This window comes from Streptomyces sp. NPDC048636 (assembly GCF_040650655.1).
Taxonomy (GTDB): Bacteria; Actinomycetota; Actinomycetes; order Streptomycetales; family Streptomycetaceae; genus Streptomyces.
Map to the genome: position 1 here is coordinate 204,863 of NZ_JBEZHR010000007.1, position 56,147 is coordinate 261,009.

50 protein-coding genes are annotated in these 56,147 nt (G+C 71.8%); 20 read left to right on the forward strand and 30 right to left on the reverse strand.

Going from position 1 to position 56,147, the window contains the following annotated elements; translation table 11 throughout:
- Positions 1-111 precede the first annotated feature (111 nt).
- Positions 112-2,235, forward strand: coding sequence for a SpoIIE family protein phosphatase (locus tag AB0C66_RS21020; protein ID WP_362440470.1), 2,124 nt, complete (start codon positions 112-114; stop codon positions 2,233-2,235).
- A 20-nt stretch (positions 2,236-2,255) separates the two neighbouring features.
- Here the strand turns inward: AB0C66_RS21020 and AB0C66_RS21025 are convergent, their stop codons facing one another.
- Positions 2,256-3,209 carry a pirin family protein gene (locus AB0C66_RS21025; RefSeq protein WP_362440473.1) on the reverse strand — a complete coding sequence of 318 codons (954 nt, stop codon included), beginning with the start codon at positions 3,207-3,209 and terminating at the stop codon, positions 2,256-2,258.
- A 75-nt stretch (positions 3,210-3,284) separates the two neighbouring features.
- Positions 3,285-3,782, reverse strand: a complete 498-nt coding sequence (locus tag AB0C66_RS21030; protein WP_362440476.1) for an SseB family protein — start codon at positions 3,780-3,782, stop codon at positions 3,285-3,287.
- A 140-nt stretch (positions 3,783-3,922) separates the two neighbouring features.
- On the opposite strand from AB0C66_RS21030, the gene AB0C66_RS21035 reads away from it, so the two are divergent.
- A complete protein-coding gene (locus AB0C66_RS21035) occupies positions 3,923-5,749 on the forward strand; it encodes an acyl-CoA dehydrogenase (RefSeq protein ID WP_362440479.1) in 1,827 nt (608 codons plus the stop codon).
- Positions 5,750-5,888: 139 nt separating this feature from the next.
- Here the strand turns inward: AB0C66_RS21035 and AB0C66_RS21040 are convergent, their stop codons facing one another.
- Positions 5,889-6,254, reverse strand: a complete 366-nt coding sequence (locus AB0C66_RS21040) for a hypothetical protein (protein ID WP_362440482.1) — start codon at positions 6,252-6,254, stop codon at positions 5,889-5,891.
- An 18-nt stretch (positions 6,255-6,272) separates the two neighbouring features.
- A complete protein-coding gene (locus AB0C66_RS21045) occupies positions 6,273-7,016 on the reverse strand; it encodes a TNT domain-containing protein (RefSeq protein ID WP_362440485.1) in 744 nt (247 codons plus the stop codon).
- Between the two features lie 181 nt (positions 7,017-7,197).
- Between AB0C66_RS21045 and AB0C66_RS21050 the strand changes: the two genes are divergently transcribed.
- The 5 genes from AB0C66_RS21050 to AB0C66_RS21070 all read left to right on the forward strand — a co-directional run bounded on the left by AB0C66_RS21050 (position 7,198) and on the right by AB0C66_RS21070 (position 13,621).
- A complete protein-coding gene (locus AB0C66_RS21050; RefSeq protein ID WP_362440488.1) occupies positions 7,198-8,490 on the forward strand; it encodes a M18 family aminopeptidase in 1,293 nt (430 codons plus the stop codon).
- Positions 8,491-10,422 carry a BTAD domain-containing putative transcriptional regulator gene (locus AB0C66_RS21055; protein ID WP_362440491.1) on the forward strand — a complete coding sequence of 644 codons (1,932 nt, stop codon included), beginning with the start codon at positions 8,491-8,493 and terminating at the stop codon, positions 10,420-10,422.
- A 194-nt stretch (positions 10,423-10,616) separates the two neighbouring features.
- A complete protein-coding gene (locus AB0C66_RS21060) occupies positions 10,617-11,333 on the forward strand; it encodes a DUF4232 domain-containing protein (RefSeq protein ID WP_362440494.1) in 717 nt (238 codons plus the stop codon).
- Between the two features lie 325 nt (positions 11,334-11,658).
- Positions 11,659-12,651: a hypothetical protein gene (locus tag AB0C66_RS21065; protein WP_362440497.1), complete on the forward strand. Its 993-nt coding sequence runs from the start codon at positions 11,659-11,661 to the stop codon at positions 12,649-12,651.
- Between the two features lie 772 nt (positions 12,652-13,423).
- Complete coding sequence (locus AB0C66_RS21070; RefSeq protein WP_362440500.1) at positions 13,424-13,621, forward strand: hypothetical protein; 198 nt, start codon at positions 13,424-13,426, stop codon at positions 13,619-13,621.
- An 18-nt stretch (positions 13,622-13,639) separates the two neighbouring features.
- Here the strand turns inward: AB0C66_RS21070 and AB0C66_RS21075 are convergent, their stop codons facing one another.
- Both AB0C66_RS21075 and AB0C66_RS21080 read right to left on the reverse strand, forming a co-directional pair.
- Positions 13,640-15,460: an NHL domain-containing thioredoxin family protein gene (locus AB0C66_RS21075; RefSeq protein WP_362440503.1), complete on the reverse strand. Its 1,821-nt coding sequence runs from the start codon at positions 15,458-15,460 to the stop codon at positions 13,640-13,642.
- Positions 15,461-15,474: 14 nt separating this feature from the next.
- The gene (locus AB0C66_RS21080; RefSeq protein WP_362440505.1) at positions 15,475-16,299 is read right to left on the reverse strand and encodes a carbon-nitrogen family hydrolase; all 825 of its coding nucleotides are present in this window, start codon (positions 16,297-16,299) and stop codon (positions 15,475-15,477) included.
- Positions 16,300-16,439: 140 nt separating this feature from the next.
- Between AB0C66_RS21080 and AB0C66_RS21085 the strand changes: the two genes are divergently transcribed.
- Positions 16,440-17,264, forward strand: coding sequence for a maleylpyruvate isomerase family mycothiol-dependent enzyme (locus AB0C66_RS21085; protein ID WP_362440508.1), 825 nt, complete (start codon positions 16,440-16,442; stop codon positions 17,262-17,264).
- A gap of 17 nt (positions 17,265-17,281) precedes the next feature.
- Here AB0C66_RS21085 and AB0C66_RS21090 read toward each other — a convergent pair whose 3' ends face one another.
- From AB0C66_RS21090 to pdhA (AB0C66_RS21110), 5 genes are all read right to left on the reverse strand, one after another.
- Positions 17,282-18,577, reverse strand: coding sequence for an MFS transporter (locus tag AB0C66_RS21090; protein WP_362440511.1), 1,296 nt, complete (start codon positions 18,575-18,577; stop codon positions 17,282-17,284).
- Positions 18,574-19,233: a GntR family transcriptional regulator gene (locus AB0C66_RS21095; RefSeq protein ID WP_362440514.1), complete on the reverse strand. Its 660-nt coding sequence runs from the start codon at positions 19,231-19,233 to the stop codon at positions 18,574-18,576. The genes AB0C66_RS21090 and AB0C66_RS21095 overlap by 4 nt, the downstream gene beginning before the upstream one ends.
- Before the next feature lie 120 nt (positions 19,234-19,353).
- Positions 19,354-20,775, reverse strand: coding sequence for a dihydrolipoamide acetyltransferase family protein (locus AB0C66_RS21100; RefSeq protein WP_362440517.1), 1,422 nt, complete (start codon positions 20,773-20,775; stop codon positions 19,354-19,356).
- A 22-nt stretch (positions 20,776-20,797) separates the two neighbouring features.
- Complete coding sequence (locus AB0C66_RS21105; protein ID WP_362440519.1) at positions 20,798-21,778, reverse strand: alpha-ketoacid dehydrogenase subunit beta; 981 nt, start codon at positions 21,776-21,778, stop codon at positions 20,798-20,800.
- A 1-nt stretch (position 21,779) separates the two neighbouring features.
- Complete coding sequence (pdhA, locus tag AB0C66_RS21110) at positions 21,780-22,943, reverse strand: pyruvate dehydrogenase (acetyl-transferring) E1 component subunit alpha (RefSeq protein WP_362440522.1); 1,164 nt, start codon at positions 22,941-22,943, stop codon at positions 21,780-21,782.
- 324 nt (positions 22,944-23,267) lie between these two features.
- Here pdhA (AB0C66_RS21110) and AB0C66_RS21115 point away from each other — a divergent pair, with 324 nt between their 5' ends.
- A complete protein-coding gene (locus AB0C66_RS21115; RefSeq protein ID WP_362440525.1) occupies positions 23,268-23,930 on the forward strand; it encodes a response regulator transcription factor in 663 nt (220 codons plus the stop codon).
- Positions 23,931-24,048: 118 nt separating this feature from the next.
- Complete coding sequence (locus AB0C66_RS21120) at positions 24,049-25,086, forward strand: phosphotransferase (RefSeq protein ID WP_362440528.1); 1,038 nt, start codon at positions 24,049-24,051, stop codon at positions 25,084-25,086.
- 88 nt (positions 25,087-25,174) lie between these two features.
- On the opposite strand, the gene AB0C66_RS21125 is transcribed toward AB0C66_RS21120, so the two are convergent.
- Positions 25,175-26,749, reverse strand: coding sequence for a protein kinase (locus tag AB0C66_RS21125; protein WP_362440531.1), 1,575 nt, complete (start codon positions 26,747-26,749; stop codon positions 25,175-25,177).
- Between the two features lie 311 nt (positions 26,750-27,060).
- Here AB0C66_RS21125 and AB0C66_RS21130 point away from each other — a divergent pair, with 311 nt between their 5' ends.
- The gene (locus AB0C66_RS21130; RefSeq protein WP_362440534.1) at positions 27,061-28,698 is read left to right on the forward strand and encodes a protein kinase; all 1,638 of its coding nucleotides are present in this window, start codon (positions 27,061-27,063) and stop codon (positions 28,696-28,698) included.
- An 88-nt stretch (positions 28,699-28,786) separates the two neighbouring features.
- Here the strand turns inward: AB0C66_RS21130 and AB0C66_RS21135 are convergent, their stop codons facing one another.
- From AB0C66_RS21135 to pdhA (AB0C66_RS21175), 9 genes are all read right to left on the reverse strand, one after another.
- Positions 28,787-29,353 carry a bacterial proteasome activator family protein gene (locus AB0C66_RS21135; RefSeq protein ID WP_362440537.1) on the reverse strand — a complete coding sequence of 189 codons (567 nt, stop codon included), beginning with the start codon at positions 29,351-29,353 and terminating at the stop codon, positions 28,787-28,789.
- 77 nt (positions 29,354-29,430) lie between these two features.
- The gene (locus AB0C66_RS21140) at positions 29,431-29,865 is read right to left on the reverse strand and encodes a hypothetical protein (protein WP_362440540.1); all 435 of its coding nucleotides are present in this window, start codon (positions 29,863-29,865) and stop codon (positions 29,431-29,433) included.
- A gap of 123 nt (positions 29,866-29,988) precedes the next feature.
- Positions 29,989-30,966 (reverse strand): NAD(P)H-quinone oxidoreductase, encoded by a 978-nt coding sequence (locus AB0C66_RS21145; protein WP_362440543.1) that lies wholly within the window; start codon positions 30,964-30,966, stop codon positions 29,989-29,991.
- Between the two features lie 23 nt (positions 30,967-30,989).
- Positions 30,990-32,048 (reverse strand): potassium channel family protein, encoded by a 1,059-nt coding sequence (locus tag AB0C66_RS21150; protein ID WP_362440546.1) that lies wholly within the window; start codon positions 32,046-32,048, stop codon positions 30,990-30,992.
- Positions 32,045-33,553: a molybdopterin molybdotransferase MoeA gene (locus AB0C66_RS21155; RefSeq protein ID WP_362440549.1), complete on the reverse strand. Its 1,509-nt coding sequence runs from the start codon at positions 33,551-33,553 to the stop codon at positions 32,045-32,047. The genes AB0C66_RS21150 and AB0C66_RS21155 overlap by 4 nt, the downstream gene beginning before the upstream one ends.
- Positions 33,550-34,401 carry an NTP transferase domain-containing protein gene (locus AB0C66_RS21160; RefSeq protein ID WP_362440552.1) on the reverse strand — a complete coding sequence of 284 codons (852 nt, stop codon included), beginning with the start codon at positions 34,399-34,401 and terminating at the stop codon, positions 33,550-33,552. The genes AB0C66_RS21155 and AB0C66_RS21160 overlap by 4 nt, the downstream gene beginning before the upstream one ends.
- A gap of 446 nt (positions 34,402-34,847) precedes the next feature.
- Positions 34,848-36,308: a dihydrolipoamide acetyltransferase family protein gene (locus AB0C66_RS21165; RefSeq protein WP_362440555.1), complete on the reverse strand. Its 1,461-nt coding sequence runs from the start codon at positions 36,306-36,308 to the stop codon at positions 34,848-34,850.
- On the reverse strand, positions 36,308-37,387 hold the full coding sequence (locus tag AB0C66_RS21170; protein ID WP_362440558.1) for an alpha-ketoacid dehydrogenase subunit beta: 1,080 nt from the start codon (positions 37,385-37,387) through the stop codon (positions 36,308-36,310). The genes AB0C66_RS21165 and AB0C66_RS21170 overlap by 1 nt, the downstream gene beginning before the upstream one ends.
- Positions 37,384-38,571, reverse strand: a complete 1,188-nt coding sequence (gene pdhA, locus AB0C66_RS21175; protein WP_362440561.1) for a pyruvate dehydrogenase (acetyl-transferring) E1 component subunit alpha — start codon at positions 38,569-38,571, stop codon at positions 37,384-37,386. The genes AB0C66_RS21170 and pdhA (AB0C66_RS21175) overlap by 4 nt, the downstream gene beginning before the upstream one ends.
- 231 nt (positions 38,572-38,802) lie before the next feature.
- On the opposite strand from pdhA (AB0C66_RS21175), the gene AB0C66_RS21180 reads away from it, so the two are divergent.
- The gene (locus AB0C66_RS21180; RefSeq protein ID WP_362440564.1) at positions 38,803-39,291 is read left to right on the forward strand and encodes an Lrp/AsnC family transcriptional regulator; all 489 of its coding nucleotides are present in this window, start codon (positions 38,803-38,805) and stop codon (positions 39,289-39,291) included.
- Positions 39,292-39,428: 137 nt separating this feature from the next.
- Here the strand turns inward: AB0C66_RS21180 and AB0C66_RS21185 are convergent, their stop codons facing one another.
- Positions 39,429-40,031 (reverse strand): TetR/AcrR family transcriptional regulator, encoded by a 603-nt coding sequence (locus tag AB0C66_RS21185; RefSeq protein ID WP_362440567.1) that lies wholly within the window; start codon positions 40,029-40,031, stop codon positions 39,429-39,431.
- 2 nt (positions 40,032-40,033) lie between these two features.
- Entirely contained in the window at positions 40,034-41,551 is a 1,518-nt protein-coding gene (locus AB0C66_RS21190; RefSeq protein WP_362440570.1) for a 3-hydroxyacyl-CoA dehydrogenase, read from the reverse strand.
- Between the two features lie 134 nt (positions 41,552-41,685).
- Here AB0C66_RS21190 and paaN point away from each other — a divergent pair, with 134 nt between their 5' ends.
- Positions 41,686-43,407, forward strand: a complete 1,722-nt coding sequence (gene paaN, locus AB0C66_RS21195; protein ID WP_362440573.1) for a phenylacetic acid degradation protein PaaN — start codon at positions 41,686-41,688, stop codon at positions 43,405-43,407.
- A 35-nt stretch (positions 43,408-43,442) separates the two neighbouring features.
- On the opposite strand, the gene AB0C66_RS21200 is transcribed toward paaN, so the two are convergent.
- From AB0C66_RS21200 to AB0C66_RS21210, 3 genes are all read right to left on the reverse strand, one after another.
- Positions 43,443-44,132, reverse strand: a complete 690-nt coding sequence (locus AB0C66_RS21200; RefSeq protein ID WP_362441104.1) for a TrmH family RNA methyltransferase — start codon at positions 44,130-44,132, stop codon at positions 43,443-43,445.
- 8 nt (positions 44,133-44,140) lie between these two features.
- Positions 44,141-45,334, reverse strand: coding sequence for an HTTM domain-containing protein (locus tag AB0C66_RS21205; protein ID WP_362441107.1), 1,194 nt, complete (start codon positions 45,332-45,334; stop codon positions 44,141-44,143).
- A 251-nt stretch (positions 45,335-45,585) separates the two neighbouring features.
- Positions 45,586-46,254, reverse strand: coding sequence for a DUF5819 family protein (locus tag AB0C66_RS21210; RefSeq protein WP_362440576.1), 669 nt, complete (start codon positions 46,252-46,254; stop codon positions 45,586-45,588).
- A 221-nt stretch (positions 46,255-46,475) separates the two neighbouring features.
- Between AB0C66_RS21210 and paaA the strand changes: the two genes are divergently transcribed.
- From paaA to AB0C66_RS21240, 6 genes are all read left to right on the forward strand, one after another.
- Positions 46,476-47,426 (forward strand): 1,2-phenylacetyl-CoA epoxidase subunit PaaA, encoded by a 951-nt coding sequence (gene paaA, locus AB0C66_RS21215; RefSeq protein ID WP_362440579.1) that lies wholly within the window; start codon positions 46,476-46,478, stop codon positions 47,424-47,426.
- Complete coding sequence (paaB, locus tag AB0C66_RS21220; protein ID WP_362440582.1) at positions 47,423-47,719, forward strand: 1,2-phenylacetyl-CoA epoxidase subunit PaaB; 297 nt, start codon at positions 47,423-47,425, stop codon at positions 47,717-47,719. The genes paaA and paaB overlap by 4 nt, the downstream gene beginning before the upstream one ends.
- Positions 47,716-48,417, forward strand: coding sequence for a 1,2-phenylacetyl-CoA epoxidase subunit PaaC (gene paaC / locus AB0C66_RS21225; protein ID WP_362440585.1), 702 nt, complete (start codon positions 47,716-47,718; stop codon positions 48,415-48,417). Before paaB ends, paaC begins: the two co-directional genes overlap by 4 nt.
- Positions 48,411-48,932 carry a 1,2-phenylacetyl-CoA epoxidase subunit PaaD gene (gene paaD / locus AB0C66_RS21230; RefSeq protein WP_362440588.1) on the forward strand — a complete coding sequence of 174 codons (522 nt, stop codon included), beginning with the start codon at positions 48,411-48,413 and terminating at the stop codon, positions 48,930-48,932. The genes paaC and paaD overlap by 7 nt, the downstream gene beginning before the upstream one ends.
- A complete protein-coding gene (locus AB0C66_RS21235) occupies positions 48,932-50,038 on the forward strand; it encodes a 2Fe-2S iron-sulfur cluster-binding protein (protein WP_362440591.1) in 1,107 nt (368 codons plus the stop codon). The genes paaD and AB0C66_RS21235 overlap by 1 nt, the downstream gene beginning before the upstream one ends.
- Positions 50,039-50,124: 86 nt before the next feature.
- Complete coding sequence (locus AB0C66_RS21240) at positions 50,125-51,273, forward strand: acyl-CoA dehydrogenase family protein (protein ID WP_362440594.1); 1,149 nt, start codon at positions 50,125-50,127, stop codon at positions 51,271-51,273.
- Between the two features lie 398 nt (positions 51,274-51,671).
- Here the strand turns inward: AB0C66_RS21240 and AB0C66_RS21245 are convergent, their stop codons facing one another.
- The 4 genes from AB0C66_RS21245 to AB0C66_RS21260 form a co-directional block, all read right to left on the reverse strand.
- Complete coding sequence (locus tag AB0C66_RS21245; protein ID WP_362440597.1) at positions 51,672-52,025, reverse strand: rhodanese-like domain-containing protein; 354 nt, start codon at positions 52,023-52,025, stop codon at positions 51,672-51,674.
- 69 nt (positions 52,026-52,094) lie between these two features.
- Entirely contained in the window at positions 52,095-52,991 is an 897-nt protein-coding gene (locus AB0C66_RS21250; RefSeq protein ID WP_362440600.1) for a hypothetical protein, read from the reverse strand.
- Positions 52,992-53,030: 39 nt separating this feature from the next.
- Positions 53,031-54,581, reverse strand: coding sequence for a DUF2252 domain-containing protein (locus tag AB0C66_RS21255; RefSeq protein ID WP_362440603.1), 1,551 nt, complete (start codon positions 54,579-54,581; stop codon positions 53,031-53,033).
- Between the two features lie 287 nt (positions 54,582-54,868).
- The gene (locus tag AB0C66_RS21260) at positions 54,869-55,249 is read right to left on the reverse strand and encodes a helix-turn-helix domain-containing protein (protein WP_362440606.1); all 381 of its coding nucleotides are present in this window, start codon (positions 55,247-55,249) and stop codon (positions 54,869-54,871) included.
- 116 nt (positions 55,250-55,365) lie between these two features.
- Here AB0C66_RS21260 and AB0C66_RS21265 point away from each other — a divergent pair, with 116 nt between their 5' ends.
- On the forward strand, positions 55,366-56,019 hold the full coding sequence (locus AB0C66_RS21265; protein ID WP_362440609.1) for an NAD(P)H-dependent oxidoreductase: 654 nt from the start codon (positions 55,366-55,368) through the stop codon (positions 56,017-56,019).
- The last annotated feature ends 128 nt before the right edge of the window (positions 56,020-56,147 follow it).

Sequence of the window (56,147 nt, forward strand, 5' to 3'; positions counted from 1 at the left end):
TCCAAGTCGTGTGATCGGGAGGCGTACGTACCCTCGGGAGCTTCTGGGCAAGCCTACCGGCGCGCGCACCCTCACTGGTAAGCGCTCGGAAAATCCCCATAAGGTAGTGCAATGCGCACCGAGGACCTGCTGGCCGCCATGGCGACCGGTCTATGGCGCTGGGACAGTGTCTCGGGCGCCGTCGCCTACGACGCCGAAGCGGCCCGGCTGGTGGGGCTCCCCGCCGAGGCCGTCACCCTCTCCCAGTCGGCCGCCCGCGCCCGCTTCCACCCCGCGGACTGGCTGGAGACCAAGGCCACCGTGGTGCTGGCGCTGGCCGAGGGCAGCCTCGCCGAGGCCCGGCTGCGGGTGGTGGACGAGAAGGGCACGGTGCTGCGGACCGTACGCACCCGGGCCCGGCCGGTGTCCCGGGGCGGCAACGAGGACGGCTACTACCTGCTCGGCACCCTCCAGGAGATCCCCGAACCGCTGCCCGGCACCGCCGCGGCGGGCGCTCCGGTCACCGGTGACTGGCGGCGCAACCGCGAGGCGTTCCTGCTGGACGCGGGGCGGGCGCTGGCCGAGGCGATGTCCACGGACGAGGTGCTGCGGGTGGCCGCCGGTCTCGCCATGCCGGGCTTCTCGCCGGACGGGGTGGCGGTCTACGGCGTCGCGGGCGACCGGCTCGCGGTGATCGGACGGCACGGGCCGCGTGCGGGCGCCGAGCACCCGTCCGGTGACATACCCGTGGACCATGACGCCCCGGCCGCCGAGGTGGTCCGCACCGGCCGGGCGGTCTATCTGCCCACACCGGAGCACTACCGCGAGCGGTTCCCCGCCGCCTGGCCGCTGGCCCGGTCCCGTCACCGCCACTCCTGGGCCTATCTGCCGCTGATCGTCGCGGGGCGCACCATCGGCGCCTGGATGACCGGGTTCGCCCACCCGATGTCGTTCTCGCCCGATGAGCGTTCGGTACTGACCACGATCGCCCGGATGCTCGCCCAGGCACTGTCCCGGACCGCCCTCCAGGAGACCGAGCGCGAGCTCGCGGACGGGCTCCAGCGCTCGATGCTGCCCGCCCGCAAGCCCGATATCCCCGGTCTCGCGGTGGCCGCGCGCTATGTGCCCACCGGCGGCGGGCTCCAGGTCGGCGGCGACTGGTACGACGTGATCGCGCTGCCCTCGGGGCGCACCGCGCTGGTGATCGGCGATGTGCAGGGCCACGATGTGCGGGCCGCCGGGATCATGGGCCAGCTCAGGATCGCGGTGCGCGCCTACGCCTCCGAGGGGCACCACCCGGACGCGGTGCTCTCCCGCGCCTCCCGCTTCCTCGCCGGGCTCGGCGACACCGGCGCGCCAGGCGCCGGGGACGGCTGGGATCCGCGGTTCGCGACCTGTCTGTACATGGAGGTGGATCCGGTCGCGGGCACGCTGGACATCGCCCGCGCCGGTCATCCCGATCCGGCCGTGCGGCTGGCGGACGGCACGATGGTGGTCCGGCCGACGGCGGGCGGGCTGCCGCTGGGGATCGAACCGGACAGCGACTACCCCACCACCCGGGTGGTGCTGGAGCCCGGTGAGACGCTGCTGATGTGCACCGACGGGCTGATCGAGACCGGTGGGCACGATCTGGAGACGGGCTGGGAGCGGATCCGGGAGGTCTTCGAACGGCCGACACCGCAGACCGGTGGCGCCGACCACGACCTCGAATCGCTGGCCGAGGCGCTGGTGCAGGCCGTGCACGGGCCGCGGTCGCACCGCTCCGCCGGCCCGCTCGCCGCCCACCGCGAGGACGACGTGGCCCTGCTGCTGATCCGCCGCGAGGCGGAGGTCTGCCTGGTCGGGCCGGGTTCGGCGCCGGTGCGGCGGACCGCGGTGACCGTCGCGCAGGCCGAGCCGGAGCGGATAGCCGGTGCCCGGCAGCAGCTGCGCGACATGCTCCATGACTGGACGGACCGGGATCAGGTGGAGTCGGCGGTGCTGGTGCTCACCGAGATGGTCACCAATGTGCTGGTGCACACCGACGGCGACGCCCTGCTGGTCGCCGAGGTCAGCGGACGGCGCGGGACCCGGCGGCTGCGCCTCGATGTCGCCGACGGCAGCGATGAGCTGCCGCACCGCCGCCGCCCGGGCGAGCTGGCCTCCTCGGGGCGCGGGCTGCTGCTGATGGAGATGCTGGCCGACGCGTGGGGGGTCGATCCCCGGGGCGACGGCAAGTGCACCTGGTTCGAGCTGCACGAGAGGTCAGTGGAATAGGCGGGCGGCGTCGGCTCTCGTCAGTCGTCGTCGGCGGGTATGCGGCCGAGCCGTCCGGCCTGGAAGTCCTCCACCGCCTGGGCCAGCTCCGCGCGGGTGTTCATCACGAACGGGCCGTAGTGCGTCATCGGCTCGCGGATCGGCCGGCCACCGAGCAGCACCAGCTCGAAGTGGGGGCTGCGGGACTCCTGGGCGGCGTCGGCCCGTACGGTCAGCGCGTCGCCGCCGCCGAAGACCACCGTCTGGCCGGTGCGGAACGGACGCCGCTCCGGGCCCGCGGTGCCGCGTCCGGCCAGCCCGTAGGCGAGGGCGTTGAAGCCGGGGTTCCAGGGCAGGGTCAGCTCGGCGCCGGCGTTGAGCGAGACATGCAGCATGGTGATCGGGGTGTGGGTGATGCCCGGACCCCGGTGGCCGTCGATCTCGCCCGCGATCAGCCGCAGCAGGGCGCCGCCGTCGGAGGAGGTCAGCAGCCTGACCTTGCCGCCGCCGATGTCCTGGTAGCGCGGGGGCATCATCTTGTCCTTGGCCGGGAGGTTCACCCACAGCTGGAGTCCGTGGAACAGCCCGCCGCTCATGACCAGTGACTCCGGCGGGGCCTCGATGTGCAGCAGCCCGGAACCGGCGGTCATCCACTGGGTGTCGCCGTCGTTGATGGTGCCGCCGCCGCCGTGCGAGTCCTGGTGCACAAAGGTGCCGTCGATCAGATAGGTGACGGTCTCGAAGCCGCGGTGGGGGTGCCAGGGAGTGCCCTTGGCCTCGCCGGGCGCGTACTCCACCTCGCCCATCTGGTCCATCATGATGAACGGGTCGAGGTGCTGGTAGTCGATGCCCGCGAAGGCGCGCCGCACCGGGAAGCCCTCACCTTCGAGACCGCTGGGCGCGGTGCTGACCGCGAGCGCGGAACGGTGCCGTGCCTCGGCTGGTGCCGCCACTCGGGGCAGGGTCAGCGGGTTGTCTACGGTCACTGCGGGCATGACGGCCTCCTCGGTCGTTCACCGTTCAACTTAGTTGAAGGATGAACGACCCGCAAGACCGCCTCCGCGCCCGCCCTAGCCGTACATACGCCGCATCGCGAAATCGACCATCTGTTCGACCGCCTTGGCGTCGAAGACCATCCGGTGGTCGCCCTCCATGTCGAGGACGAAGCCGTAGCCGGTGGGCAGCAGATCGATCACCTCGGCCCCGGTGATGACGAAGTACTTGGACTCCTTGCCCGCGTACCGCCGCAGCTCCTTGAGCGAGGTGAACATCGGGATCACCGGCTGCTGGGTGTTGTGCAGGGCGAGGAAGCCGGGGTTGTCACCGCGCGGGCAGTAGATCTTGGAGCTCGCGAAGATCTGCTGGAAGTCCTCCGCCGACATCGAGCCGGTGGTGAAGGCGCGCACCGCGTCGGCCAGCGACGGCGCCGACGGCTCGGGGTACAGCGGCTGCTCGCCGTATCCCGCACCGGGCTGTGGGTGGTGCGACAGCGGCGGCTGCTGTTGCGGCGGAGGTGGCGGAGCGGCGTAGCCCTGCCCTGCGCTCGCGTTCTGGTCGTAGCCGTACATGCACCGAAGCGTACTGAGTCACAGTTGACCCTTTGAGGGTTGCCCTTTATTACCCACGGGTAGCATCATGGCGACTGAGATCGCATCGATACGCGTCACATCAGAGGTCCCTGCCTCCCGAGCCTTACGGAGCCGTCGCCATGGGGCACTACAAGTCGAATCTCCGCGACATCGAGTTCAACCTCTTCGAGGTGCTCGGCCGCGACAAGCTGTACGGCACCGGTCCGTTCGCGGAGATGGACGTCGAGACCGCGAAGAGCGTGCTGGCGGAGATAGCCCGGCTCTCCGAGAACGAGCTGGCCGACTCCTACGCCGACTCTGACCGCAACCCGCCGGTCTTCGACCCGGCCACGAACACCGCGCCGGTCCCCGAGTCGTTCAAGAAGAGCTACCAGGCGTACATGGACGCCGAGTGGTGGCGCCTGGGCGTCCCGGAGTCGCTGGGCGGCACCGCCTGCCCGCGCTCGCTGCTGTGGGGCTCGGCCGAGACCATCCTCGGGTCCAACACCCCGATCTGGATGTACGCTTCCGGCCCCGCCTTCGCGGGTGTGCTCCATGACGAGGGCACCGAGGAGCAGTTGAAGATCGCTCAGCTGATGGTGGACAAGCAGTGGGGCTCCACCATGGTGCTGACCGAGCCGGACGCCGGCTCCGACGTGGGCGCCGGCCGCACCAAGGCGGTTCAGCAGGAGGACGGCAGCTGGCACATCGACGGGGTGAAGCGCTTCATCACCTCCGGTGAGCACGACCTCTCCGAGAACATCATCCACTTCGTGCTGGCCCGGCCCGAGGGCGCGGGGCCCGGCACCAAGGGTCTGTCGCTGTTCATCGTGCCCAAGTACGACTTCGACTGGGAGACCGGTGAGCTCGGCGAGCGCAACGGCGCCTACGCCACCAACGTCGAGCACAAGATGGGTCTGCGGGTGTCCAACACCTGTGAGCTGACCTTCGGTGCCAACGGTCCGGCCAAGGGCTGGCTGCTGGGCGAGAAGCACGACGGCATCCGCCAGATGTTCAAGATCATCGAGTTCGCGCGGATGATGGTCGGCACCAAGGCCATGGCCACCCTCTCCACCGGCTACCTGAACGCGCTGGAGTACGCCAAGGAGCGGGTGCAGGGCGCCGACCTCGCGGCCTTCACCGACAAGACCGCCCCGCGCGTCGCCATCACCCGCCACCCGGACGTGCGCCGCTCGCTGATGACGCAGAAGGCGTACGCGGAGGGCCTGCGCTCCCTCGTCCTCTACACCGCCTCGGTCCAGGACGAGATCCTGGTCAAGGAGGCCGCCGACGAGGACGCCACCGAGCTCCACGGTCTCAACGACCTGCTGCTCCCGATCGTCAAGGGCTACGGCTCGGAGAAGGCGTACGAGCAGCTGGCGCAGTCGCTCCAGACCATCGGCGGCTCCGGCTACCTCCAGGAGTACCCGCTCGAGCAGTACATCCGGGACGCCAAGATCGACACCCTCTACGAGGGCACCACGGCGATCCAGGGCCAGGACTACTTCTTCCGCAAGATCGTCCGCGACCAGGGCAAGTCGCTGACCATCATCTCCGAGGAGATCAAGAAGTTCCTGGCCGAGGCGGTCGGCGGCGAGGAGCTGGCCCCGGCCCGCGACCGGCTCGCCCAGGCCGCGGTGGACCTGGAGGGCATCGTGGGCACGATGCTCACCGACCTGGCCGCCACCGAGCAGGATGTCGCGTCGATCTACAAGGTCGGCCTGAACTCCACCCGGCTGCTGATGGCCTCCGGTGACGTCATCATCGGCTACCTGCTGCTCAAGGGCGCCGCGGTGGCCAGCGAGAAGGTGGGCACCGCCTCCTCGAAGGACACCGCCTTCTACCAGGGCAAGATCGCGGTCGCGAAGTTCTTCGCGCAGGAGGTTCTGCCGCTCCTCTCCGTCCAGCGCACGCTGGCCGACTCCGTCGACCAGGGTCTGATGGACCTGGACGAGTCCGCGTTCTGATCACTCGGTGACACCGGCTCACGCGTGACGCCGACCGGCACAGCCTGAGCGAAGCCGTCCAGCGGCGGTGGAAGCCGGCCGACCCCTTCCGGGGCGGCCGGCTTCCGTGCTCCGACCGCTTCTCCGCCGCCGCTCCCGGCTACCGCTCCTCGTCGGGCCCACGCTCCCGCAGAGCCCGCTCCACCTCTTCCCATGCCTGACGGCGGATCTCCTCGCCCTCGGCCAGCAGCTCCTCGACCGACGCGCTCCCGTCGCCGGGCGGCCGCGGCCGCGCCCTCAGTTTGGCCAGCAGATCCCGGCACGCCTCGTCCTCGGTGGTGAACCGGCTCATGTCACGGTCCACCGAGCGCTCCCTCAGCCCGGTCGTCCAGCCGCCCTCCGGCGCGGGGCGCAGGAAGTAGTAGGCGTCCGGCTGGACCGGGATGTCATGCGCTCCCGGGATGTCGTACAGCGCGTCCGGCACCTGGTCCTCATCGAGGAGGCGGATCAGTTCCCATCGGTCCACGGGAACCAGCATCCGCGATCAGTTGAGCGGGGTCAGGTTCCCGGCCGCGACCAACTGGGCGACCGAGGGGCCGGTCAGGTACTGGAGCGCCTCTCCCGGCTGGCCGAACCAGGGCCGGATCGGACCGGCCTCCACCAGGAAGGGCTTGCTGACCTTGTAGAGGTGGTACCCGAACGGGTAGTTCGTGTCGAGGGTGTTGAGGTTGCTCGGCGGCAGCGCGCGCTCGGCGTAGGGCGTACCGGCCGGGGCGAGGAAGTGGCCGAAGCCGCTGCCGAAGAGGTCCACCTTCTGTCCGGTCCGCAGGCTGATGGTGGTCTTCAGCGGCTCACCGTTGAGCAGCGTCCAGCCGTCCGGATACGGATACCACCAGCCGTTGGTCGTCTGGTTCCAGTAGCAGTTGAGGAAGGCCGCGGAGGTACGGTAGCCGTCCAGCCGCTGGTAGCCCTCGAGCATCCGGCCGATCGGGCCGGTGCGGGGCAGATAGGCCGGGCCGAGCCGCCAGTCACCCTGGTAGTACGGCTGGGTATTGACGGGTGCGCTGTTCGTCCCGCCGACGCGGTCCGCGCTCGGGCACGACGCCGGACGGCCGTTCCCGCCGCCGGGGCCCGTACCGGTGTGCGGGTCGGACGTACCGGCCTCGGTCGAGGAGGGAACCAGCCCCATGGCGACGAACCCGGCCGCGGGCTGTGCCACGGCCGAGCCACCACTGCACAGCAGTAGCAGCGACCCCAGGACAACGAGGACGTGTCGTAGAACGCGCATCCGGTACTTCCCCTTGCGTGCGACTCAATACGAGGGAGCGGTCACGGGGAATATCGGCCTATTTGCCGGACTCATAGCCTTAGCTGACGTGCTTTCATCAGATCGGCTCAACACCACCCCACGGATGGATCCCTTCCCGGGCACTCCGGTCGCCGGGCCGGTCCGAATCTATGCTGAGCACATGAGCGCACACCCCGGCATCGACCGTGGCCACACCGACGACCTGATGTCCTTCCTCCGCGCCAGCCCATCGCCGTACCACGCGGTGGGAAATGCCGCTCAGCGCCTGGAAAAGGCGGGCTTCCGGCAGGTCGAGGAGACCGCCGCCTGGGACGGTGAGGCGGGCGGGCGGTATGTGCTGCGGGGCGGAGCGATCATCGCTTGGTACGTGCCGGAGGGGGCGAGCCCGTCCACTCCGTACCGGATTGTGGGCGCTCACACCGACTCTCCCAATTTGCGGGTCAAGCCGATTCCCGACACGGGAGCCCATGGCTGGCGCCAGATCGCCGTCGAGATCTACGGCGGTGCCCTCCTCAACACCTGGCTCGACCGCGACCTCGGCCTCTCCGGCCGGATCACCCTCAGAGACGGCTCCCACCGGCTGGTCACCGTCGACCGCCCGCTGCTGCGGGTGCCCCAGCTCGCCGTGCACCTGGACCGGTCCGTCAACAGCGAGGGGCTCAAGCTCGACAAGCAGCGCCATATGACGCCGATCTGGGGCCTGGGCGAGGTCGAGGAGGGCGATCTGATCCGCTTCGTCGCCGACGAGACCGGTGTCGCGGCCGAGGAGATCGGCGGCTGGGACCTGATGGTGCACAGCGTCGAACCGCCCGCCTACCTCGGCCGTGACCGCGAGCTGCTGGCCGGTCCCCGGATGGACAACCTGCTGTCCGTGCACGCCGGTACGGCCGCGCTGGTGGCCGCCTCCGCCGGGTCCGGCCTCGACGCCATCCCGGTGCTCGCCGCCTTCGACCACGAGGAGAACGGCAGCCAGTCCGACACCGGCGCCGACGGCCCGCTGCTCGGCAATGTCCTGGAGCGCTCGGTCTTCGCCCGCGGCGGTGGCTACGAGGACCGGGCGCGCGCCTTCGCGGGCAGCGTCTGCCTCTCCTCCGACACCGGGCACGCCGTCCACCCGAACTACGCCGAGCGCCATGAGCCCGGCCACCACCCACGCCCGAACGGCGGCCCGATCCTGAAGGTCAACGTCAACCAGCGCTACGCCACCGACGGCTCCGGACGGGCCGTCTTCGCCGCCGCCTGTGAGCGCGCCGGGGTGCCCTGGCAGAGCTTCGTCTCCCATAACTCGATGCCGTGCGGCACCACCATCGGCCCGATCACCGCCGCCCGCCATGGCATCTCCACCGTCGACATCGGCGTGGCCATCCTGTCCATGCACTCGGCGCGCGAGCTGTGCGGTGCTCAGGACCCGAGGCTGCTCGCCAAGGCGCTGACCGCATTTCTGGAGGGCTGAGTGCGCTTCTCCCTGCTGGGCCCCGTGGCGGTGACCACCGGCCCTCCGGCAGCGGCCGTCGAGGTCCCGTTGGGGGCGGCCAAACGGCGCAGTGTGCTCGCCATGTTGCTGCTGCGGCCCAACTCCACCGTCTCCATGGAGCAGTTGATCGCCAGTCTGTGGGAGGAGGAGCCACCTGCCCACGCCAAGACCGTCATCCAGGGGCATGTCTCCCGGCTGCGCGCGGTCCTGGCCGAGCACGGCGCCGGTGAGCTGGGCGTCGAGCTCACCACCCATGGCTCCGCCTATCTGCTGCGGCTGCCCGAAGGGCTGGTCGACGCCCAGCGCTTCGACCACCTGGTCTCCAGCGCCCAGCCGGAGGGCGCCCCGGCCGACGCCGTCCAGCTGCTGAGCCAGGCGCTCGGGCTGTGGCACGGCCCGGCGCTCACGGGGACGGTGGCCAGTCCGCCGTTCGCCGCCGCGGCGCACGCCCTGGAGGAGCGGCGGCTGACCGCCGTGGAGGCGCTGGCACGGGCCTACGGGGCGCTCGGCGAACATGACCGGGCCGCGGGTGTGCTGCACCCCGCCGCGCTCGCCCAGCCGCTGCGCGAGGGGCTGATCGCGGACCTGATGCTGGCGCTGTACCGCACCGGGCGGCAGTCCGACGCGATCGCCTGGTTCCACCGCACCCGGGAGCTGCTCGCCGACGACCTGGGCGTGGACCCGGGGGAGCGGCTGACCGGGGCGTACCAGGAGATCCTGCGGGCCGGACCGGTGCCGGACTCGGGCCGCGGCGGCGGCGCCGACGGCGGCGGCCAGGCCGGGGCCCAGCCGGCGCCCACCGCCCCCGCGCACCAGGCAGCCGCCCCCGCGGCGGCCGGTGGCGGCCCGGTGCCCGAACTGCTCCCCCGGCCCCCGGCCGGGTTCCTCGGGCGGACCGAGGAGCTGGCGGAGCTGGCCCGGCTGACACTGGCCGCCGAACCGGACCGCGGCTACGGCGGCGCCCCCGGCGGCTTCCCGTCCGAGGGCGGCATCACGCTCGTCACCGGGCCCGCCGGGGTCGGCAAGACCGGTCTCGCGGTGTACTGGGGCCACGCCTACGCGGGCGCCTTCCCCGACGGGCGGCTCTTCGCCGATCTGCGCGGCTTCAGCGGCGGTGAGGAGGCGGCGCCGCTGGAGGTGCTGCGCGAGTTCCTGTTCGCCATGGGCACCCCGGCCGACCAGATCCCCTCCTCGCCGCAGGCGGCCTCCGCGCTCTACCGCTCACTGGTCGCCCGGCGGCGGCTGCTGGTGGTGCTGGACAACGCCCGCAGCTCGGCCCAGGTGCGGCCGCTGCTGCCCGGCGGACCCCACTGCGCCACGCTGGTCACCAGCCGCAGCAGGCTCGACGGGCTGATCGCCACCGACGCCGCCCGGCCGATGCGGCTGCACGCGCTCGGCCCCGAGGAGGGCATCTCCCTGCTCGGCGCGCTGCTCGGACCGGAGCGGGTCGCCGAGGACCCCACCGCCGCACAGGAGTTGGTGACGCTGTGCGACGGGCTTCCGCTGGCCCTGCGCGCCGCCTCCGCACAGCTGATGGCCCGGCCGCGCTGGCGGCTGGCCCGGCTGGCCACCGCCCTGCGCGACGAGCGGCGCAGACTCGCCCTGCTGTCGGCGGAGGACGCCGGGGTGGCCGCCGCGCTGCGCAATTCGGTGGCCCGGCTCTCCGCCGACGACGCCGCGCTGCTGCGCACCCTGGGCACCGGCTTCGCCCGGGAGGTCAACACGGCGGAGGCGGCGGCCCTCTCCGGGGCGGACCCGGACCTGATCCAGGACGCCCTGGACCGGCTCGCCGAGATGCATCTGCTGGACGAGGAGGCCACCAACCGCTACGTGATGAGCGATCTGGTGAAGCTCTTCGCCCAGGGCGACGGCAGCGGGGACGGGCCCCCGGCAGGCGGCAGACCGCACTGACCGGCCGACCGGCCGACGGGTACGGGGGCCCGTTCGCCCGGTGGGAGAGCCGAACGACACCGCTGACGCCCGCCGGTGGGGGCGCGTTAGTGAGGCGTTAGCGATGTGGCAGCGGTACGGCAGCCGTACGCCAACGGGGTCGGACAGTCTTGAGACATACCGCAAGGCGTCCTCAACCCGCTGGGGGAAACACCATGTCGATCACCGCCACCAACGCCCGCACCATCCGCACCGCCGTCGCCAGCCTGACCATCATGGGCGCGGCCCTGACCCTCGCCGCCTGCGGTGGCAACGACGCGGAGGGCGTCAAGCGCTCCGGCTCCGCGGAGAGTTCGGCCGCCGCCCAGGCTTCCGACGCCAAGGGTGCCGACGCCAAGGGCGCGGCGGACACGCAGGACAAGGCCGCGCGGGGCGGCGCGGACGCCGGTACCAAGGGCGGTGCCCAGGCGGCCGGTAAGGGCACGGTCCCCGACGCCAGTAGCCGGAGCGGCAGCGGTGCCAGGCCCGGCACCTGTGCCCCGAGCGATGTGTCGATGAGCGTCAGCAAGGTCTCCCGGCCGGTCAACCACCTGCTGCTCAAGGCCACCAACAACTCCGGTAGGACCTGCACCCTCCCGAACTTCCCCACCCTGCGGTTCGATGACGCGCAGGCGGCCACCCCGGCCGCCGAGGCCACCAAGCCGCAGGCCGTCGTCACCCTCGCACCGGGCGAGTCCGGCTACGCGGGCATCCTCACCTCCAGCGCCGACGGCTCCGGCAGCGAGGGCACCGAGGTCGGCAAGCTGGACGTGTTCCTCAAGGGCTCGGACGCCGCCACCACCGTCTCGCTGCCCGGCGGCTCGGTGTACGTCGACAGCAGCGCGGAGGTCACCTACTGGCAGAGCGACAGCTCCGACGCGCTCGAGTGGTGAGGCGACGGGTATCGCCCGCCTCTCCCTGACCCGGGCAGCCGACTCCCCTGCGGCTGCCCGACGACCGACGGCCCCCGCCTCCCCCGCGGGGGCCGTCCCGTCATATCCCGCGCCCTCGCCCTCCACGTCCCGCCCACGACCGTCCCGCCCGATGTCCCAGCAGGTCACAGCGGTGGGCGGGAACGGGATGTCCCATGGGACGGCAGCACCCCCGAAACCCCCTTCCGCACGGCCGAGAGTGGATCCCGTCGCCGCGGCGGATCGGCCCGGCGGCTCAACCGACAGGCACCGGCGGACAGTCGGCGCCCTCGAAGGGGGATTCGAGATGAGCCACTCCACCGTGCACGGTCCACGCCGGACCCTGCTGCGCAAGGTCCTCCCCACGGTCGTCGCGGCCGGTATCGGCGCCGCCGGACTCGTGGGCTGCTCCGGCGGCGGCGACAGCGGCGGCCATGACGCCACGGCGGACAAGGCCGCTGCGGCGGGCAAGGCGGCCGGGAAGAGCGCGCTGAGCCGTGACACCGAGGTCAAGGCCGACGACCCGGGTCTGAAGCTGAAGACCACCAGCGGTGAGTTCGGCACCAGGGCGGCGGCCACGGCCGACTTCCCCACCTGGGGAACGCGCTGGGTGGTCCATCAGTCGCCGGACACCAACTCCCCCTCGGTCGGCATGATCAACCGGGGCGCCGCGGGCCAGGACCGCGTCACCGCCGACTACCAGGTCGACACCGGGCACAAGGTGTGCGAGGACAGTGCCTGCTCGACCTATATGGCCCACCTCACCAAGCCGGTCAACGGCTTCCTGAGCGTGGTCGCGGTGGACATCCCGCAGGACTCGCTGCCGGGTGTCCCGGTGCAGAACGGCGGTCAGCCGCCGAAGCCCCCGCAGACCGGCGGCACCCGCGGCGAAGCGCTCCGGCGCGCCGCCACCTGGCTCACGGCCAACGGCGGCACCCGGGTCCCGTACAGCCAGGCCAAGGTCTGGAAGGACGGCTACCGGCAGGACTGCTCGGGCTTCGTCTCCATGGCGCTGGGCCTGAAGGCCCCCGGCACCAACACCGTGGGGCTCGCCGGCTCCGGTATCACCAAGCCGATCTCGCTCGGTGAGCTCAAGCCCGGTGATCTGCTCATCGACGCCTCGGGCGACAACAACACCCGCCATGTCGTGATGTTCGAGAAGTGGAACGACGCCGCCCACACCTCGTACACCTCGTACGAGCAGCGGGGGGAGTTCGGGACGGACCACGCGACCCGGAAGTACGGGCTGGAGCCGGGCAGTGAGTACAAGCCCTACCGTCCGCTGAAGTTCACGGACTGATGCGCTGGTTCACGGAGTGATCCGCTCCTGATCCGGTTCCTGTAACGAGCGGCACGTCCACCGTGGGGGTGTGGACGTGCCGCTCGTCATGTTCATGATCCACATGCTCCAATAGTGAATGTGCCAGCGCATCCGAATCGCTCCGAGAACCCACGACGAAAGCCACTCGCCCCGCTCCCCGGCCAACTCTCCGGCCCGGTGAGAGAATTCGTGACCGCACTGCGCCACATGCATGGCGAACTGGGGCTGAGCCTGACCGAGTTGGAGAGCAGGCTGCCCGCCAGCCGCTCCTCCCTCTCCCGCTATCTGCGCGGCCAGAGCCTGCCCGACGAACGGCTCCTGGTCCAATGGGGCAAGCTCTCCTTCACCGCCGAGGACCGGCTGCCCGAACTGGTCGAGCTGCTGCACCGGGCCAACGAGGCCGCCTCGGCCGAGGAAGCCGCTCAGGGCTCCGCCGAGGAGGACGCCGCTCAAGCGGACGGCCCGGCTCACGGGGACACGCCGACCGGCCCGGGGCCTCCGTCCGGCGGGCGGCGGCGCAGACGGCTGCGGCTGGCCCTCGCGGCCGCCGGCACGGCCGTGGTCATCGCCGGGGCCACGGTCACCGCCCTCGTCCGGCGACGACTCCTCCGACGGCACGCCGTCCGCGGCCGCGCAGAGCGCCCGGATCACCGTCCACAACGCCGAACGCGACTGCCGGACCCAACGCACCCGCTACTGCGCGCTGGGGCTGGCCGAGGACCCCTACCTGGCCTACCGCCCGTCCAACATCGTGGACCGGGTCTGGCACGGCGACGTCCTGCGCGCCGACTGCCGGATCGCCAACGGGGTCACGGTCACCGACGAGGCGGGCGGACACAGCAGCATGTGGTTCCGGGTCAGCAAGGACGGCAAGCGGGTGTGGATCCCGGCGATCCGGATCCGCCCCGACCAGGTGCAGTACACCAAACTGCCCAACTGCCCCGGCTGATCGCGCCCGGACGGAGGGTCAGGAGGGCTCGTCCATCCCGGCGAGCACCAGCGGCAGCCGCGCCGCACCGCCCTCCGCGACCCGGACCGGAACGCCCCAGTCCTGCTGGTGCACATGGCAGGCCGGGTACTCGTTCTCAGGGGCGTCGTCGCAGGAGGCGGCCATCGCCGAGACATGCAGGACGCCCTCGGTGACCCCGTCCGCCAGTACCAGCTCCCGGCTCAGATCGGTGCCCGCGCCGTCGCCCCTGGCCAGCAGCCCGGGCGGGGTGGCGGAGACCAGCAGCCGGGTGGAGGGGCCGTAGCGGGTGTCCAGCTTCTGTCCGGCGGGCGCCTGGAAGACCACGTCCAGCCGGAGCGTGCCCGGGGCGATCTCGGTGGCCGCGCGCCGGGTGCGGTGCGCCACCCCCTCCACCCGTACGGCCTCCTCGGGCAGCCGCAGCCGGGTCAGCCGGTGCCGGGCCGACTCCACCACCACGATGTCCCGGTCCACCAGCACCGCGCCGGACGGTTCGCGCAGATCGGTGGCGAGGGTGGTGACCTCGCCGGTTGCCGGGTCGTAGCGGCGCAGCGCGTGGTTGTAGGTGTCGGCGACGGCGACCGAGCCGTCGGGCAGCGCGGTGACGCCCAGCGGGTGCTGGAGCAGGGCCTGTTCCGCGTCGCCGTCCCGGTGGCCGAAGTCGAAGAGCCCGGTGCCCACGGCGGTGCGGACCACGAAGCCCTCGCCGTCCCGCTCGACCCAGCGGACCGCGGAAGTCTCGGAGTCGGCGATCCACAGCCGGTCCGCGGCCGCGGCGAGCCCGGACGGCTGGGCGAACCACGCCTGGTCGGCGGCCCCGTCCACCAGGCCCTCGTTGGTGGTCCCGGCGGCGGCGCGGACCGTCCCGGCCTCCGGGTCGTATGTCCACAGCTGGTGGACACCGGCCATCGCGATCCACAGCCGGTCGGCGAACCAGGCCAGGTCCCACGGCGAGGACAGGTCCACCTCGCGGGCGGGCCCCTCGGCGGGCGAACCCTGCCACCACTGACGGCCGGTTCCGGCGAGGGTGGTGGTCCCGCCGGTGGCGGGGTCGTAGCGGCGCAGCGCGTGGTTGACGGTGTCGGCGACGGCGACCGTGCCGTCCGGCAGGTGTGCGAGCCCCTGGGGCTCGCTGAAGCGGGCCCGCTCCGGGGGACCGTCGGTCAGCCCGCGGGTGCCGTCACCGATCCGGCGGACCACGGTCTCGCCGTCCGCCGCCAGCTCCACCAGCTGGTGCCGGGTGGTGTCGGAGACCAGGAAGGTGCCGCCGGGCAGCAGCAGCGCCTTGCCGGGGAAGCGCAGCTCGGTGGGGACGGGCTCGGGGGGTACATACGGCCCGTCGCCGCGGCGCAGCGTGCCCTTGGCGCCGTGCTCGGCCTCCAGCTCCGCCACCAGCGCCTCGAGGGCGTGGGCATGGCCCTCGCCCGCGTGCTGGGCGACCACATAGCCCTCGGGGTCGATGACCACGAGGGTGGGCCAGGCGCGTACCGCGTACTGCTTCCAGGTGGCGAGCTCGGGGTCGTCGAGGACCGGGTGGTGCACTCCGTAGCGCTCGACGGCGTCCACCACGGCCCGGTGGTCGGCCTCGTGGACGAACTTCGGCGAGTGCACCCCGATGATCACGACGGTGTCGCGGTGCTTCCCCTCCAGCTCGCGCAGCTCGTCCAGGACGTGCAGACAGTTCACACAGCAGAACGTCCAGAAGTCCAGGATCACGATGCGCCCCCGCAGATCCGCGAGGGTGAGGTCATTACCGCCGGTGTTGAGCCAGCCACCGCCGCCGGTCAGTTCGGGGGCGCGGACGCGTGCACGTGGAGCCATATCCCCATCAAACATCAGCCCCCGGCCGCGGCATTCCCCCGGGTCCGGGCGGTGGGCGCGGGCAGGCCCAGCACGCGGTCACGGAGCACCGGGAGGTCGGTACGGACCTGGTCGACCCGGCCCAGGTCCAGCTCGGCGGTGAGCACCTGCTCGGCGGCGTCCGTCTCGGCGACCACCTCGCCCCACGGGTCCACCACGATGCTGCACCCGGCCTGCTCGACCCCGGCGTGGGTGCCGGTGGAGCAGCAGCCGAGGACGTACGCCTGGTTCTCCACGGCGCGGGCGCGGGCCAGCAGCCGCCAGTGCTCACGGCGGCTGGCGGGCCATCCGGCCGGGATCACCAGGACCTTCGCCCCGGCCTCGGTCAGCAGCCGGAAGAGCTCGGGGAAGCGGAGGTCGTAGCAGATGGCGAGGCCCAGGGTGGCGTCCGGCGGGCCGGTGGTGACGATCTCCTCGCCCGCACCCATCATCACGGCCTCGCCCTGGTCGAAGCCGAAACGGTGGATCTTGCGATAGCTGCGCGCGAGGGCGCCGTCGGGGGAGAAGACCAGGGCGGTGTTGTAGAGGGTGCCGTCGGGGGCGCGCTCGACGATCGAGCCCGCGTGCAGCCAGACCCCGGTGTCCCGGGCGGCGTCCGCCATGGCCCGGGCGGTGGGGCCGTCCAGCGGCTCGGCACCGCTCACGAAGGAGTCGTAGGCGAAGGCCCCGAGCGTCCACAGTTCTGGCAGCACCACCAGATCGGAGCCGCGCTGGGCGCGGACGACACCGGCGGCGCGGTCGCGGCGGCTTTCGGGGGTCTCGTCCGGGTCTACGTCGATCTGGACCAAAGAGGCTCGCACACTACCACCGCTCCCAGCCTTGGAGACCGTCAACCGGGCCTACGATCGGACTTGAAAGCACTGCCCTGGCACTCATGGGCAGCGTAACTTGAAGCCACACACCAGCACCCAGCCCGCGTACCAACCGCCCGAGGGGTCCCGTGACCGTCCATCCCAGCCTTCAGACCTCCATCGACGCCTGGACCCATTCCATCGACGCTATATCGGAGTTGGTCAATCCGCTCGTCGAGAACGAGTGGAACCGCCGCACCGAGTGCCCGGGATGGTCGGTGCGGGACGTCGTCTCCCATGTCATCGGACTCGAGTGCGAGATGCTGGGCGACCCCCGCCCCATCCACACACTGCCGCGCGACCTGTACCACGTCACCAACGAGACCTCGCGGTACATGGAGGTCCAGGTCGACGTCCGGCGCTGTCACACGGCGCCCGAGATGACCTCCGAGCTGGAGTACACCGTCATCCGGCGCTCCCGTCAGCTGCGGAACGAGAAGCGGGAGCCGGACACCGTGGTGCGCGTCCCCGGCGGTCTGGAGATGCCCCTCGAAGCCGCCCTGCGGCGGCGGGTGTTCGACGTCTGGGTGCATGAGCAGGACCTGCGCCGGGCGCTGAGCACGCCCGGCAATCTGGACTCCCCGGGCGCCCTCGTCGCCCGTGACACCCTGCTGTCGGCGCTGCCGAAAGTGGTCGCCAAGGACGCGGGCGCCGCGCCCCATTCGGCGGTGGTCTTCGATGTGCACGGCCCACTGGAGTTCATGCGGACCGTCCGGGTGGACGCGGACGGCAAGGCCACCATCGACGGCAGCGTCTCGCTCGGCCCGACCGTCACCCTCACCCTGGACTGGGAGACCTATCTGCGGCTGGCCTGCGGGCGGGTGCGGCCCGAGGCGGTCGCCGAACGGGTGAAGGTCGAGGGGGACCAGCAGCTGGCCGAGGCGATCCTCGACCACTTCGCCATCACGCCGTAGCCGGCGGACGGCGCCTCTCACGCCGGTACGTGCACCGCCTCGACGCGGCTCGCGACCACGCGTTCGCGCTCCCGGCGGTGCGCGCGCCCGCGCAGCCGCAGCACCTGGGAGACGCCCAGCGCCTCGAGGACGAAGACCGAGGCGAACGCGATCCGGAAGTTGTCACCGGTCAGGTCGAGCAGCACGCCGACGGCCAGCAGCGTGGTCATGGAGGCCGTGAAACCGCCCATGTTGACGATGCCGGAGGCGGTGCCGATCCGCTCCGGCGGATTGGCCGGACGGGCGTAGTCGAAGCCGATCATCGACGCGGGTCCACAGGCGCCGAGCACCACGCACAGGGTGATCAGCAGCCACATCGGGGCGTGGGCGGACGGCCAGGCCAGCACGGAGCCCCACAGCAGCGCGGTGGCGCAGACCGTGCCGAGGGCCAGCGGGGCGCGGGCGGCGTGATGGCGGGAGATGACCTGACCGTAGATCAGCCCGACCACCATGCTGGAGAGCACCACCAGGGTCAGCAGCTCACCCGCCGCGGCCCGGGACAGCCCCTCGGCCTCGACCAGGAACGGCATCCCCCACAGCAGCAGGAAGACCATGGCCGGGAACTGGGTCGTGAAGTGGACCCACATCCCCAGCCGGGTGCCGGGCTCCCGCCAGGCGGCCGCGATCTGACGGCGGACGGAACCCTTCCCGCCGACCGGGGCGGCCGCCGGTTCGTACCCCTCGGGGTGGTCCTTGAGGAAGACCAGCACCAGGACGAGCATGACCACTCCGCCGACCGCGCTGCCCGCGAAGGTCGGGGTCCAGCCCGCGCTGTGCAGGGCCTGGGCGATCACCAGCGTGGAGATCAGGTTCCCGGCGATCCCGATCAGCCCGGCGACCTGGCCGATCAGCGGACCGCGACGGGCGGGGAACCAGCGCGAGCCCAGCCGCAGCACGCTGATGAAGGTCATCGCGTCCCCGCAGCCGAGCAGCGCCCGGGCCGCCAGCGCCATCGGGTACGAGTGGGAGAGCGCGAAGGCGAACTGCCCGCTGGTGAACAGGGTGGCGCCGAGCGCGAGCACGGTACGGGTGCCGAGCCGGTCCACCAGCAGCCCGACCGGTATCTGCATCCCGGCGTAGACCAGCAGCTGGAGCATGGAGAAGGTGGACAGCGCGGAGGCGTTGATGTGGAAGCGCTCGGCGGCGTCGATGCCCGCCACCCCGAGGCTGGTGCGATAGGTGATGGCGATGAAGTAGACGCCGACGCCGAGCCCCCAGACGGCGACGGCGCGCCGCCCCCCGGGTGGGTCCCCGGGCAGCCGGGCGGTGGTCATCGGGCCTCGCCCCGGGCCAGGTTGTTCACCCAGCTGACGTGGCGCTGCACGGTGGCGGAGGCCGAGCGCGCGTCCCCGGCGCGCAGGGCGGTCAGGATCTCGGTGTGCTCGGTGATGTTCTTGGCGATACGGTCCGGCTCGGCGTGCATGGTGGCGACCCCCATCCGCAGCTGCCGGTCCCGCAGCTGGTCGTAGAGCTGGGCGAGGATGCCGTTCCCGGCGGCCCGGACGATCTCGGCGTGGAAGCAGCGGTCGGCTGCCGCGAACGCGACGAGGTCCCCCGCCGCCGCATGCCCCTTCTGCTCCTCCAGCAGCTCCTCCAGCCGCCGCAGCAACGACTCCCCGGCGGGCACCACCTTGGCGACCGCGTGCTGCTCGACCAGCAGCCGGGTCTCCACCACATCCGCGATCTCCTGCGCGGAGACCGGCAGCACCAGGGCGCCCTTCTTGGGATACAGCTTCAGCAGCCCCTCGGCCTCCAGCCGCAGCAACGCCTCCCGCACCGGCGTCCGCGACACTCCGACGGCCTCGGCCAGCTCCCCTTCGCTCAGCAGCGTGCCGCCCTCGTAACGGCGGTCGAGAACGGCCTGCTTGACATGGATATAGACACGCTCGGCGGCGGGCGGCGGCTTGGTGACCGTATCGGTGGGACTCATGATGCGCACATCATAGATACATCAGGTATGCACATAACTCCCGCGTCCGCGATGCGGACAAGGGGGCGGGGTCCCGGACGCGTGATGCGTCCCGGACCCCGCCCCCTTCGCCTCCGGGCCTCAGGCCCAGGTGATGAGGCGCTTGGGGCGCTCCAGGATGGCGGCCACATCCGCGAGCACCCGGGAGCCGAGCTCGCCGTCGACCAGGCGGTGGTCGAAGGAGAGCGCGAGGGTGGTCACCTGGCGCGGCTTCACCTCGCCCTTGTGGACCCACGGCTGGAGCTTGACGGCGCCGAAGGCGAGGATCGCGGACTCCCCGGGGTTGAGGATCGGGGTGCCGGTGTCCACGCCGAAGACGCCGACGTTGGTGATGGTCACCGTGCCGCCGGACATCGCCGCCGGGCTGGTCTTGCCCTCGCGGGCGGTCGAGACCAGCTCACCGAGGGCGGACGCCAGTTCGGGCAGGGTCTTGGCGTCCGCGTCCTTGATGTTCGGGACGATCAGACCGCGCGGGGTGGCCGCCGCGATGCCCAGGTTGACGTAGTCCTTGTAGACGATCTCCTGGTTCGCCTCGTCCCAGGAGGCGCTGATGTCCGGGTTGCGCTTGATGGCCACCAGCAGGGCCTTGGCCACCAGCAGCAGCGGGTTGACCCGCAGCCCGGCCATCTCCGGGTCCTGCTTGAGGTCGGCGACCAGCTTCATGGTGCGGGTGACGTCGACGGTCACGAACTCCGTCACATGCGGCGCGGTGAAGGCGCTGCTGACCATGGCCTGCGCGGTGGCCTTGCGGACGCCCTTGATGGGCACCCGGCGCTCCCGGGCCGCCGGAGCCGGGGCCTCGGCGGTGGCGGGGACGGCGGCGGATGCCTCGGCCGTGGGCACGGCCTGGGCCGCCGCGTGGACGTCCTCGCGGGTGATGACCCCGTCCGGGCCGGTCGGGGTGACCGTGGCCAGGTCGATGCCCAGGTCCTTGGCCAGCTTGCGGACCGGGGGCTTGGCCAGCGGACGGCCCGCGCCGGGGCGGGGGCCGTGCCCGTTGAGCTCGGGGGCGGGCTCCACCGGGGCGGGTGCGGGGGCCGCCGCCTTGGGCGCGGCGGCGGGCGCGGTGCGCTGCTGCTGCTGGCCCGGCACCGGCTTGCGCGGACGCCGCTTGGTGGAGGAGGGCGCCGCGCCATAGCCGACCAGATTGGCCTGGCGGCCCTCCGGTTCGGCGGATTCGGCGGACGGGGCGGATGTGGCGGGGGCCTCGGGCGCGGCGGCGGGCGCGGGCGCGTCACCGGCGCCCGGCTGGGTGTCCACCGAGATGATCACGGTGCCCACGTCCACCGTGACGCCCTCGCCGAAGCGCAGCTCGTGCACCACCCCGTCGAAGGGGATGGGCAGCTCGACGGCGGCCTTGGCGGTCTCGACCTCGCACACCACCTGGCCGTCGGACACGGTGTCGCCCGGGGCCACGAACCACTTGAGGATCTCGGCCTCGGTGAGCCCCTCGCCCACATCGGGCATCTTGAACTCACGGAAGCGCTGTTCGACTGCGGTCATCGTCACGATCTCCTCAAGCCCTTCAGTACGCCAACGCACGGTCTACGGCGTCGAGCACCCGGTCAAGCCCCGGCAGGTACTCATCCTCGAGCCGCGACGGCGGGTACGGCGCGTGGAAGCCGCCGACCCGCAACACCGGGGCCTCCAGGTGATAGAAGCACCTCTCGGTGATCCGTGCGGCGATCTCCGAACCGGTGCCCAGGAAAACCGGTGCCTCATGGACCACCACGAGCCGGCCGGTCCGCTCGACAGAGCCCTGGAGGGTGTCGAAGTCGATCGGGGACATCGACCGCAGATCCACCACCTCGACCGACTTGCCCTCCTCGGCGGCGGCCGCGGCGGCGTCCAGGCACACCTTCACCATGGGGCCGTACGCCGCCAGGGTGAGGTCGGTGCCCGGCCGCGCCACCCGGGCGGCGTGCAGCGGGGCGGGGATCGCCGTGGTGTCGACCTCGGACTTGTCGTGGTAGCGGCGCTTGGGCTCGAAGTAGATCACCGGGTCGTCGCTGCCGATGGCCTGCTGGAGCATCCAGTAGGCGTCGGAGGCGTTGGACGGCGAGATCACCTTCAACCCGGCGACATGGGCGAACAGCGCCTCGGGCGATTCGCTGTGGTGCTCCACCGCGCCGATGCCGCCGCCGTACGGAATACGGATGACGACCGGCATCTTGACCTTGCCGAGCGAACGCGCGTGCATCTTGGCGAGCTGCGTGACGATCTGGTCGTAGGCGGGAAAGACGAAACCGTCGAACTGGATCTCCACCACCGGGCGGTAGCCGCGCAGCGCCAGGCCGATCGCGGTGCCGACGATGCCGGACTCGGCGAGCGGGGTGTCGATCACCCGGTCCTCGCCGAAGTCCTTCTGGAGCCCGTCGGTGACCCGGAAGACGCCTCCCAGCTTGCCGACGTCCTCACCCATGATGAGGACCTTGGGGTCGTTCTCGAGGGCCGTGCGCAGCGACGCGTTGATCGCCTTGGAGAGCGACATCTTTTCGGCTGCCATGTCAGATGCCTTCCTCAGCGGTGACGAACGAAGCCTGGTACGCGGCGAACTGGGCCCGCTCCTCGTCGACGAGGGCATGGCCGTCGGCGTAGGTGTGCTCGAACATGGCCAGGTCATCGGGGTCGGGCATGGCCCGTACGGCGTCACGTACCCGCTTGGCCAGGACGCCGCTCTCCTCCTCGAGACCGGCGAAGAACTCCTCGTCGGCCAGTCCCTGCTTGGTGAGGTAGGTGTGCAGCCGCTGGATCGGGTCCTTGGTCTCCCACAGCTCGCGCTCCTCCGCCGAGCGGTAGCGCGTCGGGTCGTCGGAGGTGGTGTGGGCGCCCATCCGGTAGGTGAACGCCTCGATGAGCATCGGGCCCTGGCCGGTGCGCGCCCGCTCCAGCGCCGCCTTGGTGACGGCGAGACAGGCCAGCACGTCATTGCCGTCCACCCGGACGCCGGGGAAGCCGAAGCCCTGGGCGCGCTGGTAGAGCGGCACCCGGGTCTGGCGCTCGGTGGGCTCGGAGATGGCCCACTGGTTGTTCTGGCAGAAGAAGACGACCGGAGCGTTGTAGACCGCGGCGAAGGTGAAGGATTCCGCGACATCGCCCTGGCTGGAGGCGCCGTCACCGAAGTAGGCGATCACCGCGGAATCGGCGCCGTCCTTGGCGACGCCCATGGCGTAGCCGGTGGCGTGCAGCGTCTGGGAACCGATGACGATGGTGTAGAGGTGGAAGTTGTTGCTGTTGGGGTCCCAGCCACCGTGGTTCACCCCGCGGAACATCCCGAGCAGGTTGGTCGGGTCGACCCCCCGGCACCAGGCCACACCGTGTTCGCGATACGTGGGAAACACGTAGTCGGAGTCGTTGAGCGCACGGCCGGAGCCGATCTGCGCCGCCTCCTGGCCCAGCAGCGAGGCCCACAGGCCCAGCTCGCCCTGGCGCTGGAGGGTGGTGGCCTCGGCGTCGAACCGGCGCGTGAGCACCATGTCGCGGTACAGGCCGCGCAGCTCGTCGGGGGTCAGGTCGATGGCGTACTCAGGGTGCTCGACCCGCTCGCCCTCGGGGGTCAGCAGCTGTACGAGGTCGGTCTGGCCCGCCGGCTTCTTCTTGGCGTTCCCCGCACTCGTGCGCTTGGCTCCGCTGCGGCGCGGCTTGCGCGCGGCAGTGCTCTCCACGGTCACGTTGCTCCTCCGTCTGTCCGGCCTCCGGGATCCGCCGGCGGCCAGTTGCGGCTCGCCCGTTCATGACAACGGCGCACGGGGTGGGTGCGTCGAAGCCCGACCGGGCGTGACAGGTTTCCCGGCGGCTGGCCCTGCAAAAGGCACGTTACCCAGTGCGTCGCATGTCTGCGAAACCCCACCTGACCTGCAATTTTGCTTGGATTTCCAAGTAAATCGCGCCGATGGGGACACATCCACTGGTCACAGCCCCGCAGGCCGCCGGACAAGCGCACGGTATCCCGCTGGACAAAGGCACGGGAAGAGTTGGTGTGTGAGACTGGATCCGTGCGCGATGAAGGAAAAATCAGGATTTTCCTACTCGACGACCATGAAGTCGTACGGCGCGGCGTCCGAGAGCTCCTGGCGAGCGAGCCGGATATGGAAGTGGTCGGCGAGGCGGGCACCGCGGCCGACGGACTGGCCCGGATCACGGCCACCCGCCCCGATGTCGCCGTGCTCGACGTCCGGCTGCCGGACCGCAGCGGGGTCGAGGTCTGCCGGGAGATCCGTTCGCGCGACGAGTCCGTCCACTGCATGATGCTCACCTCCTTCGCGGACGACGAAGCACTCTTCGACGCCATCATGGCGGGTGCCTCCGGATATGTGCTCAAGGACATCCGGGGCGGCGAACTGCTCGCCGCGGTGCGGGACGTGGCCGCGGGCCGCTCCCTGCTGGACCCGGTGGCCACCGCCCGGGTGCTGGACCGGCTGCGCGGCGGCGGCACCAAGCCCGACGACCGGCTGGCCTCGCTCACCGAGCAGGAGCGCCGGATCCTGCTGCTGATCGGGGAGGGGCTGACCAACCGGGCGATCGGTGAGCGGCTCCATCTCGCCGAGAAGACCATCAAGAACTACGTCTCCAGTCTGCTCTCCAAACTGGGCATGGAACGCCGCTCGCAGGCCGCGGCCTATGTGGCCCGGATGCAGGCCGAGACCCAGCGGCACTGAGGCGCCGCGGGGGCACCCGGCTCCCCGTCCGTCCCGTCCGCCCCTCCCCGCACCGACCCGCCCCCCGGGTACACCTGCGCGTACGGTCCGTGACGCCGCGTGATCTAACATCTGGCAAGTGCCGCGCTCACATGTCACCTCCGCCGAGCCCACTCCCGACGGGGCGACCCTGAGCGCCCTGCTCCGCCGCTACGAGGGCACCGGTGAGGCGCTGTCCTGCCGCCCCCTCGCCCAAGGGCTGCTCAACCGCGGCTACCACCTGACCACCACCCGCGGCCGGTTCTTCCTCAAGCACCACCTCGACGGCGACCGCACCGCCATCGCCCGCCAGCACCGGGCCACCCAGCGGCTGGAGGCGCTCGGACTGCCCGTCGCCCCGCCCGTTCCCGACGTCCACGGGCATACCGTCGCGGTCATCGGCGGGCGTTGCTACGCCCTGCACCCCTGGGTGGACGGCCGGCACCGGGACGGCGGTGAGCTGACCGCCCCGCAGTGCTGGCGGCTGGGCGGGCTGCTCGGGGTCGTACACACCGGTCTGGAGCGGGTCATGCGGGCGCGTACCCACGACCGGCAGCCCCCGGACCCCTCGGCCGCCCCCGAGGACACCTTCGCCGTCATCGACGAACTGCTGGCGCTGGTCCGCGGCCACCGCCCGCGCGACACCTTCGACGAACTCGCCGAACACCGGCTGGTCGAGCGGCGGGGCCTGGTCGAGCGGTACGCCCACCGGCGGCCGGAGGCGGACGCGGTGCCGGCCACCGGCTGGGTCCACGGCGACTTCCACCCGCTGAACCTGCTCTACCGCGATACGGAGCCGGCGGCCATCGTCGACTGGGACCGCTTAGGGGTGCAGCCCCGCGCCGAGGAGGCGGTACGCGCCGCCGCGATCTTCTTCGTACGCCCCGGCGGCACCCTGGAGCTGCCCAAGATCCGCTCCTACGCCCGGGCCTACCGCTGTACGGCGGGCGCGGGAGCCGCCGAGATGGCCGCCGCCGTCCACCGGGTCTGGTGGGAGCGGCTCAATGACTTCTGGATGCTGCGCTGGCGCTATCAGCGCGGGGACCGGCGCGCCGATCACCAGTTCCCGGCGGCCGCGGCGCTGGTGGTGTGGTGGACGCGGGAGTACGAGGCGGTCCGGGACGCCTTCTGCGACTGACGGCCCCGTCCGCGCCCCGCCCCGCCCCGGACACAGCGGACGGCCGGGGCACAAAGGCCCCGGCCGTCCGGTGGAGTCCCGCGGTGGATCAGTCCTCGGAGGTGGCGTCGTCGGTCGGGACGTCCGACGTCGGCGGAGTGGTCTCCTCGTCCGGCGGCGGGGTGGTGTCCTCGTCGTCGGGCGTGGTCTGCTCGTCGCTCGGCTCGTCCGAGGGCTCGTCCGACGGCTCGTCGCTCGGCTTGTCCGAGGGGTAGTCCTCCGAGTACGAGGGCGACGGGTCGTCGCTGGGGGTCCAGTCGTCGTCCGGGTCGCCGGTGGTCTCCTCGGACGGCGTGGTGTCGCTGGGCTCGTCGCTCGGCTTCTCGCTCGGCTTCGAGGTCTCCTTCTGCTGCTCGGTCGCCGGGGTGTCGGTCGGCGTGTGCCCGCCGTCCTTCTTCCCGGCCTGGAGGGCGAAGGCGACCCCGGCCAGGACGGCGATCACGGCGAGCGCGGCGATCAGCCACACCTTGCCCCGGCCCTTACGGCGTCCGTTGCCGGAGCCGTCGTCATAACCGCCGCCGTAGCCGTCGTCGTCGCCCCCGCGGGTGGGGATCAGCGGCTGCTGGGAGGTGTCGCCGTGGCCGGGGTGCGGCAGCGCGCCGGTCGTCCCGACGCCGGGCATCCCCATGGCCGGGGTGGAGCCGCCCAGGTGCTGGGTGACCGGGCCGGTGTTCCACATCCCGGTGTGGCCGCCCGCCTCGTGCAGCATCTGGAGCGCGTACTGCACCAGCCCGCGCATCTCCTCCGCGCTCTGGAACCGGTCGTCCGGGTCCTTGGCGAGGGAGCGCATCACCAGGCCGTCCAGCTCCGGCGGCACCTGGCCGCCGGAGACCTCCGACGGCGGCACCGGGGTGTCCTGGACATGCTGGTAGACGACGGACAGCGGGGTCTCGCCGGTGAAGGGCGGGCGCAGCGCCAGCAGCTCGTAGAGCAGACAGCCGGTGGCGTACAGGTCGGAGCGGTGGTCGACGGCCTTGCCGAGGGCCTGCTCCGGGGAGAGGTACTGGGGGGTGCCCATGACCATGCCGGTCTGGGTCATCGTGGACTGCGCGCCGTGCAGGGCGCGGGCGATGCCGAAGTCCATGACCTTGACCGCGCCGCCGTGGGTGATGATCACGTTCGCGGGCTTGATGTCACGGTGCACGATGCCGTGCTGATGGCTGTAGGCCAGCGCCTCCAGCACCCCGGAGACGATGATGAGCGCCTGGTCGGGCGGCGGCGCCTCGGCGTTCAGCAGCAGATCGCGGATGGTCCGGCCCTCGACCAGCTCCATCACGATGTACGGCACGGTGTTCGGGCCGACGACGTCCTCGCCGGAGTCGTAGACCGCGACCACGGCGTGGTGATTCAGCCCGGCGACGGACTGTGCCTCGCGGGTGAAGCGGGCCTTGGAGACGGGGTCCTCGGCCAGGTCGGCGCGGAGCAGCTTCACCGCGACCGTCCGGCCGAGCCGGAGGTCCTCGGCACCGAACACCTCGGCCATGCCACCACGGCCGAGACGACTGGTCAGGCGATATCGCCCATCACCAACAAGGCCCCCATTGCCCCACAACTCCGGCGAGTCGGACATTCCGGACCCGCTGGCGTCAGGGTCGGGCCCCTGGGCGCTCTGCGTCTGTGCCATCGGTCCTCGCCGTCTCGTTCTCGGTGGGGGTCTGGTTCGATCGCCCCGCCCGCGGGCGGTACGGTTCCTTGCCAGGCACGCTACAGGCATCGCGCCACGCATCGGTTGGTGATGGACCGGCCATCAAACCTGTTGACGGTGAAGCGATGCAAATCGCGTGACGGGTTCTTGCGCATCCGGTCACGGAACGGGCACGCGGCTTGACGTGTCCGTGGCCTGCGGCAGACTTGGCCACGATATCCGGAACTTGAAGATCAATGCGTTGAAACGTGCGCGTCAGAACAGTGAGTGCGCCGAGGGGGATGTAGGAAATGAGCCAGCAGGGCGCACCAGGCCGGTACCAGGGGCAGTCCCTGGCCAACGGCCGCTACGAGCTTCGTGACCTGCTGGGCGAGGGCGGCATGGCCTCCGTGCACCTGGCCTACGACTCGGTCCTGGACCGCCAGGTCGCGATCAAGACCCTCCACACCGAGTTGGGGCGTGAGCAGTCCTTCAGGGAGCGATTCCGCCGCGAGGCGCAGTCTGTTGCGAAGCTCACGCACACCAACATCGTCTCGGTATTCGATACCGGCGAGGACTCCATCGACGGCTCCCTGATGCCGTACATCGTCATGGAGTACGTCGAGGGCCATCCCCTGCGTTCGGTTCTGGACACCGATGCCCGGCAGTACGGCGCGATGCCGACCGAAAAGGCGCTGAAAATCACCGCCGACGTTCTGGCGGCGCTGGAGATCAGCCACGAAATGGGCCTGGTCCACCGGGACATCAAGCCCGGTAACGTGATGATGACCAAGCGTAATGTGGTCAAAGTCATGGACTTCGGCATCGCCCGCGCCATGCAGTCCGGTGTGACCTCCATGACCCAGACCGGCATGGTCGTGGGCACCCCGCAGTACCTCTCCCCCGAGCAGGCGCTGGGCCGTGGCGTGGACGCCCGCAGCGATCTGTACTCGGTCGGCATCATGCTCTTCGAGCTGCTGACCGGGCGGCTGCCCTTCGACGCGGACTCCCCGCTGGCCATCGCCTACGCGCATGTCCAGGAGGAGCCGGTGGCGCCCTCCACGATCAACCAGTCCATACCCCCGGCCGTGGACGCGCTGGTCGCCCGCGCGCTGAAGAAGAACCCGAACGAGCGCTTCCCCACCGCCGAGGCGATGCGCGACGAGTGCTCCCGGGTCTCCCGCACCGGCCAGACCGGTGCCTCGCCGATCATCATCAGCGGCGGCCCGCCGGCCCGCAGCGGCTCCGGCGTCGGCTCGGCGGTCTTCCCGCCGGTCGACCAGCAGCACGCCGCCGCCGCGGGTCAGGGCGGTGTCCAGACGCCGTACCAGCCGCCGCAGCCCACCGGCCAGTTCGGTGCCTTCGGCCCGTCCACCCCGCCGCCCACCCAGGCCGTGGGCCAGCAGGGCTTCCAGACCCCGGCCCCCGCGTACACCGGCGGGGCCTCCACGCCGCCGCCGTACAACCTCGGGTCCTCCGCGACCCCGCCGCCGTCGAACGGGGGCGGCGGCAACAAGCGCGTGATCATCGGCTCCGCCGTGGTCGCGGCGATCGCGGTGGTCGCGCTGGTCCTGGTGATCGCCCTCAGCGGGGGCGGCGGCTCGGAGGACGACGAGAGCAAGAAGCCCCACAAGAAGCCCACCGCGACCCCGGCGGGCTTCCGGATGGGCGACAAGACCAAGACCATCGAGCCGTCGAAGTGCACGGACGCGTACGAGAACTCGCAGGAGAAGGGCACCTACTCGGTGCCCGACTTCCAGAACAAGTACATCGACTCCGTCAAGAAGTGCATTCAGAAGGCGGGTTGGAAGTACCGGGTCACCACGGAGGACGAGAACCTCTGGGGCAAGGGCACGGTCACCAACTACACGTACCGGAACTACGAGCCGTACAACCCGGACACGGACACCATCGAGCTGACCGTCTCCACCGGTATGCCGGACGACTGATCCGCACCACATCTCGGGCGGAACGGCCACGGGCCGCCCCGGGCACTTGTCCCGGGGCGGCCCGCCGTGCGATCGGCCGCGAAAACCGCTAGAGGTACGGGCCGGAACGGGCACCGCCGTGCAGATGCGGTCCCTCCTCGCCCTCCTCGGGGCCGCCGACACCCGGCGGCAGCGCCCGGCGCATCTGCTCCAGCTGGGCGCGCGCCGCCATCTGCTGGGCGAACAGCGTCGTCTGGATGCCGTGGAACAGGCCCTCCAGCCAGCCGACCAACTGCGCCTGTGCGATGCGCAGTTCCGCCTCGGTGGGAATCACCTCGTCCGTGAAGGGCAGCGACAGCCGCTCCAGCTCCTCGATCAGCTCGGGGGCCAGGCCGTCCTCCAGCTCCTTCACCGAACTGGAGTGGATCTCCTTGAGCCGGACCCGGCTGGCCTCGTCGAGGGGTGCCGCCCGGACCTCCTCCAGAAGCTGCTTGATCATGCTGCCGATCCGCATGACCTTCGCCGGCTGTTCGACCATGTCCGTCACGGGAACCTCGCGCGACTCGTCGTCACCACTGCCCTCGCCAGGAGTGACACCGCCGAGCGCCATACCGTCCGGACCGACGACCAGGACGTGCGGGCTCTCCTGCGATCGTTCGTTCATCGGCTGGTTCATACCCCCATTGTTCCGCACCGGCACCTCGGACGGAGGGCGAGGGGTGTCCCGGTCCGTCCCGGACCCCGGGCGGACGCTCACTGACGGCGCAGCCGCAACCCCAGAAACGCCAGCCCCAGCCCGAGCCCGGTCAGCGCCAGCCCGGTGCCCAGCGGCAGCACCCGCATCGCCCGGTCGCCCGGCTCCGCCGCGGTACGACCCGTCTCGTACCGGCGCTCGGACGGCGCCAGCTCGCGGGCCATCGGCGGCTCGTCCGTCTCCGGGTCCGTCAGGGAGGACGGCGTCCACCGGGGCACCAGCTGCCAGGAACGGCCGCCCTCCCCCTCCTCGCCGACCCCGCCGTCGTCGCCCGGGGGCGAGGCGGCGGGCGGCTCGGGGCGGCCCGGATGCGTACGGCCCTCACCGGCGTGGGTGCCCGCGAGCCCGTCATCGGCCCGCGCCATGGGGGCAGCCGCCAGGACGGACCCCACCAGCAGGACCACGGCGGGAAGGGTGCGGAGCGCAGGGTTCACGGTCGTCACTCTCCCGTACTGAACCAGTGCGTAACGGGATCAGATTTACACGGGTGAATAAACAGGGCATTTCAGACGCCGCTGTCCGTGTTCCGCGCTCCGCTCTCCGGCCGCGGGCCCGGTTCAGACCGTGAGCAGCACCTTGCCCACATGCTCGCTGGAGTCCAGCAGCCGGTGCGCCTCCGCGGCCTCCCGCATCGGAACCGTCCGGTCCACGATCGGACGGACCCGGCCGCTGCCGACCAGCGGCCAGACGTGCTCCCGCACCGCCGCGACGATCGCCGCCTTCTGCGCCAGCGAGCGGCCCCGCAGTCCGGTGGCCATCACCGCACAGCTCTTGGCCAGCAGGGTGGCGAGATTCAGCTCCGCCTTCACCCCGCCCTGGAGGCCGATGACGGCCAGCCGGCCGTTCACGGCGAGCGCCTCCACGTTCCGGGCGAGGTACTTGGCGCCGACGATGTCCAGGATGACGTCCGCCCCCGCACCGTCGGTGCCCCGGCGCACCTCCTCCACGAAGTCCTGCTCGCGGTAGTTGACCAGGAGGTCCGCCCCCAGCTCCGCGCAGGCCGCCAGCTTCTCCGCGCTCCCCGCGGTCACCGCCACCCGCGCCCCGGCCGCCTTCGCGAGCTGGATCGCCATCGTGCCGATCCCGCTCGACCCACCGTGCACCAACAGCGTCTCGCCGGGCCGCAGATGGGAGATCATGAAGACGTTCGACCATACGGTGGCGGTCACTTCGGGCAGCGCCGCCGCGGTGACCAGGTCGACCCCCTCCGGCACCGGCAGCACCTGCCCCGCGGGGACCACCGCCTTCTCAGCGTATCCACCGCCCGCGAGCAGCGCGCAGACCTCGTCGCCCACCGCCCAGCCGGTGGCCCCGGGGCCCACCGCGGCGATCCGGCCCGAGCACTCGAGACCGGGATGGGGGGAGGCGCCGGGCGGTGGCGGATAAAGCCCCTGCCGCTGCATCAGATCGGCACGGTTGACACCACCGGCCACCACATCGATGAGGACTTCCCCCTCACCGGGTACGGGGTCGGGCACCTCCGCCCACCGAAGCGCTTCCGGGCCGCCGGGTTCGGGAATCGTGATCGCATGCATGGCCGCGAGGCTACTCCCGCCGCTCACTCCTCCTGCGGAGTCGGCGCGCGCACGATGGTGATCAGCCGGTCGGCCGCCTGGAGCGGGCTGGCGTCCGGGTCGTCGTACGCCAGCAGCCGATGGCCGCGCCGCACCGACACCACCAGGTCGTCGGTGTCCCGCACCGAACGGCCCACCTCCGCCTTGACCACCGTCCGCTCCACCAGGTCCAGTCCGCTGCCCTGCTGGATCAGATCCTCGATCACCGCGCCCGCGGTCGGGCTCTGCACGCTCATCCCCAGCAGCCGCCCCGCCGCGCTCGCGCTCGTGATCACCGCGTCGGCACCGGACTGGCGCAGCAGCGGCGCGTTCTCCTCCTCCCGCACCGCCGCCACGATGTTGGCGCGCTTGTTGAGCTGCCGGGCGGTCAGCGTGACCAGCACCGCGGTGTCGTCCCGCTGGGTCGCGATCACGAACTGCCGGGCCCGCTGCGCCTCCGCGCGCAACAGCACATCACTGCGGGTGGCGTCGCCCACCACCCCCGCGAACCCCTCCGCGTTGGCCACCTCGATCACCTTGTGATTGGGATCGACGACCACCACCTGGTTCTTGCGCAGCCCGGTCGCGCAGAGCGTCTGCACGGCGGACCGCCCCTTGGTCCCGAAGCCGACGACGACGGTGTGATCGCGCAAGGCGGACCTCCAGCGGTTCAAGCGGTACTGCTCGCGGGTGCGTTCGGCCAGCACCTCGAGGGTGGTGCCGACCAGGATGATCAGGAAGATCACGCGGAGCGGGGTGACCAGCAGGATGTTGCTGAGCCGCGCGCTGTCGCTGTACGGGACGATGTCGCCGTAGCCGGTGGTGGACAGCGTGACGGTCGAGTAGTACACGGAGTCCAGGAAGTCGACGTGCTGATCCGAGTTGTCGTGGTAGCCAGCGCGGTCCGTGTACACGATGACCACGGTCAGCACCATCACGAACAGCGCGAGCAGCAGCCTGCCGACGACCTGGCGCAGCGGGCCCGCGGAGAAGTGGGGCAGGCGGACCCGGTGACTGGTGTCCTCGGGAGTGCGGGCGGCCGCGTCCTGACTGGGCAGCTTCACGCGGGGGCCTCCGGGGTGGGTATGCCGTCATCGTCATCGCCGGGGGCGGCCGCCGTTCCGCCGTACCCCCCGGACCAGGGCAGCGGCAGCACCTCGGCCACGTCGTCGCGGTCGGCGCCGCCCGGCGGGATCACCGCGAGCCCGTCCGCCGCGGCGATACCGCGCAGCATCGCCGGGCCGTGGAACCGCAGCGGAAGTGCCGCCCCGCGCCGGAACGCCACCGGCACCAGCCGGGTGTCCATCGGATGCCCCTGGACGGCGGTGGCCAGCGGCATCCGGCGCGCCTCGGCCTCGGGACGCGCCCCGAGCGTGCGCAGCAGCGGCTCGGCGAGCGTCAGCAGACCGGAGACGGCGGCCAGCGGATTGCCGGGCAGACCGACCAGATGGCGCCCGGGCGCGAGCCGGGCCAGCAGCATCGGATGCCCCGGCCGTACCCGCACCCCGTCCACCAGCAGCTTGGCACCCAGACGGCGCAGCGTGGGATGCACATGGTCGACCGGGCCGCCCGCGGTGCCGCCGGTCGTGACGATCACCTCCGCTGTCGACTCACTGACGGCGGCGTGAACCGCGTCGGCGTCGTCGGCCAGCCGCCGCGTCCTGGCCACCTCGGCGCCGAGTGTCCGGAGCCATGGGCCGACCATGGGCCCCAGCGCGTCCCGGATCCGGCCGTCCCGGGGCTGCCCCTCGGTCAGCAACTCGTCGCCGAGGACGAGGACATCGACCCGCGGCGCGCGGACGGTGGTCAGCTGGTCATAGCCGGACGCGGCGGCCAGCCCCAGCACGGCGGGGGTGACCGGGGTGCCCGAGGGCAGCAGATGATCGCCGCTGCGGCACTCCTGCCCGCGGTTGCGGATGTCCTGGCCCATGACGACGGGGTGGGCGGCGTAGAGCCAGCCGTCACCGGTGTCGTTGCCGTATTCGGAGCGCAGAACAGCGGTGGTACCGGGCGGCACCCGGGCCCCGGTGGCGATACGGACGGCGTGCCCGTCGGGAAGCGGAGCCGGAGCGGCGTGCCCGGCGAGGATCCCGTGCCCGGGCTCGTCGGCGGGGAGCCGCCAGGGTCCGGGCCCGGCGAGGGCCCAGCCGTCCATGGCGGAGGTGTCGAACGACGGGAGGTCGGTGAGGGCGGCAAGGGGCTCGGCGAGCACCTGCCCGAGCGCCTCCGCGAGCGGCCGGACAACCGTGGCGGACGTCCCGGCCGCGGCGGCCCCGGCGATGGCACGGGCCTCGGACCAGGTGGGGTCCTCCACCGCGTGCCGTTCCGGAGAACGGCACCACCCCGCGGCCGGCACCCGGGGCGCCGGGTCCCGGGGCGTATGTCCTCGGGGCGCCGGGTCCCGGGGCGTATGTCCCCGGGCGAGGTCGAGGGCGGGGCTGGCCCAGTCCCGTTCCTCACCCTCCTCGGCCGTGGACGCGGTCCCCGCACGCTCGTTGGCGAGCGCCAGCGCCTCGTCGACCTCGCGGTCGAGCGCCTCGTCGTCCCCCGTCCCGTCGCGCCGCGTCATCCCGCCGACTGCTCCGGTGCCCCGGCCTCATCGGCCCAACGAGCGGCCAGTGCCGACGCCTTGCGCATCGCGTCGGCCAGCTCCTCGGGTCCGCCACCCCGCCGGGCCGCGGCATAACCGACGAGGAAGGTGGTCAGCGGGGCGGCCGGCCGGGCGACCCCGTGCGCGGCGTCCCGGGCCAGGTCGAGCAGAGCGGCGGTGTCGACATCGAGGTCGATCCCGAGTTCGGCCTTGGCCGCGGTGATCCATTCATCCAACACGACTCCATGCTCCCTGATCCGCGCACGGGCTGTCGTGATGTCTTCCCAGGTGTCGCAGTCGAAGGACGCGGTGGGGTGGTGAAGGCCGCCGAGGGAGAGCTCGGAGGTGAGCAGCCGCAGGGGAAGCCCGGAGAGCCGACCGTGCTCGGTGGCGAGCAGCGCGATCTCACGCCGCAAGGGCTCGGCGCGATAGGCGGCGACCAGCGGCTGCGCCCGTCCGTCGGAGTCGGTGAGGACCACGCCGTCGGCCTCACCCACCCCGCTGAGCAGGGCTTTCACGGTCTCAGAGGTGAGGAAGGGGAGATCGGCGGAGAGAACGAGCACGACGGGTGCGGTGGTCTGCCGTACGCCGACGTCGAGCGCGGCCACCGGCCCGCCGCCCGGCGGCTCCTCACGCACCCAGCGGACGGGCCGGGCGGTCGGCCTGCGCGGTCCGACGACCACGGTCTCCCCGGCCCCCCGGCAGGCGGCCAGCACCCGGTCGAGCAGGGCCCGTCCGCCCACCCGCAGGGCGGGCTTGTCCGCCCCGCCGAGCCGCCGAGCGGCGCCCCCGGCGAGGATCACGGCGTCATACGCACCTGGAGTCACTCCACGAGTATGGCCCGCCCACCCCAGCCCAACCCCACCCCCACCAACACACCACCGGCACCACACCCCGGAGCGAACGGATCCACGAGGCGACGGCCGACGCCAACGTGAAGGGGACGGGCGGGGGCCACCGAGGGAACGGCGGGACCGAAGGGGACAGGACCACCGGAACGACGGCCAACGACAGACACGCAGCCGATGGACACGGACCACCGGCGGGGAGCCGCCGACGAGACGGGAGGGGACGGGGTCGCAGGGGCGGGGTCCTGGACACTGTCGTGTATGTGTGGCGCCAATCTCCGGCCCAGCACACTTCACCGGCTGCCGGCGCCTCAATAACCGGTCCGGGACCCCGCCCCGGAGGCCCCGCACCCGCACCCGACCGCCGCACCCCAAGCGCACCCACCACAACCCCCGGGCGAAAGGCCGGGCGGGCGACGCCCCGGCTACAGCCCCCGCAACAACACCATCGGCCGCTCCACACAGTCGGCCACGTACCGCAGGAACCCTCCGGCCGTCCCCCCGTCACACACCCGGTGATCGAAGGTGAACGACAGCTGCACCACATGCCGCACCGCGAGCTCCCCCTCGTACACCCACGGCTTCGGAACGATCCGGCCGACCCCGAGCATCGCGGCCTCCGGGTGGTTGATGATCGGCGTCGATCCGTCGACCCCGAAGACGCCGTAGTTGTTGAGGGTGAACGTGCCCCCCGTCAGCTCGGCCGGGGCGAGCGACCCCGCCCGGGCGGACTCGGTCAGCCGGGCGATCTCCTCGGAGAGCCCCTCGACGCTGCGGGCATGCGCATCGCGTACGACCGGTACGACCAGCCCCCGCTCGGTCTGCGCGGCAAAACCGAGGTGCACATCGGCGAGCCGGACGATCTCCCGGCTCTCCATGTCCACCGTGGCGTTCAGCTCGGGGTAACGGGCAAGCGCCGCCGTGCAGATCCGGGCCAGGACGGCGAGCAGGGAGACCTTGGGGTCACCGGCGGCGTTCATGGCCTTACGGGCGGCGAGCAGTTCCGTGGCGTCGGCGTCCACCCAGCAGGTGGCGTCGGGGATCTCCCGACGACTCCGCGCCAGCTTGTCGGCGACCAGGCCCCGCAGACCGCGCAGCGGAACGCGCTCCTCCCGCCCCGCGCGAGCCGAGGCCACGACAAGACCGTCGGCCGGACCGCCACCGCCCCCGGCCGAAACGCCACCCACCGCGACGCCCCCGGGCGCGACGCCATCCACCATGACGCCGTCGACGCCCGACCCCCGCACCGCCCGCTCGACATCGGCACGCATGATCAGCCCATCGGGCCCGGAACCGGTGAGTCCGCGCAGATCGAGGCCGTGTTCACGGGCGAGCCGCCGCACCAGCGGCGAGATCACCGGGATCGGCCCGTCGGTCCGCCGCTCATCCGCCACAACCCCGGCACGGCCACGGCCTCCCACACCCGCATCGGGACCGCCACCCGCCCCCACACCGACACCCGCACCGACCGAAACGCCCCCCGGCCGAACCCGCCGCCTCCGCGCCGCCGGTGCCGTCGTGCCGTACCCGACGAGCACATTGCCCGACCCACCGTCAGAAGCGCCCGCGCCAGCGGAAGACGCACCCCCCGCGGAGCGGGAAGGCATGGACCCCAGGTCCGCCCCCGGCTCATCCGCCCCCTCCGGAACGGCGACGGTGATCAGCGGCGCACCCACCGGCATCTCGGTGCCCTCCTCGCCGAAGCGGGCGGTGACCACCCCGCCGTACGGACAGGGCACGTCCACCATGGCCTTGGCGGTCTCGACCTCGACGACCGGCTGGTCGATGGCGACGACGTCGCCGACCTGGACCAGCCAGCGCACGATCTCCGCACCGGTCAGCCCCTCCCCCAGATCGGGAAGGGTGAACTCCCGCACCACAGCCATCAGACGGCCCTCCCGGCGGTGAACTCCGACTCCCACTGCAACCGGGCGACCGCGTCCAGCACCCGGTCCACACCGGGCAGATGGTGCCGCTCGAGCATGGGCGGCGGGTAGGGAATGTCGAACCCGGTGACCCTCAGGACCGGCGCCTCGAGGTGGTGGAAGCACCGCTCGGTGACCCGGGCGGCGATCTCCCCGCCGGGCCCGCCGAAGCCGGTGGCCTCGTGGACGACGACCGCGCGGCCGGTGCGCCGGACGGAGGCGCAGACCGTCTCGTCGTCGAAGGGCACGAGCGAGCGCAGGTCGACGACCTCGAGCTCCCATCCCTCGGCGCGGGCGGCCTCGGCGGCCTCGAGGCAGACGGGGACGGAGGGCCCGTACGAGATGAGCGTGGCGCTCCGACCCCGGCCGAGCTCGCCACCGCCCACCGGCGCACCATCGGCCCGTCGGACCACGGCCCGCCCGATGGGCGGGACCTCGTCGGGCCGGTCGGGCGACCAGTCGCCCTTGGACCAGTAGAGCCGCTTGGGCTCGAGGAAGACGACGGGGTCGTCGGAGGCGATGGCGGCGCGCAGCAGCCCATAGGCGTCGGCGATGGTCGCGGGGGCGACGACCTGGAGGCCGGGGGTGGCCATGTAGTAGATCTCGGAGGAGTCGCTGTGGTGCTCGACCCCGCCGATGCCGCCTCCGTACGGCACCCGCACGGTGATCGGCAGCGGCATGGCGCCGCGCGTACGGTTGCGCATCTTCGCGACATGGCTGATGAGCTGCTCGAAGGACGGGTACGCGAAGGCGTCGAACTGCATCTCGACGACGGGCCGCAGCCCGTACATCGCCATGCCGACGGCGGTGCCGAGGATGCCCGCCTCGGCCAGCGGCGTATCGGTGCAGCGGTTGTCGCCGAACTCCTTGGCGAGCCCGTCGGTGATGCGGAAGACGCCGCCGAGGGTGCCGACGTCCTCGCCGAGGACATGCACGGAGGGGTCGGCGGCCATCGCGTCACGCAGGGCGCGACCGAGGGCCTGGGCCATGGTGGCGGGCTTGCGGGCGGTGCCCGTCCCGGCGGCTGTGGCGGTGGTCATCGTGCACCCTTTTCGGACTTGTCGGCCCCGGTGTCGGTGTCGGCGTCGGTCCCGGCGTCGCGTTCGCTCTCGGCGTCGAGTTCGGCGCGCAGCTGGGCCGCCTGCTCACGCAGCTGGCTGGTCTTGTCGGCGTAGATGTGCTCGAAGAGCTCCATGGGGTCGACGACCGGGTCCTGGTTCATCCGCTCGCGCAGATCGGCGGCCAGCCGCTCCGCGGACTCGCGCACGGCTTCCACGCTCTGGTCGTCGAGCAGATCGCGGTCCCGCATGGCCTCCTCCAGGAGCGCTATGGGGTCGTGTGCCCGCCATGCCTCGACCTCGGAGTCGGTCCGGTAGCGGGTGGCGTCGTCGGCGTTGGTGTGCGCGTCCATGCGGTAGGTGACGGCCTCGACGAGGGTGGGACCTCCGCCGCCGCGGGCCCTGCGCACGGCCTCGTCGAGGACCTGGTGGACGGCGACCGCGTCATTGCCGTCGACGAGGCGGCCGGGCATGCCGTAGCCGACGGCCTTGTGGGCGAGGGAGGGCGCGGCGGTCTGCTTGGCGAGCGGGACGGAGATCGCGAAGCCGTTGTTCTGGACGAGGAAGACGACCGGGGCCTGCCAGACGGCGGCGAAGTTCAGAGCCTCGTGGAAATCGCCCTCGCTGGTGCCGCCGTCGCCGACGAGGGCGAGGGCCACCACATCGTCGCCCTTGAGGCGGGCGGCGTGGGCCAGCCCGACGGCATGCGGCAGCTGAGTGGCGAGCGGGGTGGACAGGGGAGCGACACGATGGGTGTGCGGGTCGTAGCCCGAGTGCCAGTCGCCGCGCAGCAGGGTGAGGGCCTGGACGGGGTCGAGGCCGCGGACGACGGCGGCGAGGGTGTCGCGGTAGCTGGGGAAGAGCCAGTCGCGCTCCTCGAGCACCAGCCCGGCGGCGACCTGGCAGGCTTCCTGGCCGGTGGAGGAGGGGTAGACGGCCAGCCGGCCCTGCCGGGTGAGGGCGGTCGCCTGCGCGTTGTACCGGCGGCCGTGCACCAGCTCGCGGTGGAGCCTGGTGAGCAGGTCGGCGGCGACGTCGGCGGCAGCGGCGGTGCCCAGCAGGCGATACGGCTCGGCGTCGGGCAGCAGTGGCGCGGCATCGGCGCGGGGCCGCCAGGCGGGCGGGGGAGTGGGCCGGTAGGCACCGGGCTGCTCAAGGACCGTCATGACGACCTCCGGGGCTTGAGGGAGGTGGTGCTCAGCACCTCGCTCGAGGGTGGTAGGTGGAAGACAGGCGGGCGGACAGCAAGAACGTGAGGCAGGCCACAGCGGCACCCCTCCCTACCGATTGTTCGGTCGCCGACGCATTTTGGCTACAGGCGACCCCAGCCTGTGGACAAACGGTTCCGCACCCCCTGAGATGAAGACAGGATGTCCATTCAGGGGAGGCGGGGCGGTATGCGGGACGAACAGATGGCCCATGCGGACGGCAAACCGCCCGCACGGCCACTGGACTCCATCGACCGCGAGATCCTCCGTCTGCTCCGGGCGGACGGCCGGGCCTCGATACGCTCCGTGGCCGATCAAGTACATGTGTCACGGGCGAATGCCTACGCCCGGATCAACCGTCTGATCGACGACGGGGTGATCCGGGGCTTCAGCGCCCGGGTGGATCAGGAGCGGGCCGGGCAGGGTGCCTCCGCGTACATCACGCTCAAGATCGTCCAGAACTCCTGGCGCACGGTGCGCGAGCAGCTCAGGGAGCTGCCGGGGGCCGCCCACATCGCCCTGGTCAGCGGGGATTTCGATGTGTTGCTACTGGTGCACACCCCGGACAACCGCTCGCTGCGCGAGTTGGTCCTCACCCGGATCCAGGCGATGCCGGAGGTGCTGAGCACCCGGACGCTGCTGGTGTTCGAGGAGACGGACCTCGATTCGGAGCCATGACCGGCTCCGAATCGAGGAGGCCACGCGCTCCCCGCTGAGGCGCTCCCGTTCAAGCGGCGGCCGCTACTCAAGCGCCGCCGCTCAAGCACCCCCGCTCAAGCACCCCCGCTCAAGCGCCCCCGCTCAAGCGCCCCCGCTCAGGCGCCCTCGCCCTGGGTACGCAGCCCCGCGAAGGCGGTACGGACCACGGCGTCGGCGACCTCGTCGGAGGTCGCGGCACCGCCGCGGCTCGGCCGGTACCACTCCACGATCGAGTTGATCATGCCGAAGAGCAGCCGGGTGGCCAGCCGCGCGTCCACGTCCGCCCGCAGGTCGCCATCGGCAGCGGCCTGTTTGAGCAGTTCGGCGACCTGGTGGTCGAACTCACGGCGGCGCTCCATGGCCCAGCGCTCGGTGTCCGTGTTGCCCCGGACCCGCAGCAGCAGCGTGACATGGGGCAGCTCGGCCATCAGTACCTCGGTGGTGCGCCGGGCCACATGCTCCAGCCGCTCCACCGCCCGGCCCTCACGCGCGCCCGGCTCCTCGAGAATGCCGAACAGACTGTCCAGCGCACGGCTTATGGCCAGCCGCAGCAGCTCTTCCTTGCCCTTGACGTGGTGGTAGATCGACGACTTGGAGATTCCGGCGGCGCGGGACAGGTGCTCCATGGAGGTGCCGTCGTAGCCGCGCTCGTTGAACACCTCGACAGCAACCGCGAGCAGCGATTCGGGTGTGTAGGTGTCGCGCTTGGCCATGGTCATGATTAGAGCAGCTTTTCCTGGGCGGCGGCACGCCGGATCAGCGCCTGGGAGGGCGCGTAGCGGCCGGTGGGACAGGACTCGTGGAGATTGCGCAGGGTGTCGCGCACCCAGGGAGCGCCGAGCGCCTCGCCCCACTGGAGCGGACCGCGGGGGTAGTTGACCCCGGACCGCATGGCGGTGTCGATGTCCTCCGGGCTCGCCACCTCACGGGCGACGGCGTCCAGGGCGAGGTCCACGAGCATCGCGACGGTGCGGGCCACGATCATGCCGGGGACGTCCCGGACGACGCTGACCTGCTTGCCGAGCGCCTGGAACAGCCCGATGGTGGTCCGAAGGGACTCCGGGGAGGCGGTCTCGGACGGGGCGAGGGCGATCCGAGCGGCGGTGCGGTAGTCCAGGGCGAGGTCGAAGCGGATGGCGGCGGCGGACGGGTCCGTGGCGGCGGGCGAACCGTCGGTCAGCGCCAGACGGGTGCCGTCGGGCAGGGCGAGATGCCCCCCGGTGGGCTCGCGGGTGACGGTGATCCCGGCTTCCTCGATGAGCTCGACGAGCGCGGCGGCGGGCCCGAGATCCCCGTGCAGGGCGACCTTCTCGGGCGCCTCACAGGGTTCGGCGGTGTGCGGGGCGGGGCGCTGGGCGCCCTCGGCGTAGTCGAACCAGCCGTGGCCGGACTTGCGCCCGTGGCGCCCGGCGTCGACGAGCTGCCGCTGTGCGAGGGAAGGGGTGAATTTCGGATCGTGGAAGAAGGCTTCCCAGACGGAGCGGGTGACGGCCTCGTTGACGTCCTGGCCGATCAGGTCGGTCAGCTCGAAGGGGCCCATCCGGAAGCCGCCGGACTCCCGCAGCACGGCGTCCAGGGTGGCGGGATCGGCCGCGCGCTCCTCATGGGCGCGGAAGGCCTCGGCGTAGAAGGGGCGGGCGAGCCGGTTGACGATGAAGCCGGGGGTGTCGGCGCAGCGCACGGGGGTCTTCCCCCACGCGGCGACGGCGGTGTGGGCGCGGTCGGCGGCTGCCGGGTCCGTGGCGGCGCCGCGTACGACCTCGACCAGCGGCAGTAGCGGGGCCGGGTTGAAGAAGTGCAGGCCGACGAAGCGGCCGGGCAGCCGCAGGGCCCCCGCGACGGCCGTGACGGAGAGCGAGGAGGTGTTGGTGGCCAGCAGACAGCTGTCGGAGACGACCGCCTCCAGCGCGGTGAACAGCTGCTGTTTGGCGCCCAGTTCCTCCAGGATCGCCTCGATGGCGAGAGCCGCGTCGGCCAGCTCCTCGATGGCGGTGACAGGCACGAGACGGCCGAGGGCCGCGTCGCGGTCCGCCGCGGGGAGACGGCCCTTGTCGACGAGCCGGCCCAGCCGGCCGGCGATGGCCTCCGCGGCCTGGTCCGCCCGGCCGGGCGCGGCGTCGTAGAGCCGTACGGGATGTCCGGCGACCAGCGCCACCTGGGCGATTCCCTGGCCCATGGTGCCGGTGCCGATGACGGCGACGGTGCTGGTGTGCGCCGGTCCCCGGTCGATCGCAGTCATGCCGCTGATCCTCTCGGACGAAGTTATCCACAGGTTCGCCAGGCCCTCTTGTCCCGACCGATCGTTCGGTTAATCTAACTCTGTCGACCATCCCAGCCCAGCTCAATCCCAGCTCGACGAGGAGTTGGTCAGTCGTGACCACCGGACTCACCACAGCGCAGTTGACCGAGATGCACCGCCCCACCCTCGACCAGGCACTGGAGGCGATCCGTACCCGCGCGTACTGGTCCCCGCACCCCGAGCACCCCAAGGCTTACGGCCCGGAGGGCAAGACGGGCCGCCCGAGCCTGGGCATTCCCGAGGGCCTCGCCGCGTTCGAGGCGCTCCGCGGCACCCGCTTCGACCTGGACCAGCCGGGCACGGACGGCTGGACGGGCTCCGAGGTCTCGCCGTACGGCGTGGAGATGGGCATGGAGTATCCGCACCCGGATATCGATGTGCTCCTCCCCGCGATGAAGGCGGGGATGCCCGCCTGGCGGGACGCCGGCCCGGAAGCGCGCGCCATGGTGTGCCTGGAGATCCTGGCCCGGATCAGCGCCCGCTCCCATGAGTTCGCCCAGGCCGTGATGCACACCAGTGGCCAGGCGTACATGATGGCGTTCCAGGCGGGCGGACCCCACGCCCAGGACCGCGGTCTGGAGGCGGTGGCGTATGCCTTCGCCGAGCAGACGCGCACCCCGGGGTCTGTGGAGTGGTCCAAGCCGCAGGGCAAGCGCGACCCGCTGCGGCTGGACAAGACCTTCACCGCCGTCCCGCGCGGTATCGCGCTGCTGATCGGCTGTAACACCTTCCCCACGTGGAATGGCTATCCCGGGCTCTTCGCCTCGCTGGCCACTGGAAACCCGGTGCTGGTCAAGCCGCATCCGCAGGCCGTGCTGCCGCTGGCGCTCACCGTCCGGACGGCGCGCGAGGTGCTGCGCGAGGCCGGCTTCGACCCCAATCTGGTGGCGCTGGCCGCCGAGGGGCCGGACGAGGGCATCGCCAAGGCCCTCGCGGTGCGCCCGGAGATCCGCGTGATCGACTACACGGGCTCCACCGCCTTCGGCGACTGGCTGGAGACCCACGCCCGCCAGGCCCAGGTCTTCACCGAGAAGGCGGGGGTCAACACGGTCGTCATCGACTCCACCGATGACTACAAGGGCATGCTGGCCAACCTGGCGTTCTCGCTGTCCCTCTACAGCGGCCAGATGTGCACCACCCCGCAGAACCTGCTCATCCCCCGGGACGGCATCACCACCGACGCCGGGCCCAAGTCTTATGACGAGGTGGTGGCCGACCTCGCGGCGGCGGTCGAGGGGCTGCTCGGCGATGACGCCCGAGCGGCCGCGCTGCTGGGCGCGATCGTCGGTCCCCGGGTACAGGAGCGGCTGGAGGCCGCGCCGGGTCTCGGCGGGGTCGCGCTCGCCTCGCGCGCGGTGACCCACCCCGAGTTCCCGGACGCCACGGTCCGTACGCCGCTGATGGTGAAGGCGGACGGGGCGCGGAAGTTCTGGGAGGCGGCGGACGCGGACGCGCCGTATCTGGCCGAGTGCTTCGGCCCGGTCTCCTTCGCCGTCGCGGTCGACTCCACGGAGGACGCGGTCGCCCTGCTGCGCCGGACCACCCGGGACAAGGGCGCGATGACCGTCGGCGCGTACACCACCTCGCCCGAGGCGGAGCGGCTGATCGAGGAGGCGTGCCTGGAGGAGTGCGCCCAGCTCTCGCTCAATCTGACCGGCGGGGTCTATGTGAACCAGACCGCGGCCTTCTCCGACTTCCACGGCTCCGGCGGCAATCCGTCGGCCAACGCCACACTGTGCGACGGCGCGTTCGTGGCGGGCCGCTTCCGGATGATCGAGGTGCGGCGCCAGGCGTAGCGCCCACCAGGTGCCCACCGGGTCCGCGCGGCGGCTCAGCCGGCCGTCGCGTGGACCCTCACCCAGCTGTGCATGGCGATGGCCGCCGCCGCGCCCGCGTTGATCGAGCGGGTGGAGCCGAACTGCGCGATCGAGCAGACCATGGCCGCGTGGCGGCGGGCCTCCTCCGTCAGCCCCGGCCCCTCCTGGCCGAAGAGCAGCACACAGCGGCGCGGCAGTTCGGTGGTCTCCAGCGGCACCGCGCCGGGGAGGTTGTCGATCCCGATCACCGGCAGCCCCTCGGCGGCCGCCCAGGCGGTGAGCTCGGCGGTGTCCGGATGGTGCCGGACATGCTGATAGCGGTCGGTGACCATGGCCCCGCGCCGGTTCCAGCGCCGCCGCCCCACGATATGGATCTCCTTCGCCAGGAACGCGTTGGCGGTGCGCACCACGCTCCCGATGTTGAAGTCATGGCTCCAGTTCTCGATGGCGACGTGGAAGTCATGGCGGCGGGTGTCGAGCTCGGCGACGATCGCCTCACGGGTCCAGTAGCGGTAGGGGTCGGCGACATTGCGGCGGTCACCGTGTTCCAGCAGCTCCGGGTCATAGCGGTCCCCGGTCGGCCAGGGGCGGGGGTGCGGACCGACCCCGACCTCGGGGGTGAAGCCCTCGTCGTACTGGACCGGCTCCTGGGGGCGGCTGTCGCCGGGGTCGATGCCGCCGGGGTGGGTGCCGCCGGGGCGGATGTCGCTGCTCACCCGATGAGCGTACGGGCCCGGGGCTCCTCATCGCGCTCCGGAGCCCGTGGTCCGCGCAGCCGCCGGACCCACTCCACCAGCCGGTCCCGGACCCGGGCCATACGAGCGCCGCCCCAGAGCAGAAAGGCCGTGGGCAGGAACACCGCGTCGGCGGCGAGCGCGGCGAGCGAGAAGAAGGGCAGCCCCAGCATGATCGCTATGCCGAGGTGCTCCAACATCAGCAGGACGAGCATCACATTCTTGGCCCGCCGGTTGAGCAGGGTGAAGGGGAAGGCGACCTGCATGATCACCGTGCCGTAGGTCAGCACCATCACCAGCGTGCCGTTCGACGCCATGAGGTCGGCGAGCCCGGGCCAGGGCGAGAAGTAGTCCAGATGCAGCGGGTAGTAGAGGGCGGTGCCGTCCTGCCAGCGCGATCCCTGGATCTTGTACCAGCCGGCCGAGGCGTAGAGCAGACACACCTCGCCCATGATCACCAGCAGAGTGCCGTTGTGCGCCAGATTGGCGAGCACATCAAGGACGGTGCGCGGCTCCCCCGGCGCGTAGCGCCGCACCAGCCACCAGCCGGCCTGCACGATCCACAGCCCCCACAGCACCGTGCCCCAGCCCACGCCGGGCAGTGGTCCGTCGGCCGTCAGGGAGAGCCGGGCGTCGGTGAACAGCTGCGCCCAGAGCAGTACCAGCCCCAACACGGCCCAGAGCACGATGCCCGTCGTATCGCGGGAAGGCTCCGTGCGCCGCCGCGCCCGGCGGGCGTCCAGCGACCACACCTGCCCGCACCGGGTCAGTGCCAGATAGGTCGCCATCAGATGGACGAGGTTGTCCCCGCCGTCCCCGATGAAGACGCTGCGGTTCTGGAGCGACAGCACCCCGATCATGAACAGCACGGACATGGTGCGGGTGCGCCACCCGATCAGGAGGAGCGCGCTCGACACGAGGGCGAGGGTGTAGACGATCTCGAACCAGAAGGTGCTGTCGGTCCATATCAGCGCGCTGAAGGCGCGGTTGGTGTCGATCAGCCGGTTGGCCATGTCCCAGCTCATGGGGCCATCGGGCCCGTACAGCTCCCGGCGGTGGGGCCATTCGCGGAGCAGGAAGAGCAGCCAGGTGAAGGAGAAGCCGATCCGGACGATCGCGGTCTGGTAAGGGCCGAGCGCCGAGCCGCTGACGCGGGCGTGCCCGCGGGCCACGGCGGAGTGCAGTCGGGCGACGAGCCGGGCGCGGCCGCCGGGCCCGGTGGACGGCGGCTCGGTGGACGGCGGCTCGGTGGACGGCGGCTCGGTGGACGGCGGCTCGGTGGACGGCGGCTCGGTGGCGGGCCGGGGCGCGGGGACGGAGCCGGGCCCGGCTGTCCGGTTGGCCGCGGAGCCGGGCCCGGCTACCCGCCCGGTCGAGGAGTCGGGCTCGGGCTCGGGCGCATGCGAGGGGACAGCGGGCTCGGTCACCGGTTCGCCTCCGAAAGGTCGTGGCCGGTCACCGGCCACCACGGCAGGACGCGGTAGATCGTCTTGGTGCTGATCTTCTCGTCGCTCCACGGCGGTGCGGGCAGAGGTGTGGTCGCGGACCGCACCTGGATGCGCTCCACGGTGCCGCCGCCCTCCTCCCGGCCGAAGCGGAGCATCACGATCCGGCGCATGTACTGCTCGAAGAGCGGGCCGCGGGCCCCGACCGGCCGGTCCTGCTCGTCGTGCGAGGAGACATAGAACTCCCACGCCCGCCGCACCTCGTTCTGCTGGGTGTGGCTGGGCAGCAGGTTATGGCGGATGGCCGCGCCGTCCTCGGCCGAGAGATTTCGCCACTCGGTGGTCGCGCTGCCACCGTCGGCCGTGCGGATCTCGGCGCGGGCCTGTACGGCGACGTTCTGCTGGAGCGGATTGGGGGCGAAGAGCTTCCAGTTCCGCTCGAACTCCGGATAGATGTAGTCCTCGATGGCCTCGCCGTGCTGCTTGCTGACGGTATTGGCCGGCGAGACGCTCAGGAACGCCATCCCGAGGTGGATGGCGGCCGCGACGGCCGCGACCGCGGTGGCCACCGCGATGATCAGCTGAGCGGGCAGGGAGAGCGCGGCGAGCCGTCCCGCCGTCTCGTCGTCCGTCTCCGGCTCCGCCATACCCGCCCGCTCCGATGGTGTCCGGGGCTCGCGCCCGCCCGACCGGCCGCGCGCCCGCGCGGCCCTACGCCCCGGAACGGTACCCATGCGGAACCGCGGGCACAGCGCCCTCGGCGTTATCCACAGGCTTGACACCCTACGTTCCCGCGGCACACCATTGAACCGAACGATCGGTCGGTCGGCTGGCCGGTCGGCGGGGACGGATGGCGAAGGGGCTTCGCATGACGACGATGGCGGCGGACGCCGGAGCGTACGAGGCGGTGTTCGACGCCGCTCTGGCCGCGGACGAGCGCATCGAGCCGCGTGACTGGATGCCCGATGCCTATCGGGCGTCGCTGGTCCGGCAGATGGCACAGCACGCCCATTCCGAGATCATCGGTATGCAGCCGGAGGCGAATTGGATCACTCGCGCCCCCTCGCTGCGGCGCAAGGCGATCCTGATGGCCAAGGTGCAGGACGAGGCGGGCCACGGCCTGTACCTCTACAGCGCGGCGGAGACCCTGGGCACCGACCGGGAAGAGCTGCTCGACAAGCTGCACAGCGGCCGCCAGAAGTACTCGTCGATCTTTAACTACCCCACGCTGACCTGGGCCGATGTCGGCGCGATCGGTTGGCTGGTGGACGGCGCCGCGATCACCAACCAGGTCCCGCTGTGCCGCTGCTCCTACGGCCCCTACGCCCGGGCGATGGTCAGGATCTGCAAAGAGGAGTCCTTCCACCAGCGCCAGGGGTACGAGCTGCTGCTCGCGCTCAGCAAGGGCACCGAGGCCCAGCACGCCATGGCGCAGGACGCGGTGGACCGCTGGTGGTGGCCGTCGCTGATGATGTTCGGCCCGCCGGACGACGCCTCGGCCCACTCCGCCCAGTCGATGGCCTGGAAGATCAAGCGCCATTCCAACGACGAGCTGCGTCAGCGCTTCGTCGACATCTGCGTCCCGCAGGCCGAATCGCTCGGTCTGAACCTTCCCGACCCCGATCTCCGGTGGAACGAGGAGCGGGGCCAGCACGATTTCGGGGCCATCGACTGGGATGAGTTCCACGAGGTGCTGCGGGGCAACGGCCCGTGCAACGCCCAGCGGATCTCCCAGCGGCGCCGGGCCCATGAGGAAGGCGCCTGGGTGCGCGAGGCAGCCGCCGCGTACGCGGCCAAGCAGGGGGAGGGACAGGCATGAGTGGTGGCCCGAGCGGTGCGTGGCCGCTGTGGGAGGTGTTCGTCCGCAGCAGGCGCGGGCTCTCCCACACCCACGCCGGAAGTCTGCACGCACCGGACGCCGAGATGGCCCTGCGCAATGCCCGCGATCTGTACACCCGCCGTTCGGAAGGGGTGTCGATCTGGGTGGTGCCCTCCACCGAGATCACCGCGTCATCGCCGGACGAGAAGGACCCGTTCTTCGAGCCCTCCGCCGACAAGCCCTATCGTCACCCCACCTTCTACGAGATCCCGGAAGGGGTGCAGCACCTGTGACCGCGGCCCTCGCCCTGGGCGATGACGCACTGGTGCTCTCCCACCGGCTGGGGGAGTGGGCGGGCCACGCCCCCGTGCTGGAGGAGGAGGTGGCGCTCGCCAATATCGCCCTCGATCTGCTCGGCCAGGCGCGGGTGTTGCTCTCCCTGGTCGGTGACGAGGACGAGCTCGCCTATCTGCGCGAGGAGCGGGCGTTCCGCAATGTGCAGCTCGTGGAGCAGCCCAATGGGGACTTCGCCCACACCATCGCCCGCCAGCTCTACTTCTCCACCTATCAGGAGCTGCTGTACGAGCGGCTGGCGCGGGGCGGCGGCCCCTTCGCGCCGCTCGCCGCCAAGGCGGTCAAGGAGGTCGCCTACCACCGCGACCACGCCGAGCACTGGACCCTGCGGCTGGGCGACGGCACCCCCGAGAGCCATGAGCGGATGCGGGTGGCGCTTCAGACCCTGTGGCGGTTCACCGGTGAGCTGTTCGAGCCGGTGGAGGGGTGCGAGGTGGAGTGGGACACCCTGCACACCGACTGGCTGGACCGGCTCACCTCGGTCCTGAAGCGCGCCACCCTGGCCGTGCCCGAGGGGCAGCGGCGGGGTGCCTGGGCGGCGGGCGCCGGACGGCAGGGCGTCCACACCGAATCGTTCGGCCGGATGCTGGCGGAGATGCAGCATCTGCACCGCAGCCACCCGGGGGCGACATGGTGACCCCGGCAGCCCACACCTCCGGCACCACCGCGCTCGAGGAGGAGCTGCGGCGGCTGGCGGGATCCGTGCCGGACCCCGAGCTGCCGATGGTCTCCCTGGCCGAGCTGGGCGTGGTGCGCGGGCTGCGGGTGCTGGGGCCGGGTCAGGTCGAGGTCGAGCTGACCCCCACCTACACCGGCTGCCCGGCGCTGGAGTCGATGAGCGCCGATATCGAGCGGGTGCTGCATGATCACGGCATCCCCGAGGTGGCGGTCCGTACGGTGCTCTCCCCGCCCTGGTCCACGGACGCGATCAGCGCCGAGGGCCGCCGGAAGCTGGCCGAGGCGGGGATAGCGCCGCCCTCGCCGCTTCGGGCGCAGGCGGGCGGACCGGTCGCCGTCGACCTGGCGGTGCGCTGCCCGCACTGCGGCTCCACCGAGACCAAGCTGCTCAGCCGCTTCTCCTCCACCGCGTGCAAGGCGCTGCGCCGCTGTGAGGCGTGCCGTGAACCGTTCGACCACTTCAAGGAGTTGTGATGGCCGCGGAAGCGGTGGTCGAGGCCACCACACACCATGGCGCGTTCCACCCGCTGAAAGTGGCGGCGGTCGAGCGGCTCACCGATGACTCGGTGGCCGTCACCCTCCGGGTGCCGCCCGCGCTGCGGGAGACCTTCCGCTTCGCCCCCGGACAGCACATCGCGGTGCGTCGGTTGGTGGACGGCGCCGAGATACGACGCACGTACTCGATCTGTACACCGGCCCCGGACGGGGAGGGCCCGGAGTTGCTGCGGGTGGGGGTGCGGCTGGTCGAGGGCGGTGAGTTCTCGACCTATGCCCTCAAGGAGCTCGCGGTCGGCGAGGTCATGGAGGTCATGGCGCCCGCAGGGCGGTTCGTGCTCGCCCCGCGGCCGGGCCATTTCGCCGCGGTCGTCGGCGGCAGTGGTATCACCCCGGTGCTCTCCATCGCCGCGACACTGCTGGAGCGGCAGCCCGATGCCCGATTCTGTCTGATCCGCAGCGACCGCACCGCCGCGTCGACGATGTTCCTGGAGGAGGTCGCCGACCTCAAGGACCGCTGGCCCGACCGGTTCCAGCTGGTGTGTGCCCTCTCCCGGGAGGAGCAGCAGACCGGGCTGGTCTCCGGGCGGCTGGACGAGGAGCGGCTGACCGGGCTGCTGCCCGCGCTGCTGCCGGTGGAGTCGGTGGACGGCTGGTTCCTCTGCGGTCCTTACGGGCTGGTGAGCGCCGCCGAGCGGGCGCTGCGCGGCCTCGGGGTGGCCCGTGGCCGGGTGCATCAGGAGATCTTCCATGTCGACACCGCCGATGAGTCCGGCTCCGCCGCACCGGGCCCGGTCGGCACCGCGTCGCACAGTTCGGTGACGGCGACCCTGGACGGCCGCTCGGGCAGCTGGCCGGTGCGGGACGGCGAAGCCCTGCTGGAGACCGTGCTGCGCAACCGCGCTGACGCGCCGTATGCCTGCAAGGGCGGAGTCTGCGGCACCTGCCGGGCGTTCCTGGTCTCCGGTGAGGTGCGGATGGACCGGAATTTCGCGCTGGAGCCGGAGGAGGTGGAGGCGGGCTATGTGCTGGCCTGTCAGTCCCATCCGGTCGGCGAGCGGGTCGAGTTGGACTTCGACCGCTGAAGCGCGGTGGTGACCGTTCCCTTCTTGTAGAACCTGTTCTATCTTGACCGGCCGTCGGACAGAGCCGCGGCGCGGGAGGACGAACAGTGGACTTCACCTTCACCGAAGAGCAGCAGGCGGCCGTCGAGGCGGCGAAAGCCGTCTTCACCTCCGTCGTGCCGGACAGTGTGCCCAGCCCCGCGCTGATCCACGGGGCCGTGGCGGAGGACTTCGACCGTGCGCTGTGGAAGCGGCTGGCCGAGGGCGATCTCCTCGGCCTGACGCTGGATCCGCGCCACGGGGGTTCGGGGCTGGACCTCATCGCCCTGTGCCTCGTGGTGCGGGAGTCCGCCCGGGTGCTGGCCCGGGTGCCGCTGCTGGAATCCGGCGCGGCGGCCCTGGCGGCGCAGAAGTACGGCGGCGCGGAGCTGTGCACCGAGCTCCTGCCCCGGGTGGTGCGCGGGGAGTTGGTGCTCACCGTCGCGCCGAACGGCCGCACCGGCCATGACCCGGCCGAACTCGCCGTCCAGGCCCATGAGGACGGCGACGGCTGGCTGCTGGACGGAGTCCAGACCGCCGTCCCCTGGGCCCATGGCGCCGACCGGGTGCTGATCCCCGCCCACACCGGCGCGGGGCGCACGGTCCTCGCACTGGTCCCCCGCCGCCAGCACGGCGTCACCCTGGACGAACAGGTATCGACCAGCGGTGAACGGCAGGCCGAGATCCGGCTCGACGGAGTACGGGTGTCGACGGCCGAGGTGCTCACCGCGGACGGTGCGTGGGAGTGGCTGCGTGACGTCCTCACCACCGGCACCTGCGCCCTCGCCCTGGGCCTCGGCTCGGCGGTGCTGGAGATGACCAGCACCTATGTCAGCGGACGCGAGCAGTTCGGCCATCCGCTGGCCACCTTCCAGGCGGTCGCCGTCCAGGCCGCCGACCGCTATATCGACCTGCGGGCCATGGAGGCCACCCTCTGGCAGGCCGCCTGGCGGCTGGGCATGGAAGAGGAACGGCCGGTGGCGGGCAGCGCCCTTCCGGTCACCGGGGATGTCGCCGTCGCCAAGATATGGGCCGCCGAGGGCGTACGGCGGGTGGTGCAGACCGCACAGCATCTGCACGGCGGCTTCGGCGCGGTCACCGACTATCCGCTGCACCGCTATCACGCCTGGGCCAAGCAACTGGAGCTGGCGCTCGGCCCGGCCGCCGCCCACGAGGAAGCCCTTGGCACTCTGCTGGCCACCCACCCGGTCGCCTGACGGCCGCGCGTCCGGTGGAACCCATCCCCGGACGCAGCCCGCCCGCCCCAGTGGCGGCGCGCCCCCCGGCCCGTCCCCGGCCGTTCACGGCAGCACACGGACCCACCGCGCCCCGACCAACTCGCGAACGGCCGTGGGCGCGGCGGCACCGGGGAACCACGACGGAGGGATCGTCGGCCATCGCGGCCCGCAACCCAACTCCGCGGTCCGGGCTCAGCGGACGACCCACAAGGGCCGAACCTCCCCTAGATCACCGCCCGATCGAGCACACCGCTCGCCGGCCAGGGCAGACGAACGGCCACGCATGGCCGCGAGCCGCCGGGTGCGGCGGGTTGCCGCCACGGGCCGCCGGGTGTCGCCGCCGGGGTACCGCAAGGCACCGCCAGGTGTTGCCGGTGCTAGAGGACGAACGCGCCGGTGGGGGTGTTGTCCTGGCCGGAGACCATCGGGCGGCTCGCCGCGTGCCAGGCGAGCATGCCGCCGTCCACATTGACCGCGTCCAGACCCTGTGCCACCAGATACTGCGTCACCTGGGCGGAACGGCCGCCGACCCGGCACATCACGTGCACCCGGCGACCGTCGCCCACCGCCTCGGTCAACTCACCGAACCGGGCGACGACCTGGCCCATGGGAATGTGCAGCGCGCCCTCGACATGCCCGGCCGCCCATTCGTCGTCCTCCCGGACGTCCAGCAGAAAGCCGTCGGCGGGTACGGCCGCGGCCTCCACCTGGGGAAGCTGGGCAAAATGCATCACACACACCTCTCACGCAAACACTTCTCACACAACATCGCGGCTACGTCAGCCGACGGGCAAAACCTACTACCGCGCCAGCTCCGCCAGCCGGGACTCCTTCTCGGAGACCTGGGCGAGCAGCTGCTCGGCGATCTCGTCCAGCAGCCCGTCCGGATCCTCCGGCGCCATCTTGATCATCGCGCCGATCGCGCTGGACTCCAGCTCGGCGGCGACGGCGGCCAGCATCTCCTTACGCTCGGCCAGCCACTCCAGCCGGGCGTACAGCTCCTCGCTGCGGCTCGCCCGCCGCTCCGGCGGCGGAGGTCCGGCCGCCCACTCCTCGGCCAGCGCCCGCAGGGTCTCCACGTCCCCCGCCGCGTAGGCCGCGTTGACCCGCACGATGAAGGCGCCGCGCCGCTCCCGCTCGGCCTCCTCCTCGGCCAGGTCCGGATGGGCCTTGCGGGCCAGCTCCCGGTAGATCCGGCGCGCCTCCTCGCTCGGCCGCACCCGCGGCGGCGGCTGCACCGGCTTCTCGGTCAGCATCGCGGCCGCCTCCGGCGAGAGGCCGTCGGAGTCGATCCAGCCGTGGAACAGCTCCTCCACGCCCGGCATCGGCTGCACCAGCCCCCGCGCCTCCCGCGCCTTGCGCAGGTCCTCGGGGTCACCGGTGCGCTGCGCGACCGCCTCCGCGATCAGCGCGTCCAGTTCGTCGAGGCGCGAGTACATCGGCCCGAGCCGCTGGTGATGCAGCCGGGAGAAGTTCTCCACCTCCACCCGGAAGGTCTCCACCGCGATCTCGAACTCGATCAGCGCCTGCTCGGCCGCCCGCACCGCCCGCTCGAGGCGCTCGGTGGCCTGTGCCTCCTCGGCCGACCGACTCTCCTCGGCCGACCGGGCCTCCTCGGACCGCTCCTGCGATTCCGCCTGGGGCTCGGCTTCGGACACTGACTGCTGTGCCTGCTGCTGCGCTTCCGGGTTCGTCACCCGCTCAGCCTACGTCCGGCCCCCGGCGCCGCCCGAACCTCACACCCCCAGCTCGGCCGCCACCCGCCCGGAGCGCACCGCCGCGACCAGCTCCGCGTGGTCGGCCTCGGTCCGGTCGGCATACGCCACGGCGAAGGCCGCCACCGCCTCGTCCAGCGCCTCCCCCTTGCCGCAGTAACCGGCCAGCAGCCTCGGGTCGGCGCTATGGGCGTGCGCCCGCGCCAGCAGCGCCCCGGTCATCCGCCCGTAGTCGTCCATCTGGTCGGCGGCCAGCGCCGCCGGATCCACACTTCCCTTGCGGTTCCGGAACTGCCGCACCTGGTAAGGCCGCCCCCGCACCGTGGTCCAGCCGAGCAGGATGTCGCTCACCACCTGCATCCGCTTCTGGCCGAGGACCACGCGCCGCCCCTCGTGCCCGGTGTCGGGCACCGCGAACCCGGCCGCCCTCACATGGGGCAGCAGCACGGACGGACGGGCCTCCTTCACCTGAAGCACCAGCGGCTCGCCCCGGTGATCGAGCAGCAGCACCACATACGAACGCGTCCCCACACTGCCCGTCCCGACGACCCGGAACGCCACATCGTGCACCTCGTACCGGGCGAGCAGCGGCAGCCGGTCCTCCGGCAGCGTCCCCAGATACTCACCGAGCGCCGACGCCACCGCGGCCGCCTCGTCGTCCGGCACCCGCCGCAGCACCGGCGGCGCGTCCACGAAGCGGCGGGCGCCCGGCCTCCCGGAAGCGCCCACGTCCTCCGGAACGGCCTCCGTGGCCCGGGCGGCGAACCGCGCGCTGGTGTTCCGCCGGGCCTTCTCGACCACCCGCTCCAGCGTCCCCGCCAGGTCCTTGGCGTCGGTGTGGGAGACCAGTTCCTCGTCCGCGATCGCGTTCCACGCGTCGGCCGCGGGCAGCTTGGCAAGCAGCCGCACCGTACGGCGGTAGGCCCCCACCGCGTCATGCGCCGCGGCCCGGCAGACGTCCTCGTCGGCTCCGGCCTCCCGCCCCGCCAGTACCAGCGAGGTCGCGAGCCGCTTCACATCCCACTCCCATGGGCCGTGCGCGGTCTCGTCGAAGTCATTGAGATCGATGACCAGGCCGCCGCGGGCGTCTCCATAGAGCCCGAAGTTCGCGGCGTGGGCATCCCCGCACAGCTGGGCGCCGATGCCGGTCACCGGGGTGGCCGCGAGATCGTGCGCCATCAGCCCGGCCGAACCACGGAGAAAGGAGAAGGGGGTGGCGACCATCCGCCCCACCCGTATCGGGGTCAGCTCCGGCAGCCGTCCGGCGTTGGACCGCTCGACCGCCGATACCGCGTCCGGGCGGCCGATGGCGGGCGGAGCATCGGCGTGCGCCGAACGCGGCACCCGCTTCCGCAGCGTCTTCCCCTCATGCTTGGGCGACGGCCCGTCCCCGAGCCGGGTGGCGAAACCCGGCACCCGCGGCAACCGGCGGACCGCTCCGCCCGGCCGCGCACCGCCGCCGCCGTCACCGGCGCCGCCGTCACCGGCGCCGCCCTCCGCGCCGACCGCGCCTCGACCGCCTTCGCTGCTCCCGGTGGTTCCGTTACTTCCGGTGGCTTCGTCGCCCGTCATGGCGCCCCCGTTCCCCTCGTCCGCCGTCGGCCACGCGACAGCGGCATCCGCACCGCACCGAGCGCCCGACCGGCTCCGACGGCCGGACCACATCGACTGCCCAGACCGTACCGTCTGGCGCCACAGCCCGTCAGAGCCTGTGGATAACCCTCTCGGACCCGACGAAGCCTCAGCTCACCCGCCCATGAGCAACAAGCAACTCGCAACCAGCAACAAGAACCAAGCAACGGACGACAAGCGACAGGCAACCAGCGACGCGGGCAACAGCCGCCTCAGCCCCCGAGCCCTCAGCGCCGGAACTGCTCCGGACACCCGCCGCCCTCGGGCAGATAGCCCTCCGCCCATCGCGACAGCTCCTTCAGCGCGGGCTCCAGCGCCCGCCCCGCGTCCGTCAGCCGGTAGGACACCCGCAGCGGCGGCCCGGCGTCGACCTCCCGCACCACCAGACCCGCCGTGGACAGCTCCGTGAGCCGGTCCGACAGCATCCGCTCGCTGATCCCCGGGATCGCCCTCCGCAGATCGGCGAAGTACGCCTGCTGCTCGGTCAGCACCGCGACGATCAACCCGGTCCACCGCTTGCCGAACAGCTCGAAGACCCGGGTCATCGAGGAATCGACCTGCTTGCACCGCTGCTCGTCGTGCTGCTCGCGCCCACCGCCATCCGCCATGGAATACAGCGTACCCGCCTTCCCGTTCGGGACTGAAGAAAAGTAAGCTACTGTGCTATCAGTAGGTACCGAGAAATCAGTGGCGCCATACCGCCCCATCCCACGGGAGACACCCCATGCCCACGCTTCTGCACATCGACTCGTCCATTTGGCCCGGCGACGCCTCCGCTTCCCGCGCCGTCACCGCCACCTTCCGCAAGGAGTGGGAGGCCCGGCATCCGAACGGCACGGTGATCTACCGCGATCTGGCCGCCGAACCGCTGCCCCACCTCGACGGGGCCGCCGCCCACGCCGGATTCGTGCCGGCCGGTGACCGCACCCCCGAGCAGCACGAGGCATTCGCGCTGCGCGAGACCCTCGCCGGTGAGCTGGAGCGGGCCGACGCGGTCCTGATCGGCGCCCCCATGTACAACTTCACGATCCCCTCCACGCTCAAGGCATGGCTGGATCACGTGATCATCATGGGTCGCACCTCGGGCGCGGAGCAGACCACCACCTCGGGCACCCCGACGGTCGTCGTCGCCAGCCGTGGCGGCGGCTACGGCCCGGGCACCCCGCGGGAGAGCTTCGAATTCGTCACGACCTACCTGGACAAGGCGCTGAGCGGTGCGCTCGGCCTCGATGTCGAGTTCGTCGTGCCGGAGCTCACGCTGGCCCGTACCAATCCGGCCATGGCCGATCTGATCGAGCTGGCGGACGCCTCCAAGGCGAAGGCCCACGAGGACGCGACCTCCAAGGCGAAGGCCCTCGCCTCCCGCATCGCGGCCTGAGCGGTCCGGGACGTCGCCATGGCGCCCATGACAAGGGCCTCCCCGCCCGGGGAGGCTCTTGGTCCTGGGCCATCGGCCCTTCGGCCACAGCCCTTTGGTCACGAGTCGGGAGCCAAACGCGAAACGGG

What these genes read in the sequence shown, in the direction of transcription:
- AB0C66_RS21020 (WP_362440470.1), top strand. Translation starts at nt 112, where the DNA reads ATGCGCACCGAGGACCTGCTGGCCGCCATGGCGACCGGTCTATGGCGC.
- AB0C66_RS21025 (WP_362440473.1), bottom strand. Translation starts at nt 3,209, where the DNA reads ATGCCCGCAGTGACCGTAGACAACCCGCTGACCCTGCCCCGAGTGGCG.
- AB0C66_RS21030 (WP_362440476.1), bottom strand. Translation starts at nt 3,782, where the DNA reads ATGTACGGCTACGACCAGAACGCGAGCGCAGGGCAGGGCTACGCCGCT.
- AB0C66_RS21035 (WP_362440479.1), top strand. Translation starts at nt 3,923, where the DNA reads ATGGGGCACTACAAGTCGAATCTCCGCGACATCGAGTTCAACCTCTTC.
- AB0C66_RS21045 (WP_362440485.1), bottom strand. Translation starts at nt 7,016, where the DNA reads ATGCGCGTTCTACGACACGTCCTCGTTGTCCTGGGGTCGCTGCTACTG.
- AB0C66_RS21050 (WP_362440488.1), top strand. Translation starts at nt 7,198, where the DNA reads ATGAGCGCACACCCCGGCATCGACCGTGGCCACACCGACGACCTGATG.
- AB0C66_RS21060 (WP_362440494.1), top strand. Translation starts at nt 10,617, where the DNA reads ATGTCGATCACCGCCACCAACGCCCGCACCATCCGCACCGCCGTCGCC.
- AB0C66_RS21065 (WP_362440497.1), top strand. Translation starts at nt 11,659, where the DNA reads ATGAGCCACTCCACCGTGCACGGTCCACGCCGGACCCTGCTGCGCAAG.
- AB0C66_RS21075 (WP_362440503.1), bottom strand. Translation starts at nt 15,460, where the DNA reads ATGGCTCCACGTGCACGCGTCCGCGCCCCCGAACTGACCGGCGGCGGT.
- AB0C66_RS21090 (WP_362440511.1), bottom strand. Translation starts at nt 18,577, where the DNA reads ATGACCACCGCCCGGCTGCCCGGGGACCCACCCGGGGGGCGGCGCGCC.
- AB0C66_RS21095 (WP_362440514.1), bottom strand. Translation starts at nt 19,233, where the DNA reads ATGAGTCCCACCGATACGGTCACCAAGCCGCCGCCCGCCGCCGAGCGT.
- AB0C66_RS21100 (WP_362440517.1), bottom strand. Translation starts at nt 20,775, where the DNA reads ATGACCGCAGTCGAACAGCGCTTCCGTGAGTTCAAGATGCCCGATGTG.
- AB0C66_RS21105 (WP_362440519.1), bottom strand. Translation starts at nt 21,778, where the DNA reads ATGGCAGCCGAAAAGATGTCGCTCTCCAAGGCGATCAACGCGTCGCTG.
- AB0C66_RS21125 (WP_362440531.1), bottom strand. Translation starts at nt 26,749, where the DNA reads ATGGCACAGACGCAGAGCGCCCAGGGGCCCGACCCTGACGCCAGCGGG.
- AB0C66_RS21130 (WP_362440534.1), top strand. Translation starts at nt 27,061, where the DNA reads ATGAGCCAGCAGGGCGCACCAGGCCGGTACCAGGGGCAGTCCCTGGCC.
- AB0C66_RS21135 (WP_362440537.1), bottom strand. Translation starts at nt 29,353, where the DNA reads ATGAACCAGCCGATGAACGAACGATCGCAGGAGAGCCCGCACGTCCTG.
- AB0C66_RS21145 (WP_362440543.1), bottom strand. Translation starts at nt 30,966, where the DNA reads ATGCATGCGATCACGATTCCCGAACCCGGCGGCCCGGAAGCGCTTCGG.
- AB0C66_RS21155 (WP_362440549.1), bottom strand. Translation starts at nt 33,553, where the DNA reads ATGACGCGGCGCGACGGGACGGGGGACGACGAGGCGCTCGACCGCGAG.
- AB0C66_RS21165 (WP_362440555.1), bottom strand. Translation starts at nt 36,308, where the DNA reads ATGGCTGTGGTGCGGGAGTTCACCCTTCCCGATCTGGGGGAGGGGCTG.
- AB0C66_RS21170 (WP_362440558.1), bottom strand. Translation starts at nt 37,387, where the DNA reads ATGACCACCGCCACAGCCGCCGGGACGGGCACCGCCCGCAAGCCCGCC.
- pdhA (WP_362440561.1), bottom strand. Translation starts at nt 38,571, where the DNA reads ATGACGGTCCTTGAGCAGCCCGGTGCCTACCGGCCCACTCCCCCGCCC.
- AB0C66_RS21180 (WP_362440564.1), top strand. Translation starts at nt 38,803, where the DNA reads ATGCGGGACGAACAGATGGCCCATGCGGACGGCAAACCGCCCGCACGG.
- AB0C66_RS21185 (WP_362440567.1), bottom strand. Translation starts at nt 40,031, where the DNA reads ATGACCATGGCCAAGCGCGACACCTACACACCCGAATCGCTGCTCGCG.
- AB0C66_RS21190 (WP_362440570.1), bottom strand. Translation starts at nt 41,551, where the DNA reads ATGACTGCGATCGACCGGGGACCGGCGCACACCAGCACCGTCGCCGTC.
- AB0C66_RS21210 (WP_362440576.1), bottom strand. Translation starts at nt 46,254, where the DNA reads ATGGCGGAGCCGGAGACGGACGACGAGACGGCGGGACGGCTCGCCGCG.
- paaA (WP_362440579.1), top strand. Translation starts at nt 46,476, where the DNA reads ATGACGACGATGGCGGCGGACGCCGGAGCGTACGAGGCGGTGTTCGAC.
- paaB (WP_362440582.1), top strand. Translation starts at nt 47,423, where the DNA reads ATGAGTGGTGGCCCGAGCGGTGCGTGGCCGCTGTGGGAGGTGTTCGTC.
- paaD (WP_362440588.1), top strand. Translation starts at nt 48,411, where the DNA reads ATGGTGACCCCGGCAGCCCACACCTCCGGCACCACCGCGCTCGAGGAG.
- AB0C66_RS21235 (WP_362440591.1), top strand. Translation starts at nt 48,932, where the DNA reads ATGGCCGCGGAAGCGGTGGTCGAGGCCACCACACACCATGGCGCGTTC.
- AB0C66_RS21245 (WP_362440597.1), bottom strand. Translation starts at nt 52,025, where the DNA reads ATGCATTTTGCCCAGCTTCCCCAGGTGGAGGCCGCGGCCGTACCCGCC.
- AB0C66_RS21255 (WP_362440603.1), bottom strand. Translation starts at nt 54,581, where the DNA reads ATGACGGGCGACGAAGCCACCGGAAGTAACGGAACCACCGGGAGCAGC.
- AB0C66_RS21260 (WP_362440606.1), bottom strand. Translation starts at nt 55,249, where the DNA reads ATGGCGGATGGCGGTGGGCGCGAGCAGCACGACGAGCAGCGGTGCAAG.
- AB0C66_RS21265 (WP_362440609.1), top strand. Translation starts at nt 55,366, where the DNA reads ATGCCCACGCTTCTGCACATCGACTCGTCCATTTGGCCCGGCGACGCC.